Raw genomic sequence first — 56,588 nt, 5'->3', positions numbered from 1 at the left:
GGGCGACTTCACCGGCAAGGTGCGGCTGCGTGGCCTGCCCGCCGGCGAGCGGCTGCACTACCGAGTGCGGGTGGAGGGCCTGCACCGTCCCGGCCTGGTCAGTGAGCCGTTGACCGGTTCGCTGCGCACCGCACCCCGCGCCGGTGGCCACCACGAACCCCACCGGGGCCGGCCGGGCGGCGGAACCGGCGGGCGGGTCGACGACGTGCGGTTCGTCTGGACCGGGGACATCGCCGGTCAGGGCTGGGGGATCAGCGACGACTTCGGCGGGATGCGGATCTTCGAGGCGATGCGGCGTGGCCGGCCGGACTTCTTCCTGTGCAGCGGCGACACCGTGTACGCCGACAACCCGCTCGCCGAGACGGTGACCCTGCCGGACGGGCGGGTGTGGCGCAACCTGGTGACCCCGGAGAAGTCCAAGGTCGCCGAGACGCTCACCGAGTTCCGTGGCCAGTTCGCCTACAACCTGCTCGACGCGCAGCTGCGGGCGTTCGCCGCCGAGGTGCCGCAACTCAACCAGTGGGACGACCACGAGGTGACGAACAACTGGTATCCGGGCGAGATCCTCACCGACCCGCGTTACACCGAGACCCGGGTCGACGTGCTGGCGGCACGGTCCCGGCAGGCGTTTCACGAGTGGCTGCCGACCCCGGACGACGGGCCGCTGTACCGGGTGGTCCGCTACGGGCCGCTGCTGGACGTGTTCGTCCTCGACATGCGCACCTACAAGGACCCCAACGACGGCAACACGTACGCCGACCCGCATCGTGGCCTGCTCGGCACCCAGCAACGGCAGTGGCTGATCCGCGAGCTCACCCGGTCGACGGCCACCTGGAAGGTGATCGCCAACGACCTGCCGCTCGGCCTGATCGTGCCGGACGGTGGCGGGGCCCAGGAAGGGATCGCCCAGGGCGACGGCGGCGCACCGGCCGGGCGGGAGCTGGAGTTCGCCGAGATCCTCGGCGCGGCGCACCGGGCCAGCGTCACCGGCATCGTCTTCCTCACCGCCGACGTGCACTACACCGCCGCCCATCACTACGACCCGGCGCGGGCCGCAGTGGCCGACTTCACCCCGTTCTGGGAGTTCGTCTCCGGCCCGGCGCACGCCGGGGCGTTCGGCCCGAACACCCTCGACGGTACGTTCGGCCCGGAAGCGGTGTTCGTCAACGCCCCACCGCGGGCCAACACGTCGCCGGCCGAAGGTTTCCAGCACTACGGCGAGGTGTTCGTCGACGGCGGGTCCCGGGCGTTCACCGTGCATCTGCGCGACCGGGACGGCCGTTCGCTCTGGTCGACCACGCTGCCGGCCCCGCCCGCCGGCTGAGTTCGGAAGTGGCGGGCGGACGGAAACCGGCTCGACGGGTGGGATACGCTCGGAACCGAAGGCAACCCAAAGGCGACGACCCGGCCATCACCGGTGAGCCTCCGGAAGAACCGGCCACCACTGCCCGGCAGCGGCGGCCCCAGTAGAACCGGACGGGTCCGGCCCGTCACAGCCGGTCGATGAGCGGGCGGTCGCGCACCTCGGCGACCGCCAAGCGAGGTGGTACCGCGGCCCACCGTGGCGACGTCCGGCAGCAGCCGGCGACCGCCCGGCGGGTTCGTCCTCGCAGACCACGAGACAGTGAGCTGCGCGAGGAGAGGGCACCACCATGGCGTACCCGATGACCGACCCCGCCGCCACCGGCGTGCCGGCCAGTCCGGACCTGCCCCAGGTGGAGCGCCGCGTCCTGGACTATTGGACGGCGGACAAGACCTTCGAAGCCAGCGTCGACCAGCGCGAGCCGGGTCCGGACGGCACCAACGAGTACGTCTTCTACGACGGCCCGCCGTTCGCCAACGGCCTGCCACACTACGGCCACCTGTTCACCGGCTACGTCAAGGACGTGGTGCCGCGCTACCAGACGATGCGCGGCCGGCGGGTCGAGCGCCGCTTCGGCTGGGACTGCCACGGGCTGCCCGCCGAGGTCGAGGCCGAACGCCAGCTCGGCATCTCCACCAAGGCGGAGATCGTCGAGCTGGGCATGGCGCGCTTCAACGACGTCTGCCGCAGCTCGGTGCTGACCTACACGCAGGACTGGGAGCGTTACGTCACCCGGCAGGCCCGCTGGGTCGACTTCGTCAACGACTACAAGACGCTCGACCTGGACTACATGGAGAGCGTCATGTGGGCCTTCAAGGCCCTGTACGACAAGGGGCTGGTCTACGAGGGCTTCCGGGTGCTGGCCTACTGCTGGCGCTGCGAGACGCCGCTGAGCAACACCGAAACCCGGATGGACGACGTCTACCGGGACCGGCAGGACCCGACCGTCACCGTCTGGTTCGAGCTGGCGCCGGCGCAGCCCGGCGGGCCGACGGAACGGATCGGGGTGTGGACCACCACGCCGTGGACGCTGCCGTCGAACCTGGCCCTCGCCGTCGGCCCGGACATCGAGTACGCGGTGCTGCAGCGCGACGGGCAGCGGTACCTGCTCGGGGCGGCGCGCCTCGAGGCGTACGCCAAGGAACTGGACGGGTTCGAGCGGGTCGGCACGGTCCGCGGCGCCGACCTGGTCGGGCGCCGCTACACCCCGCTGTTCGACTACCTGGTCGACCGGGCCGGCCCGAACGCCTACCAGGTGCTCGGCGCCGACTTCGTCACCACCGAGGACGGCACCGGGGTGGTGCACATGGCCCCGGCGTTCGGTGAGGACGACCAGAACACCTGCAACGCCGCCGGCATCCCGACGATCGTCACCGTCGACGACCACACCCGGTTCACCGCCCTGGTCCCGCCGTACGCGGGGGAGCAGGTGTTCGACACCAACAAGCCGATCATCCGTGAGCTGCGTGACCGGGGTCTGCTGCTGCGCCACGACACCTACACCCACTCGTACCCGCACTGCTGGCGCTGTGACACGCCGCTGGTCTACAAGGCGGTGTCGTCGTGGTTCGTGGCCGTGTCCACCTTCCGGGACCGGATGGTGGAGCTGAACCAGCAGATCTCCTGGACGCCGGCGCACGTCAAGGACGGCTCGTTCGGCAAGTGGCTGGCCGGAGCGCGGGACTGGTCGATCAGCCGGAACCGGTTCTGGGGCTCGCCGATCCCGGTGTGGCGCTCGGACGACCCGGCCTATCCGCGGGTCGATGTCTACGGTTCGCTGGACGAGTTGGAACGCGACTTCGGCGTACGCCCGGCCGACCTGCACCGGCCCGGCATCGACGAGCTGACCCGGCCCAACCCGGACGACCCGACCGGACGGTCCACGATGCGCCGGGTGCCGGAGGTGCTGGACTGCTGGTTCGAGTCCGGGTCGATGCCGTTTGCCCAGGTGCACTACCCGTTCGAGAACCGGGAGTGGTTCGAGCACCACTATCCGGGCGACTTCATCGTCGAGTACATCGGGCAGACCCGGGGCTGGTTCTACACCATGCACGTGCTGGCCACCGCGCTGTTCGACCGGCCGGCGTTCCGCAACTGCGTTAGCCACGGAATCCTGCTCGGCGCCGACGGGCGCAAGATGAGCAAGAGCCTGCGCAACTACCCGGACGTGTACGAGGTGTTCGACACCTACGGCTCGGACGCGATGCGCTGGATGCTGATGGCCTCGCCGGTGCTGCGCGGCGGGGACATGGCGGTGGTGGAGAGCGGTGTCCGCGACGCCGTCCGGCAGGTGCTGCTGCCGCTGTGGAACGTCTGGTACTTCTTCGCGTTGTACGCCAACGCGGAGGGCTACACCGCGACCCGGCGTACCGACAGCACCCACCTGCTCGACCGGTACGTGCTGGCCAAGACCGGTGAACTGGTCGACGAGGCCACCCGGCAGATGGACGGCTACGACATCTCCGGTGCCTGCGCCAGCGTGCGTACCTACCTCGACGCGTTGACCAACTGGTACGTCCGCCGGTCCCGGGACCGGTTCTGGTCCGGTGACACCGACGCGTTCGACACGCTGTACACGGTGCTGGAGACGCTCACCCGGGTGGTGGCGCCGTTGGCGCCGTTGACCAGCGAGGAGATCTGGCGCGGGCTGACCGGTGACCGGTCGGTGCACCTGACCGACTGGCCGGCCGCCGGCGAGTTCCCCGCCGACCACGACCTGGTCGCGTCGATGGACGCGGTCCGGGAGGTCTGCTCGGCCGGGCTGTCGCTGCGCAAGGCCCGCAATCTGCGGGTCCGGCTGCCGCTGCCAGGGCTGACCGTGGCCAGCGCCGCCGCGCCGCAGTTGGCGCCGTTCGCCGACCTGGTCGCCGACGAGGTCAACGTCAAGTCGGTGGAGTTCACCGACGCGGTCGCCGACCACTGCCAGCAGGTGCTGACCGTGGTGCCCCGGGTGCTCGGCCCCCGGGTCGGTGGCCAGGTGCAGGCGGTGATCCGGGCGGTGAAGTCCGGCGACTGGGCGCTGGGCGACGACGGCGCGCCGGTCGCCGCCGGGGTCCGGCTGGCCGACGGGGAGTACGAGTTGAAGCTGGTCGCCGCCGACCCGGAGCATTCCGCACCGTTGCCGGGCGGGCAGGGGGTGGTGGTGCTCGACACCACCGTCACGCCGGAGCTGGCCGCCGAAGGGCTGGCCCGGGACCTGGTCCGGGTGATCCAGCAGGCCCGGCGGGAGGCGGATCTGCGGATCACCGACCGGGTCCGGGTCACGGTGGCGGCCGGTGCCGAGGTGGCGGCGGCGGTACGGGCGTACCAGGACTTCGTCGCCGGTGAGGTGCTCGCCGACGAGGTGACGTTCGATCCGTCCGGTGCGTCGGCCGTCGGTCCGGCGGGTGGATTCGCCGGTGAGGTGGGCGACGGTGAGCCGGTGTCGGTGCGGGTGCAGCGGGTCTGACCGGTCCGGGCGGGATCCCGTCCGCTACCGTGTCTGTCCGACCCACCCATGCCTGTCCCGTCGCCGGAGGATCCGTGCCGCCGCTGTATTCGATCGGCAAAGTCACTGTCGGACCAGCGTTGCTGCTGGGCTGGCGACCCAAGGTGGAAGGGCGGGAGAACGTCCCCACCACCGGCGGAGTGATCCTGGCCGCGAACCACCTGTCCGTCGCCGACGAGTACTTCCTCGGCGCGGTGCTGCCCCGGCACGTGGCGTTCTGGGCCAAGGCCGAGTACTTCGACGGCACCGGAATCCGTGGCCTGCTGACCAAGGGCCTGGTGACCGGGCTCGGCGCGATCCGGGTGGAACGCGGCGGCGGGCGGGCGGCGCTGAGCGCCTTCGACGGCGCGATCCCGCTGCTGCGGGCCGGCCGGCAGGTGGCCGTCTTCCCGGAGGGCACCCGCTCGCCGGACGGGCGGCTGTACCGGGGCCGGACCGGGGTGGCCCGGCTGGCGCTGGCCGCCGGGGTGCCGGTCGTCCCGGTCGGCTTCGTCGGCACCGCGCAGATCCAGCCGATCGGGTCGCTCTGGCCGAAGCTGAGCCGGGGCACGGTCACGGTCCGGTTCGGCAAGCCGCTCGACTTCACCGGACGCGGCGATGACCGCTCCGAGATGCGCCGGATCACCGACGAGGTGATGAGCGAGATCCAGCAGCTCACCGGCCAGGAGTACGTGCCCCGGTACGCGCCACCGCGTACCGCCGGTGGGGCCAAGACCGGCGACGGCCAGCCGGGCAACGGCAACGGCGACGCCGCCGGCTGAGCCGCTCCCGGGTCACTCCCGGCTGATCACCTGGGCGCGTAGTTGCCCGGTCAACGTCGCGCTCTCCTCGACCGACCGGCGGGTGAACAGCGCGGTGCCGAGGCTGCCGTGGTCGGCCCAGGCGCAGACCACCACGTCGTCGCCGTCGGAGACGCCGGTTCCGCAGCTCAGGTGGGTGCCCCGGGCGCCGGTCTCGAACGTCTCGACGGCATCCATCTGGTACGCGTCGCTGATCCGGCCGACCTCGCTGTCCAGGTCGCTGCCCGGCGTCATCCGGAAGCCGGTGATGCCGTACAGCACCACTAGCTTGCCGTTGCCGTCCCGGTACACCCCGGCGAAGGTGTCCTCGGCCAGCAGATGGGCGGTGCGCATCTCACCTTCCAACCGGGCGACCGTCTCCTGGCTGGAACCGTCGTCGCTGAGCCGCAGGTCGGCGACCTGCCCGGGGAGCGCGGCGTTCGCCGGGTACTGGTCCCACAGTGGCTTGCCGTAGTAGGCCGGGCAGCCACAGCAGCAGGCGACGGTGAGCAGGGTGAACAGCGCCGTCTTCCAGGGCCAGCGCCGTCGTCGGCGTTGTTGTCGGCGCTGCCGACGGGCCGACTTTCCGGTCGGCACCGGTGGCCCGGTGACCGGTGGCCGGGTGACCGGTGGCCCGGTGACCGGCGGTCGGGTCACCGGGAGCCGGCTCGGGTTCGGCGGGTGCGGGCCGGCGACCGGTGGTGGCGTGTCCGGGGGCGAGGTGGGCGCGGGTGGGGACACCGGCGGGGGGAACGCCATCGGTTCCGGCGTCGGCGCGCCGGCACCGGGCCATTCGTCGGGTGGGTCGGTCGACTGACCTGCCGGCCAGGGGTCGGCGGCGGCCCACGGGTCGACCGGGGTGCGGGTCGCCGGATCGTCCTCGGCGAACCCGTCGGGTGGTAGCTGCAGGGTGGGGTCACGGGGTGGTGGCTGCTCCGTCCGGGGGGCGTCCCGCTGCCACCAGCGCTGGCGCGGCCGCGGTGGCGGCACCGCTGCCGAGCCCCGCCACGGGGCCGGTGACGTTGCCGGTGACGTGGCCGGGTCGGACCCGCCCGCCCCGGCCGGCTGGTCCGTGGTCGGACCTTCATCCGGTTGCGGCTGCCGCATCGCAGATGCATCTCCTCTCGGACCCGTTCGAGGTTAGTACCGTGCGGCCAGCCCGCCCGCTCCGCCCGCGTACTCTGGGTGGTTGATCCGGTGTCCGGTGCGGTTTGGAGGAGGTTTGATGGGTGTCCCGGCAGGCACTGCCCCGACGGCGACCGTGGGTGGCCCGACGGCCAGGTCGGTCTGGCCCCGGTTGGAGCCGCTGCTGCCTCAGGTCAGCAAGCCGATCCAGTACGTCGGCGGCGAGCTCGGCGCGGTGGCCAAGGACTGGGACGCCGCGACGGTGCGTTGGGCGCTGATGTACCCGGACGCCTACGAGGTCGGCCTGCCGAACCAGGGCGTGCAGATCCTGTACGAGGTGCTCAACGAGCAGCCCGACGTGCTGGCCGAACGGACCTACGCGGTCTGGCCGGACCTGGAACGGCTGATGCGGGCGCACGGGGTGCCGCAGTTCACCGTCGACGCGCACCGGCCGGTCGGCGACTTCGACGTTTTCGGTGTCTCGTTCGCCACCGAGCTGGGCTACACGAACCTGCTGACCGCGATCGACCTGGCCGGGATCCCACTGTCCGCCGCCGACCGGGACGACTCACACCCGGTGGTGCTGGCCGGTGGGCACGCCGCGTTCAACCCGGAGCCGATCGCCGACTTCATCGACGCGGCGGTGCTCGGCGACGGCGAGGAAGCCGTCCTGGAGATCACCGGCATCGTCCGGCAGTGGAAGGCCGAAGGGTCGCCGGGCGGGCGCGACGAGCTGCTGCTGCGGCTGGCCCGTACGGAGAGCATCTACGTGCCGCGCTTCTACGACGTGGACTACCTGCCGGACGGCCGGATCCAGCGGGTGGTGCCGAACCGGGCGGATGTGCCGTTCCGGGTGCACAAGCGCACCACCATGGACCTGGACGCCTGGCCGTACCCGAAGAAGCCGATCGTGCCGCTGGCCGAGACGGTCCACGAACGCTACGCGGTGGAGATCTTCCGCGGTTGTACGCGCGGCTGCCGGTTCTGCCAGGCCGGCATGATCACCCGTCCGGTGCGGGAGCGGTCCATCACCACGGTCGGCCAGATGGTCGCCGACGGCCTGGAGTACTCCGGTTTCCACGAGGTCGGTCTGTTGTCGCTGTCCTCGGCCGACCACTCGGAGATCGGCGACATGTGCTCCGGCCTGGCCGAGCAGTACGCGGGCACCAACGTGTCGCTGTCGTTGCCGTCGACGCGGGTCGACGCGTTCAACATCGAGCTCGCCCAGGAGCTGTCCCGCAACGGTCGGCGTACCGGGCTGACCTTCGCCCCGGAGGGCGGTTCGGAACGGATCCGCCGGGTGATCAACAAGATGGTCTCGGAGGAGGACCTGATCCGCACGGTGGTGACCGCGTACACCAACGGCTGGCGTCAGGTGAAGCTCTACTTCATGTGCGGGCTGCCCACCGAGACCGACGAGGACGTGCTGCAGATCGCCCGGCTCGCCCACGAGGTGATCAAGGCGGGCCGGGCGGCGACCGGCTCCAAGGACATCCGCTGCACCGTCTCGATCGGTGGGTTCGTGCCCAAACCGCACACCCCGTTCCAGTGGGCGTCCATGCAGCGCCCAGAGGTGATCGACAACCGGCTGCGGCTGCTCAAACAGGCGATCAACGCCGACCGGTCACTTGGCCGGGCGATCGGCTACCGCTACCACGACGGTGAGCCGTCACTGATCGAAGGGCTGCTGTCGCGCGGTGACCGGCGGGTCGGTGCGGTGATCCGCCGGGTCTGGGAGTCCGGCGGCCGGTTCGACGGCTGGAGCGAGCACTTCTCGTACCAGCGGTGGGTCGACGCGGCCGCTGACACGCTGCCGGCGTACGGGATCGACCTGGACTGGTTCACGGTCCGCGACCGGGACGCCACCGAGGTGCTGCCCTGGGATCACCTGGACTCCGGGCTGGACAAGGACTGGCTCTGGCAGGACTGGCAGGACGCGTTGGGCGAGTACGAGCAGGATGACTGCCGGTGGACGCCCTGTTTCGACTGCGGTGTCTGTCCGTCAATGGATACTGAGATCCAGATCGGTCCGACCGGGCAGAAGCTGCTGCCGCTGACGCCGGTCAACACCGGCCTGCGGACCCCGGCGGCGGGCTGACTGGCGCGCCGCACCCATCCGGGTGAGGATGACGACGTTCCCTACCCCTTCCGAGGAGCATCACGATCAGCAGGAAGCCACAACCGGCAGGCGGCCAGGCACCGGTCGTGCAACGGATCCGGATCCGATACGCCAAGCGCGGCCCGCTGCGGTTCACCTCGCACCGCGACTTCGCCCGGGCGTTCGAACGGGCATTGCGTCGGGGCGGTGTCCCGGTCGCCTTCTCTCAGGGATTCACCCCGCACCCCAAGATCTCCTACGCGAGCGCGGCCCCGACCGGTGTCGCCAGCGAGGCCGAGTACTTGGAGATCGGTCTGCAGCAGCAGGTCGATCCCGACCGGCTGCGGGTGGCGCTCGACGCCGCGCTGTCGCCCGGTCTCGACGTACTGGAGGCGGTCGAGGCGACCGGCGGCAGCCTGGCCGACCGGATCGACGCGTCGCGGTGGCGGATCGAGCTGCCCGAGGTCGATCCGGAGTCGGCCGGCCGGGCGGTGGCGACGTTCGCCGCCGCCGAGGAGGTGCTGGTGGAGCGGTTGACCAAGCAGGGCCGACGGACCTTCGACGCCCGTGCCGCAGTGGTGCGGATCGTGGTCGCCGACCGGTCCGACAACACCGACGGACCGGGTGCCAGTCCGGGCAGCGGCCTACCTTCCGAGGTCAGCTCGGTGCCGTGTGCGATACTCGACCTAGTCGTCCGGCAGGTCACCCCGTCGGTACGACCCGATGACGTCCTCTCCGGCCTGCGCGTCATGGCCGACCTGGAGCCGCCGGTGCCGCCCCGAGTGACCCGGCTAGCGCAGGGAACACTGACCGCGCAGGGGGAGATCGTCGATCCGTTGGAGGCGGATCGAGCTGGGCAGCCATCGGTGAACGCCAGCCGTGTTCCGGCCGGCGCTCAGTAAGCCAGACTTCGGCGGTCTGCCTCCGGGTCTTTCGCCCCACCGGGCCGGAAGCTCAGCGGCGCGTCCGCCGGATCACTTTTTGCGGCAACCCTGCGTGGCAGCGCTCACCCGCGCCCGGGGCGGCCAGAACTGGAGAACGTCCAATGCTCGAAAACGAGCCCGAGGGCGGGGACCGGACCGGTACCGAACCGGCCGGCGCTCCCGCTGATGTGACCCGATCCACAACCGCCCGTACGACGCGGCGGCGGACCAGCAAGGCCGCGGCGTCGGCCGCCGAGCCGGCGGCCGAGGCCACCGGCGGCGATGCGGCCGCGACCGGTGGTTCGGCCGATCCGGCACCAGCCACCGGTGAACCGGCTGCGGTGTTGCGGACCCGCCGTCGCCGTTCGACGGCAGCGGACACCACCGGCGCGGGTGGCCCGGCCGACAACGCCGGCCCGCCGGCCGACTCCGCTGCGGAGCCGGCCGAGCCGGCCGTCAAGAAGACCACTCGGACCCGTCGGAAGAAGGCGGCCGAGCCGGCCGTCGTGGTGCCGGCCGGGGAGAGTGAACCCGCCCCGGGAGCAGCCGCTGCCCAACTGGCCACATCGCCGCCGGCCGGTCCCGCGACGCCGGCCGCCGAGCCATCCCCGGCAGCCGAGCCGCTGGCCACCGAACCGGCGCCGACCCGGGCAACCGGACGGTCGGCGAAGTCCGGCTCGGCGGCAAAGTCCGGGGCGGCGGCGAAATCCGGCTCGGCCACCGCCGCTTCCGACGCGGAACCGGGTGCCGCCGTGGACCAGCCCGGCCCGGCGACCGACGACGCCGCTGCGCCGCCGGACGCCGCGCCGCCGTCCCGCCGCCGCAGAGCGGCAGCCGGCCCACCGGTCGTACTGTTCATGGCGCCCGATCCGAAAAGCCCGCCGGTCGCCACCGACGCCGGTCAACCGGCGGCAGCGGAGGCCGCTGTCCGGGCCGTCGACGGCGCCGAGGCGGCCGGCGAGGACGAGCCGGTGCGGCGCCGCCGGCGGGGCCGGCGTAGCGCCGACAGTGAGCCGACGGCCGAGGCCGTCACCGAAGCAGCCGAGGCGCCGCAGGAGCAGCCCGCTGCGGCGACCACCGACACCGACACGGACGACGATGACGACGACACGCCGGCCGGCCGGCGCCGTCGGCGCCGTGGTCGCCGGGGCCGGGGCCGCGGCAAGGGCGGCGCGGAGGAGGACGACGCCGACACCGGCGACGAGACCGAGGCGTCCGCTGACAGTGGGTCGGCCGACGACGCCGACGCCGACGGCGATGGCGACTCCACGACCCGTCGGCGGCGTCGGCGGCGCCGCCGTGGCTCCGGCGACGCCGAGTCCGGCGCCGAGGACGGCGTGCCGACCGTCGTCAAGATCCGTGAACCGCGCAAGACCGTCGACGAGGTGCAGGGCGTCACCGGGTCGACCCGGTTGGAAGCGAAGCGGCAGCGCCGTCGGGACGGCCGTGAGCAGCGGCGGACCCGTCCGCCGATCCTCAGCGAGTCGGAGTTCCTGGCCCGGCGGGAGGCCGTCGACCGGGACATGGTGGTGCGTCAGCGCGGTGACCGGACCCAGATCGCCGTGCTGGAGGACGGCGTCCTGGTCGAGCACTACGTCACCCGGGCCTCGTCGGGCACCATGGCCGGCAACGTCTACCTCGGCAAGGTGCAGAACGTGCTGCCGAGCATGGAGGCCGCCTTCGTCGACGTGGGGCGTGGCCGCAACGCGGTGCTGTACGCCGGTGAGGTCAACTGGGACGCCACCGGCCTGGAAGGTCGGTCCCGGTCCATCGAGCAGGCGCTGCGTTCCGGTGACTCGGTGCTGGTGCAGGTCACCAAGGACCCGATCGGGCACAAGGGCGCTCGGCTCACCAGTCACGTAGCGCTCTCCGGCCGGCATCTGGTGTACGTGCCGAACGGCAACGCCTCCGGGATCAGCCGCAAACTGCCGGACACCGAACGCAAGCGGCTCCGGGACATCCTCAAGAAGTTGGTGCCCGACGGTGCCGGGGTCATCGTGCGGACCGCGGCCGAAGGCGCCAGCGAGGACGAGCTGTCCCGCGACGTCAAGCGACTGCAGGCGCAGTGGGAGGACATCCAGGCCAAGGCGGGTTCCGGTGGCGCGCCGACGCTGCTCTACGAGGAGCCGGACCTGGTCATCAGGGTGGTCCGGGACCTGTTCAACGAAGACTTCCGCGAACTGGTCGTGCAGGGCGACACCGCGTACGAGATGGTGGAGTCCTACCTCGCGCACGTCTCGCCGGACCTGCTGGCCCGGCTGCGCCGGCACGCCGCGGTGGCGGACGTGTTCGCCGAGCGGCGCATCGACGAGCAGATCCTCAAAGGGCTGGACCGCAAGGTGTTCCTGCCGTCCGGTGGTCACCTGGTGATCGACCGGACCGAGGCGATGACCGTCATCGACGTGAACACCGGCAAGTACACCGGCGCCGGCGGAAACCTGGAGGAGACGGTCACCCGTAACAACCTGGAGGCCGCCGAGGAGATCGTCCGCCAGCTACGGCTGCGCGACATCGGCGGCATCGTGGTGATCGACTTCATCGACATGGTGCTGGAGTCGAACCGGGAGCTGGTGCTGCGCCGGCTGACCGAGTGCCTGGGCCGGGACCGCACCAAGCACCAGGTCACCGAGATCACGTCGCTGGGTCTGGTGCAGATGACCCGTAAGCGGATCGGTGCCGGGTTGCTGGAGGCGTTCAGCGAGACCTGTGACTGCTGCAAGGGCCGCGGGCTGATCATCCACACCGAGCCGGTGCCGGAGAAGCCGCGCTCGTCGGGCGGTACCGGGGCCGGGGACCGGGCGAAGGCGGTCGCCGCAGCTCCGGCCAGCGGTGGCGGTACGAGCGGTACGGGTGGTGCGACGGCCGGCGGCGGTCGCCGCCGGGGCCGCAAGGCCAACCAACCGGCGGACGACACCTCCCCGGCGCCTGATGTCAGCTCTGCGCCTGACGTCACGGATACCCCTGACGTCGCGGATACCCCTGAGGTAACGGCTGTGACCGGGGCGGACCAGCCGGATGAGCCGGCCGACGTGGTGGTGGTCGCCGGCGTCGCCGACGCCGACGCCGCGGTGGCGCAGCCTGCGGTACGGGAGCCGGCGGGGACGGAGCCGGCGACCGGTCCGGCCGAGGCTGCCCCGATCACCACCGGCGTGATCAAAGTTCCCGTCGCGGCAGCGCAACCGCTGGTCGATCCGACCGCGGAGGACGAGGACGAGACGATGGGTTACGACCTGTCCCGCTACGAGGTGGATCCGGTGGTCGAGAACGGCAACGGCGCGGTACCGGTCCGCCTGGCCGGGGCGGACGATCCCGACCTCGCCGATGACGACGATGACCAGGACGCGTCCGCGGCCGACCACGCCGCCGGCGGTCGGCGGCGGGTCCGTCGCAGCGGGGGCACCCGCCGCCGGACCCGTCCCTGACCGGGGTCGATTTGAGGGTTGCCACCGGCATGGCGTACCCTTGCCGGTGGCGCACCCGGTGCGCCAGGTTCCCGCGTGCCCGTGACTGCTCAGTCCGAGACCGCCGCGTCCGTTCCCCACGGCGTAGCCGACGGTCCACTGAGCTGCCACGAACACCATCCGCCAGCGACAAACGACAGGAGTCCGCGTCCGATGTACGCGATCGTCAAGACCGGCGGCAAGCAGTACAAGGTCGCCGAGGGCGACGTGATCGAGGTCGAGAAGATCACCGGTGTCCCCGGTGACGCGGTGACGCTTCCCGCGGTGCTCCTCGTCGATGGCGACGACCTGGTGACCGACGCGACCAAGCTTGCCCAGGTCGCTGTGACCGGCGAGATCGCCGCGCAGACCAAGGGTCCGAAGATCCGGATCCACAAGTTCAAGAACAAGACCGGCTACCACAAGCGCCAGGGTCACCGTCAGCCGCTGACCCAGGTCAAGGTGACCGGCATCTCGAACGGGAAGTAGGCACCAGCCATGGCTCACAAAAAGGGCGCGTCCAGCTCGCGGAACGGCCGTGACTCCGAGGCCAAGCGTCTCGGCGTGAAGCGGTTCGGTGGTCAGGTCGTCAGCGCCGGCGAGATCTTGATCCGTCAGCGCGGCACCAAGTTCCACCCGGGTGACCTGGTTGGCCGGGGCGGCGACGACACGCTGTTCGCGCTGGCCGCCGGCTCGGTGCAGTTCGGCACCAAGCGCGGTCGCAAGACGGTCAACATCGTGCCGGCGGCGCAGTAGCATCTGCCGTACAGCGCCGCCACAGGCAGGCGCCCTGGCGTTGCTGGCTGACGCTTGTCGAGCAACCTGACGAGCGGGCTGCGGACCAGAGGTCCCAGCCCGCTTTGTCGTGTCCGCCGGTCCCTCCGGCGGCAGTGGAGAGGATAGGGCCGTGACGACCTTCGTCGACCGGGTTGTACTGCATGTGCTGGCGGGGAACGGTGGGCACGGCTGCGTCTCGATCCACCGTGAGAAGTTCAAGCCGTTCGGTGGACCGGACGGGGGCAACGGCGGGCACGGCGGCAGCGTCACCCTGGTCGTCGACCCGCAGGTGCACACCCTGCTCGACTTCCACTTCCGGCCGCACGCCAAGGCGGAGAACGGCAAGGGCGGGGCGGGCGGCAACCGGGACGGTGCCAAAGGCGCCGACCTGGTGCTCAAGGTGCCGAACGGGACGAGTGTGCAGAGTCTCGACGGCGAGGTACTGGCCGATCTGGTCGGCGCCGGCACCAGCCTGGAGATCGCCCGGGGTGGCCGGGGCGGCCGGGGCAACGCCGCGTTGGCCAGCGCCCGGCGCAAGGCCCCCGGCTTCGCCGAGTTGGGCGAGCCGGGCGAGCAGCTTGACGTCGTACTGGAGCTCAAGAGCGTCGCCGACGTGGGTCTGGTCGGTTTCCCCTCGGCCGGCAAGTCGTCGCTGATCTCGGTGATCTCGGCGGCGCGGCCGAGGATCGCTGACTACCCGTTCACCACACTGGTGCCCAATCTCGGGGTGGTCCGGGCCGACGAGCACACCTTCACCGTCGCCGACGTACCCGGGCTCATTCCCGGTGCGGCCACCGGCAAGGGCCTCGGTCTGGAGTTCCTGCGGCACATCGAGCGGTGTGCCGTGCTGGCCCATGTGGTGGACACGGCGACCCTGGAACCGGGGCGGGACCCGCTGGCCGACATCGACGCGATCGAGGCGGAGCTGGCCGCGTACGGCGGTCTGGCGGACCGTCCACGGCTGGTGGTGCTCAACAAGATCGACGTGCCGGACGGCAGGGCAATGGCCGAGCTGGTCCGGGACGACCTGGCGGCGCGCGGGCTGCGGGCGTTCGAGGTCAGTACGGCGACCCGGGAAGGGCTGCGGGAGCTGACCTACGCTCTGGCGGAACTGGTCGCCGCCGCCCGTGCGGCCGCCCCGGCGCTGGAGCCGACTCGGATCGTGCTGCGGCCGGCGGCCGTCGACGACGCCGGATTCACCGTCGAGCCGGCCGCCGACGGCGGGTACCGGGTCCGGGGATCCCGCCCGGAACGCTGGGTACGGCAGACCAACTTCGACAACGACGAGGCGGTCGGCTTCCTCGCCGATCGGCTGGCCCGGCTGGGCGTGGAGGATGCGCTGGCCAAGGCGGGCGCCGAGCCGGGTGCGTTGGTGCGAATCGGCTCGTGGGAGTTCGACTGGCAGCCGAGCCACTTCGCTGACGCCGAGTATGTGCCGAGCTCCCGTGGCACCGATGTCCGGCTGGAGGAGCAGTCGAGCCGGGCCAGCGCCGCGCAGCGGCTGGCGGACCGCAAGGCCCGCCGGCAGCGGCCGGCCGAGGACGACCCGGACGTATCGAGGTAACTGGCTGTTACCAAGCGGGTTGGTGGCAGTTGAACGTCGGGTTGTCGGAATCAGGCCTGATCCCGGCCAACTGGACGAAACCTTCGGGAAACGCGCTTTGTCTATCGTGACTGAGTGTTGATCGAGCGCCGTCTGCCTACCGACCCGGAGGTCGCCGCCCTGATCATGACCCAGCAGCGCGAGCTGGCTGAGGCGGAGCGTGCCGGCCGACCGGTCGACCCGGTCGGGTACCCGGTGCACGACGACGCCCGGTACCTGGTGTGCGTGCTGGACGGGCGGGCGGTCGCCTGTGGCGCCGTCCAGGCGCTGGACGCGCAGACCGCTGAGATCAGACAAATGTACGTACGACCGGCCTACCGGGGCCGGGGGATCGCACGGCACCTGCTGACCGCGCTGGAGGAGTCGGCGTACGCGGCCGGGCACACCGTCTTCCGACTGGAGACCGGCAGCTACCTGCCGGTGGCGCTGCACCTGTACGCGTCGGCGGGCTACGCCCGGATCCCGGTCTACGGCGAGTACGTCGGCAATCCGTACAGCGTCTGCTTTGAAAAGCGGGTTCCGGTCGCCGCGGCCTGACCGTCCTGGCTCATGGTGCCCGGCGAGGCGGACGGGGTGGCCGATCCCGGGCGAATGGTGGACGATGTCGGGTCATGAGCGATTCGCCGGTTCTGGACAGTCCCGAGGCTATCGATGCTCATCTCGCTGCGGCGATTGAGCGGTGGGAGCGGGGTCGGCGCGGGGTGCGGTTCGTTCTCTGTGACGAGGAGGACCGCGTCCAGGTCCACTGTCCGGTCGACGACCTGCCGGCGCGGCTCGACCCGGACGACTGCGCCCAGGCGGTCGGGATCTTCGCCAACGCGCTCGCGGAGCGGGCGGGTGACGGCTCGATGCTGGTGGTGCTCACCCGGTCCGGTTCGAGCGCGGTCAGCGACCCGGACCGGCTCTGGTTCCACACCGCGTACCACGTGTGCGGGCAGGCCGGCGTGCGGCTGCTCGGCGTACACCTGGTGACGCCGACCGACCAGCGGCGCATCCTGCTCGACGACGCGCTGTAGCCCTGGTCCGACCCGCCTGCTGTAGGCGGTGTCTCTCGGTCCAGGCATGTCAAAGATTGTTGACATCATGTCAGTCCTTCTTTACCTTGGTGATGTCGGGTTTTCTTTACATCGGGAGCGTGTGATGTCGTACGAGGAGAAGGGCACCTGGGTGTTCCTGGCGACCACCCTGGGAACGTTCATCGGCTACGTCGTCGTCGTGGTGCGCCGGGCCGGCGACGGCCCGCTGACCGAAGCGCCGTACGTGTCCACCATGCTCTGGGCGCTCGGCATCGCCATCGTCGCGGCGATGGTGGTACGGATCGTGGTGGAGATGGCGGCACCCAGCGAGACGTACCAGATCGACGTCCGCGACAAGGACATCAACCGCCGGGGCGACTACGTCGCCGGGCTGATCCTGTCGGTCGGGATGGTACTGCCGCTCGGGCTGACCCTGGCCGAGCTCGACCACTTCTGGATCGCCAACGCCATCTACGCGGTGTTCGTGGTGTCGATGTCGGTCGGCGCGATCGTCAAGATCGTCGCGTACCGCCGGGGGTGGTGACAGGTGGGCAGACCGACCAGGGTGACCAATTCGATCCGGGCCCTACGGTTCGCCAACGGTGAGATGACCCAGGCCGAGCTGGCCAAACGGCTCGGCGTGACCCGACAGACCGTCATCGCCATCGAGCAGGGGAGGTACTCGCCGTCGTTGGAGATGGCGTTCCAGATCGCCCGGGTCTTCCGGGTCCCGCTCGACGACGTGTTCCAGTACGCCGGCGACGAGCCGGCCTGACCACCCCTTGATCCGGAAGGAAACGACGATGAGAGCGATCACTCAGGACTCCTACGGTGCCCCGGAGGAGGTGATGGTCCTGCGGGACGTCGACCGGCCGGTGCCGGGCGAGCGGGAGGTACTGGTCCGCGTGCACGCCGCGCCGGTCAGCGGCACCGACTGGCATCTGGCCCGTGGGCTGCCCTACGTGGCCCGGCCGATCACCGGCTGGCGCCGGCCGAGGTCCCGGATCCCCGGATACGACCTGGCCGGCACCGTCGTGCAGGCCGGCCCGGCGGTGGCCACCCTGCGACCGGGCGACCAGGTGTACGGCTGGGCCGCGGGCACCTTCGCCGAGTACGTCGCGGTGCCGGAGAAGCAGCTGGCACCGATCCCGGCCAATCTCACCCTGGAGCAGGCGGCGGCGGTGCCGATCGCCGCGTTCACCGCGCTGCAGGCGATCCGTGACGGAGCCGGTCTGCGGCCCGGTGGGACCGGGGACCCGCGGCCCGCCGGCACCGCGCCCCGGGTGCTGATCACCGGGGCGTCCGGCGGCGTCGGGACCTACGCGGTCCAGTTCGCCAAGGCGTACGGCGCACACGTCACCGGCATGTGCCGGACCAGCAAGATCGACCTGGTGGCCGGGCTCGGCGCCGACGAGGTGGTCGACTACACCAGCACACCGTTGCGCGACCTCGGCCGCCGCTTCGACGTGCTGATCGACCTGTACGGCAATCCGTCGCTGGACGGCTGTTCCCGGGTACTGGTCCCCGGCGGCACCATCGTCTACGTCGGCGGTACCGGCGGACGGTGGTTCATGGGCACCGACCGGTGGCTGCGCGGCATGGCGCTCGCGCCGCTACGCCGGCTCCGCACCCGGCCGGTGATCCACTCCGACAGCCGCGACGACCTGGCCACCATCACCGGGATGATCGAGTCAGGGGCGGTCCGACCGGTACTGGACCGGACGTTTCCACTGGCGCAGGCGGCCGAGGCGATCCGCTACGTCACCGCCGGCGAGGTACGCGGCCAGGCCGTCCTGCGCTGCGCCGACTGACCGCCGGTCACACATCGGTCAGCACCTGGCGGCAACGCGCCGCGCGACCGGTCACCCGCTGGACCAGGCGAGCCGGCAACTCGCTGCCGAGCGAGCGGACCGCGTCGTCGTCGGCGGCGGCCGCGAAACAATCCGGGGTACGGGCTGCCAGGGCATCCACCCGCGCCAGTACTTCCGGTGCGTCGAGCCCGTTCTGTTCGGCGAACCGATGCCAGTGACGACCCCGGACAGCGTCGACCCGGTATTCACCACCGATCCACATCGCCATACGCAGTTTCGGCAGATACATGTCGTCGTAAGGTAGCGCGCTGGCCACGTCGTAGAGCGGTGCCAGCCGCACCTGCGACCCGGCAAGTAGAAGGGAGTAGTTCTTCGCGTGCGCATCGGTGCCAGCGATGATCCAGTTGAACGCCAGGGCATCGACGAATCGGGAAATATGTTCGGCGGCGACCCCTGCCGGTCTGACTTCTCGCCGAAGTAGCTCGATGATCTGCTCGGGCGACGGACCGCCCTCGCTCTGGTACTTCCGCATCGGCGCTATCGCGAGTGCCTGGCATGTGTCTTCCTGGTGGATTCGATGCAACGCTCCATGGCTGTACCTGCGGTCGTACCGCTCGACGGCAATCGCTCGTTCGCCGCTGAAATTGACGATGTTCGACCGGGCAGCCGACAATCCGGCAAGAGCAGGCCCCACATCATCGTCCGTACCGCTGGATCATCGTGGGTACGATGTGCCAGCGGCATTGACAGGGATATCGGTGTGGCATCCTGCCTGGCCTGCCAGTCGTTCTCGTACGAGAACGTGAACCGGCCATCACGCTGTTGGGTGATCACCCCGACCACGGAGCCGGCCATGATTGCGGTCAACGTCGTTGCGGCTCTCGTCTCAGCCTGCTCGGCCACGGCCACCCTCAAAGTCCTTCAACAGCTCGTCCAGGTCGATGCCGTTTGCGCCGGGAGGAGGGAACGACACGTTCACGGTGGCACCCAGCGCGCTCAGGGTCCGCAGGGCCAGGCCGACCTCGGCTGACGTCTTTCCTGCCTCCAGGTCGGAAAGCCACCGTCGACTCACCCCCGCTTGCTGGGCAAGATGGGCCTGCGTCCAGCCCTTGTCCTGTCGGCTCTGGCGGACGAAGAGCCCGAGGTCTCGTGCGTCGCTGATTCGCATCCTGTTCCGATCGTGTGCGCGTACGCACCCAGGTTAGCTGTTGTGCGCGTTCGCGCTCAGCATGTCTGCTGTGCGCGTACGTGCACATCCTGTCGGGTTGTGCGCGTACGTGCGCAGCGGTGGCTCTCCGGCGAGCGCGAATCCTGTCCGGGGTGGCTGATGTAATGGCGCCGTGAGCCATGGCGGTCGAGGAGTGCTCGCCGAGCTCAAGGCCGAGGGCGCCGAGCTGACCGACGGGCCGAACGAGCAGCCGTACGGCATCGACTTCGGTGGCCGGGACCCGTTCGGCAGCCAAGATCAGTTGATGTAGGACCGGACGACACGCCGGCAGCATCCCGGTTTTACCTCAACTGATCTCCGAGCTCGACGACGAATCAGCCGATCGACGCCTGACCCGGATGCCAGATCACCACCGCGATCTCTCTGGTCCGCTCCGCGAACCGGCCGCCGTCAGATGACCGGGTCCCGGCAGGTAGCAGACCCTGCCCGGCCCGGCGGACCGGTCCCAGATAGTCGACGACCAGCTTGTCGAGACCGAGCCCGTCCCGGACGGCATCAGCGAGGATCAGCGGGTACGGCATCCGGCCGGTGGCGTAGTGCGGGTCGCTACCGGCGTACAGGGTTTCGTCCCACTTCCACAGGTTGGCCGACACTGCTGTTCAGCGGTGGTGTGCGGGGAGTGCGTCGAGCAACGCCGACCACGCCTGGGCCTTGACCAGCCCTGTGTGGTCCACAGTCAGGCACCTCCGGCCAGCCGAGTGGTCAGGTCGTGCTGGCCCGGGTCGCCCCGACCGCCGAGTCAGTCCAGGTCGAACTCGCCGTCCTGGGCGCCGGCGACGAACGCGTCCCACTCGGCCTGGGTGAAGACCAGGATCGGGCCGTCCGGCTCGGCCGAGTTGCGCATCCCGATCAGGTCGTCGACGAACGCGATCTCGACCGCGCCCTCGGACGCGTCGCCCTCGGCCCGCTGCCACACCGCCCGCGACAGGTCGAAATCGCCCTTGGGGTGCTGCGCCATCGTCGACTCCTTCGATACTGGAAACAGATACTGGAAACACGCGCGGGACCTGTCGGGCGGTACACGCCCGGTTACCGGCACAGGCTAACGCCCGCCGCCCCGGGCGGGTGCGGCAGGATGGTCGGATGCCGAGCCTGACCCGCGTCGAGGCGGTCGAGCGCGCCGAGACGATCACCGTCGAGTCGTACACGATCGACCTCGACCTGACCATTGGTGACACCGAGTTCGGTTCGACCAGCGTGATCGAGTTCCGGGCCGCGCCGGAAGCCGCGACGTTCGTCGAGGTCGCCCCGGCGAAACTGACCCGGGTACGGCTCAACGACGTCGACCTCGATCCGGCGAGCCTCGACGACAACCGGGTGCCGCTGACCGGGCTCGCCGGGCGTAACACGCTGACCGTCGAGGCGCGGATGGCGTACTCCAACTCTGGGCAGGGGCTGCACCGCTTCGTCGACCCGGCCGACGGTGAGACGTACCTGTATGCCATGTCGTTCCTGGACGACGCGCCGCGCATCTTCGCCTGCTTCGACCAGCCAGACCTGAAGGCACCGGTACGGCTACGGGTCACCGCGCCGCCGCAGTGGACGGTGGCCGGCAACGGCCAGCCGGTCGGCGCGCCGGTGGACGGGCGCTGGGAGTTCGCGCCGACGGTGCCGCTGGCGACGTACCTGGTGACCCTGATCGCCGGTCCGTACCACGCCCGCCACGCCGAGCACGACGGCGTCCCGCTGTCGCTGTACTGCCGGCGTTCGCTCGCCGCATACCTGGATGCCGACGCCGAGGAGATCTTCACGATCACCCGGCGGTGCCTGGACCGGTTCCACGAGCTGTTCGACGTGCGGTACCCGTTCGGCGGCTACGGTCAGGCGTTCGTGCCCGAGTTCAACGCCGGCGCGATGGAGAACCCGGGCCTGGTGACCTTCCGCGACGACCACATCTTCCGGTCGGCGGTCACCGACAGCGAACGCGAGCGGCGGGCCACCACCATCGCTCACGAGATGGCCCACATGTGGTTCGGCGACCTGGTGACCATGCGGTGGTGGGACGACCTGTGGCTCAACGAGTCGTTCGCCGAGTACCTCGGGGTGCGGGTGACCGCCGAGGCGACCCGGTTCACCGACGCCTGGACGACTTTCGGCATCCTCTACAAATCCTGGGGGTACGCCGCGGACCAGCGCCCGTCGACCCATCCGGTGGCGCCGGAGGAGGTCGCCGACGCCGAGCGGGCGTTGCTCAACTTCGACGGCATCTCGTACGCCAAGGGCGCGTCGGTGCTGCGCCAGTTGGTGGCCTGGCTGGGCGACGAGCCGTTCCTGGCCGGGCTACGGGCGCATTTCGCCGCCCACCGGTTCGGCAACGCCACGCTGGCCGACCTGCTCGACGCGTTGACTGCGGCGAGCGGCCGGGACCTGTCCGGCTGGGCGGAGCGGTGGCTGCGGCAGGCGCAGGTGAACACGATCCGGGCCGAGACGGTCGTCGACGAGGCCGGTCGATACCGCGAGGTCGTCCTGGTGCAGACCGCGCCGCAGCGCCATCCGGTGCTGCGTCCGCACCGGATCGGGCTGGGGTTGTTCGACGCTGAGGCGAGCGGGGACCGGCGGATGTCGGTGCGGCGGCGCTGGCTGGCGGTGGACCTGGCCCCGGACGTCGACGGTGGGCGGACCCTGGTGCCGGCGCTGGTCGGTGAGCCGGCGGCCGACCTGCTGCTGGTCAACGACGGTGACCTTACGTACGCCAAGGTGCGGTTCGACCCGGCGTCGGCGGCCGCGCTGCCGGCGATGCTGCCCGGAATGACCGATCCGCTGGCCCGGGCGGTGTCGTGGACGGCGACCCTGGACGCGGTACGTGACGCGCAGCAGCCGGTGGCCGACCTGGCGGCGCTGATCGAGCTGGCCCTGCCGGCCGAGACCGTGGTGGTGGTCGTCGAGGACGTGCTGCGGCTGAGTCGGTCGGTGATCGACCGGTACGCCCACCCGGTGGACCGTCCGGTGCTGCGGTCCCGGCTCGGTGCTGCCTGCACCCGGCTGCTGGCCGTGGCCGGGCCCGGCACGTCGGTCCAGTTGGCCGCTGCCCGGGGGGCGATCACCGCCAGCGGGGACGTGGACTGGTTGCGCGGGTGGTTGACGGGGCGGGTGGTGCCGGCCGGGTTGACGCTCGACGCCGACCTGCGCTGGCTGCTGCTCTACCGGCTGGCAGCGTGCGGCGGTGTCAGCGCGACCGAGATCGACGACGAGGCCGGCCGGGACCGCAGCGCGGCCGGTGAGCAGTGGGCCGCGAAGTGCCGTGCGGCGGTGCCGGACCCGGCCGCCAAGGAGCGTGCCTGGCAGACGATCGTGACCGACACCAGGCTGTCCAACCGTCTCGTCGAGGCGTACGCGGAAGGGTTCTGGCAGCCGGAACAGACCGAGCTGACGGCGCCGTACGTCGACCGGTACTTCGCCGATCTGCCGGCGGCGACCCGGCGCCGCACGGCGTGGCTCGCCGACCGGGTGGCGGAATCGGCCTTTCCACAGTTCGCGGTGAGCGAGCGGACCCGGGCGGCGGCGACCGCGATGCTGGCCCGCGACGATCTCACCGCCGGGCTGCGCCGGGTGGTCACCGACGCCACCGACGAACTGGACCGGGCGTTGACCGCTCGGCGTCGGTACGCAGCCGGAACCGGACCGGTGTAGGCGGGGGTCGCCGTAGGCAGAAATCGCCGTAGGTGCAGAGCGGGAGCTGGCACCCGATAGTGTTGCCTACGCCACGCGACAGCCCGGCTGGGTAGATCATCGGCATACGATTCGTCGATGGACGATGGCATCCGTCGGGTCGGCATCATGGGCGGCACCTTCGATCCGATCCACCAGGGTCACCTGGTCGCGGCGAGCGAGGTGGCCGAGCGTTTCGCGCTCGACGAGGTGGTCTTCGTACCGACCGGGGATCCGTGGGAGAAGGCCGGGCTGACCGTCACCCCGGCCGAGGACCGGTATCTGATGACCGTGATCGCGACCGCGTCGAACCCGACGTTCCAGGTGAGCCGGGCGGACATCGACCGGCCCGGCCCGACGTACACCGTCGACACGTTGCGCGACCTGCACTCGGTGTACGGGCCGAAGGCGCAGCTGTTCTTCATCACCGGCGCGGACGCCCTCGAGAAGATCCTGTCCTGGAAGGACACGGATACGATGTTCGAGCTGGCCCACTTCATCGGGGTGACCCGGCCGGGGTTCGAGTTGTCCGCCGCACACCTGCCGGCCGACACGGTGTCCCTGGTCGAGGTGCCGGCGATGGCGATCTCGTCGACCGAGTGCCGGGCGCGGGTGGCTGCCGGCAAACCGCTGTGGTACCTCGTGCCGGACGGGGTGGTGCAGTACATCGCCAAACGTCGGCTGTACGAGACGGAATCTTCGGGGGAATGACTCCTCGGTGTCATATTTTGGGTGTTATATCCGCATTTCCTGGCTGGTCGAGTGTGAGAGGCTAGAGCAGCGAAGCTGTCTAGCTGAAGGAGTGTTGTCGAGGTGATCCGATGAGCGCCTCAGAGCGCGCGCGGGAGCTGGCCCTGACGGCCGCCCAGGCCGCCGCCGACAAGAAGGCGCAGGACATCGTCGTCATCGACGTGGCCGACCGGATGGCGATCACCGACGCCTTCGTGCTCGCCTCGGCGCCCAACGAGCGCCAGGTGCTGGCCGTCGTCGATGCCATCGAGGAGAGCCTGGTCCGGCTGCCGGACAAGGCCAAGCCGATCCGGCGTGAAGGCGACCGTGCCGGCCGGTGGGTGCTGCTCGACTTCAACGACATCGTGGTGCACGTCCAGCACACCGAGGAACGCGAGTTCTACGCCCTCGACCGGCTCTGGAAGGACTGTCCGGTCATCCCGTTCGTCGACCGCGACCTGGTCGAGGCCGAAGCCGGGGCCACCGAGTGACCCGATTGATCGTCTGGCGGCACGGCAACACCGACTGGAACGCCGGCGACCGGGTGCAGGGCCAGACCGACACCGCGCTCAACGACCTCGGCCGGGCCCAGGCCACCGCCGCCGCGCCGCTGATCGCGGCGCTACGACCGGACGCGATCGTCGCCAGCGACCTGCAGCGGGCCGCCGACACTGCGGCGGCCCTGGCGGCACTCACCGGCCTTCCGATCCGTTCCGATCCCCGGTTGCGGGAGCGGCAGTACGGGCTCTGGCAAGGGCTCACCATGCCGACCATCGCGGAACGGTTCCCCGCCGAGCACGCCCGCTGGCGGGCCGGCGATCCGTCGCCCGGCTGTGCCGTGGAGAGCCTCGACGACCTTGGCAAACGGGTCGGGGAGGCGTTGCAGGACGCGGCTGACGCGGCGCCGGGCGGGACCGTGGTGGTCGCCACCCACGGCGGGGCGGCCCGGCAGGGCTGTGGCCATCTGCTCGGCTGGGGGGTCGCGGTGCTGCGTACCGTCGCGCCGCTGCAGAACTGCCACTGGACCGAGCTGCGGTACGACGAGTCGCGTGGCTGGCAACTGCGGGCACACAACGTCGGGGTGAGCAGCACCCGGGACATCCCCGCCCCGGTCTGACCCGACTGCCGGTCTGACCCTACCGGTGGCCTGGCCCGGCACGATTGCCGATGATCAGCTAGCGTGCCGGCATGTCCGTCGCGGTCGTGACCGACTCCACCGCCTACCTGCCGGCCGATCTGGCGCAGCGGCACCACCTCACGGTGGTGCCGCTGACCGTGCTGGTCGACGGCGTCGAACGCCGGGAAGGCCTCGATCTGACCCCGACCGAGGTGGCCCACGCGTTGACCGTGCGGCGGTCGACGGTCAGCACCTCGCGACCCGCGCCCGAGCAGTTCGCCGAGACGTACCGGCGACTGCTGGGCGCCGGTAGCTCCGGGGTCGTGTCGGTGCACCTGTCGGCCGGGCTGTCCGGCACGGTCGCGGCCGCCGAACTGGCTGCCCGGCAGACCGGCCCGGACCGGGTCGCGGTGGTGGACAGCGGCTCGACCGGCATGGGGCTGGGCTTCCCGGCGCTCGCTGCGGCGACGGTGGCGGCCACCGGGGGTGACCTGGCCGAGGTCAGCGCCGCCGCGACCGCCGCAGCGGCCCGCACCCGGACCTTCTTCTACGTCGACACGTTGGAGCATCTGCGGCGCGGTGGTCGGATCACGGCAGCGTCCGCGCTGCTCGGTACGGCGCTGGCGGTCAAGCCGATCCTGCACGTGCAGGACGGTCACATCGTGCTGCGCGACAAGGTACGTACCGCCGCCCGCGCCCTGGCCAAGCTGGTCGACCTCGCCTGTCTCGCGGCCGGCGACGCGTCGCGGGTCGATGTCGCCGTGCACCACCTCGACGATCCGGACCGGGCCGCCGCCCTGTGTGCGGAACTGACCTCCCGGCTGGGTGACCGGCTGCAGGACGTGCACGTGGCACAGATCGGGGCGGTGGTGACGGCACACGCCGGCCCTGGTCTGCTCTCGGTTGTGGTGCACCGGCGGGCGGGCTCCTGACCGCCGGCCCATAGCAAGATCCGGGTCCGGTACGGGGCATTGTCCACAACGCGCCGGTCGTCCACAGCCCGGCCGGCAGCCCGGTCCGCCGTCCTGGCCGGCGGCCTAGCTTCTGCACGTGACCGACGACGACACCGTCCAGCGGCGGCTGGCCCTGCTGACCCACGCCGGTGGCGGCCTACTGACCCACGCTGGTGGCGGCCAACGGGCGCCGGTAGACCCCGACCGTCCGACCGGCCGCGACCGCGGGGACCCGACCGGCAGCAGCGGTCCGGCCGACCGCGACCGCGGAGATCCGGCCGGATCGGGCGACCCGCTCGACCTCGACGACCCGGCCTTCTCCGGGGCGACCGCCCGGCTGCCCGCCTTCGACCCTGGCCGGCGGGGGGTACGGGCACTCGCCGCCGTGGCTGTCGTGGTGGTCGCCGTCGCCGCGCTGCTCGCCTGGCGGGCGCGACCCCGGGTCGAGCCGGTGCCGTCCGCCGACGGCGTCCCGGCCCAGACCGCCCCGGTGCCGGCCGCGGCCAATGGCCCGAGTCCTGAGGGCCGTCCCGCTGCGGCTGGACCCGGGACGACCGGCACCGGTGGACCGACACAGCTGATCGTCGCGGTGACCGGTCGGGTCCACCGGCCAGGTCTGGTGACCCTGCCGGCAGGTTCCCGGGTGGCCGACGCCCTGGAAGCGGCCGGTGGTGCACTGCCCGACACCGACATCGCCTGGCTCAATCTGGCCCGCCCGGTCCAGGACGGCGAGCTCGTCGTGGTCGGGGTCACCCCGCCGCCGGGAGCCGTGACCGGGCCTGCCCCTGCCGCCGGCCAGCCGGGCGGGACCGGCAAGGTCGACCTGAACGCCGCCAGCCAGCAGCAGTTGGAGACGCTGCCGGGGGTCGGCCCGGTGCTCGCCCAGCGGATCATCGATCATCGCGAGCGGGTGGGCGGGTTCGCGTCCGTCAACGACCTGCGCAAGGTCAGCGGTATCGGCGACGCGCGATTCGACCAGCTACGTGAGCTGGTGACGGTGTGAAGGCATCCGGCGACAACCGGGTCGGGCCGCCGGACCTGCGGCTGGCCGGATTCGCGGTGGCCTGCTGGCTGGCCGCCTTCGCCGTGGTATGCGGCACGGCCGTGCTGGCAGTGGCACTGGTCATCGGTGGCGTGACGCTGGTCGGCCTGCTCGGCGTCTACCTGACCAGGGGTACGGGCACCGGCCGCAGCCGGGCGGCCCGGCGGCCCGGCAACGACTCCGACCTGCCCCGGCTGACCAGGTGGATGCACGCGTACGGCTGGCTGGCCATGGCGGTGGTGCTCGGGGTCGTCTGCGGTGCCGCCGCTGCCGGCGCACGGGTGGTGGCGCGTGACGCCGGGCCGCTCGCGGCACTGGTCGACGACCGTGCGGCAGTCACCGCGGAGCTGGTGATCCGCGACGATCCTCGACGGGTCAGGTCGGCGGTGGCGGGACCGCCGCTGTGGCTGGTGCCGGTCCGGCTGGCTGGCCTGTCCGGCTCGCCGGCCGTCCGGCCCGACCACGGCGTCGCGGGTCGACTGGTCGGTCCGGTGCGGTTGCTCGTCCTCGGCACCAGCAACGCCTGGGACGGGCTGCTGCCCGGGCAGCGGGTGCGGGTCGCCGGCCGGTTGGCGCCACCACGCGGTGGTGATCTGACTGCGGCCGTGCTGTCCACCGGGGAGGATCCGACGCCGGTCGGGTCCTCGAGCTGGGCGCAGCGGGCGGCCGGTGTTCTGCGGTCGGGCCTGCAGCGCGCCTGCGAGCCGTTGCCAGACCAGCCCGGTGGCCTGTTGCCCGGTCTCGTCGTCGGCGACACCAGCCGGCTGGATCCTGCGGTGGAGGAGGACTTCCGGGCGACCGGGCTGACCCATCTCGTTGCGGTGAGTGGTTCCAACGTCGCGGTCGTAGTCGGGTTCGTCCTGCTCGGGATGCGCTGGTGCCGGGCCGGTCCCGGCCTGACAGCGGTCGCGTGCGCCGTGGCGCTGGTCGGCTTCGTGATCCTGGCCCGTCCCTCGCCCAGTGTGGTACGGGCCGGGGTGATGGGTGCGGTCGGGCTGCTCGCGCTGGCGACCGGACGTCGGCGGGCGGCATTGCCGGCGCTCGGCGCGACCGTGGCCGTCCTGGTCGTGGTCGATCCGGAGCTGGCTTCGGACGCGGGGTTCGCCCTGTCCGTATTGGCGACCGGTGGTCTGCTGCTGTTTGCACCCGGCTGGCGGGACGCGATGGTGGCTCGTGGTGTTCCCGCTCCGCTGGCGGACGCGTTGGCGATCCCGGCGGCGGCGCAGCTGGCCTGCACCCCGGTCGTCGCCGGCCTGTCCGGGCTGATCAGCCTGGTCGCGGTCCCCGCCAACCTGCTCGTGGTGCCAGCGATCGCCCCGGCGACGGTGCTCGGGGTGGCGACAGCCGTCGTCTCACCGGTCTGGCCGGGCGGTGCCGAACTGCTCGCCTGGCTCGGTCACTGGCCGGCCTGGTGGCTGGTGACGGTGGCCCGATACGGGGCGCGGGTTCCCGCGGGGTCGCTGCCGTGGCCGGACGGGGCGTTCGGTGCGCTGTCCCTCGCCGCGTTGACGGTCGTCGTGCTGGTCCTGGCCCGCCACGGGTTCACCCGTCGAGTGCTGGCGGTGGTGGCGGTCGGAGCCGTGGTCGGGGCGCTGCCGGTGCGGCTCGCCGCGTCGGGCTGGCCACCGGATGGTTGGGTGGTCGCGGTCTGTGCGGTGGGTCAGGGGGACGTGGTGGTGCTACCCGCCGGTGCCCGGTCCGCTGTGGTCGTCGACGCCGGCCCGGACCCGGCTGCGGCCGACCGGTGCCTGCGTCGTCTCGGCATCAGCCGGGTGCCACTGTTGGTGATCAGTCATTTCCACGCCGACCATGTGGCTGGCGTCGACGGTGTCCTGCGGCACCGTCTGGTCTCGGCGGTGGCGACCACCGGGTGGCCGGAGCCGGCTGCCGGCCGGGACGCGGTGCAGTTGGCGGCGGCGGCCCGAGGCGTCGCGGTCGGACCGGTTCCACCTGGCTGGAGCTACCGTCGTGGCCCGGTCGAGTTGACGGTGCTCGGTCCAACCGAGCCGTTCATCGGGACCAGGTCCGATCCGAACAACAACTCCCTGATGCTGCTGGCCGTCGTGGACGGTGTACGGATCCTGCTGACCGGTGACGCCGAGCACGACTCGCAGGAAGCGCTACTGGACCGGTTCGGGGCGGCCGGGCTGCGGGCGGACGTGCTCAAGGTCGCCCACCACGGGTCGGCCTTCCAGGACGTCGGCTTCCTGGACGCGGTGGCACCCAGGGTAGCGGTGGTGCCGGTCGGTGCCGGCAACCGGTACGGGCATCCGGATCCGGGAGTGCTCGCCCGGTTGTCGGAGCGGGGAGCGCGGGTGCTGCGGACCGATGTCGACGGTGATCTGGCGGTGGTACGGCGTGACGGCGGGCTCGCGGTCTCCCACCAGAGAGCTGACGCCAACTCCCGTAGCGGCTGATCCGGGTGGGACGGAACACCGCAGTCAACTGCGGTGTTCCGGTGTCGTTCGTGACAGCTTGCCGACAAATGTCCCTATTATCGGAGCGTGATCGAACAGCTACTCAGCGAGAAATTGGGGGTTGATCTCGGTGCTACGACCCGTGCGACTATGGCGGGCGTGAAAATTGCCGCCCCGCCCGCCGTGGTACTCGTGCTCGGTGACGAGGAACTTCTGGTCACTCGGGCTGTGACGGAAGCCGTCCAGGCTGCCCGGGCCACCGATCCCGACGCCGACGTCCGGGAGTACGAGGCGGGCGCGGTCAGTGCCGGCGAGGTCGCCGAGATGCTCAGCCCGTCCCTGTTCGGCGGTCGGCGACTGCTCGTCCTGCGCAGTGGCCAGGACGCCCGCAAGGACCTGACCGCCGCGTTGCTCGGGTACGCGAAGCAACCAGATCCGGACGTGACGCTGCTGGTCACCCACGCGGGTGGCGCCAAAGGGAAGGCCTTCGCCGACGGGCTGCGGTCGGCCGGGGCGACCGTGGTGCCGGCGGCCAAGCTCAAGGGGCACCGGGAACGGGTCGCCTTCGTCCGCGACGAGTTCCGCCGCGTCGGCGGCAGGTGCACCGACGACGCCGCCGAGGCGCTACTCGCCGCCGTCGGCAACGACCTGCGGGAGCTGTCCGCGGCCTGCGCCCAACTGCTGGCCGACACGGGCGGCCGGGTCGACGCGGCGACCGTGGCCCGGTACTACCGGGGGCGTGCCGAAGTGAGCGGATTCACCGTGGCCGACGCGGCGATCATCGGCGACGTGCCGGGAGCCCTGGAAGCACTGCGGTGGGCCCTGCACGTCGGAGTAGACCCGGTGCCGATCGCCGACGCGCTCGCCGACGGCATCCGCACCGTGGCCCGGGTCGCGTCCGCCGGTCGGGGGAGCCCGTACCAGCTGGCGAGCAGTCTCGGCATGCCCGCGTGGAAGATCGAGCGTGCGCAACGGCAGAGCCGGGGCTGGAGCGCGGAAGGCCTGGTCGATGCCATGCACGCGGCGGCGCGGTGCAACGCCGATGTCAAGGGCGGCTCGGACGACCGGGACTACGCGCTGGAGCGGGCCGTTGTCGCGGTCGCGCAGGCCCGTCGCAGCGGTGGTGATCAGCGGTGAGCGGTCGCGACCATCGGGATCCGCCTGACCATCAGGACCCGACCGACGAGCAGGATGCCGTCGAGGACGAGTTGCCACCGCTCTACGCCCGAGCGCTGCGGCTCCGGTACGTGCAGCCCAGCGGGTTGACCTGTCTGGCCTTCTTCGAGGGCAGCTTCGTACTGGGTGGGCTGCTCGCCCTGGCAGAACTGATCCCCTGGTGGGGCATGCTGGTCCTGCCGGTCGCGGTGGCTGTCATGGTGAAGATCAACGATCTGGTCGCCGGTGCGGTCGAGCGGTCGGCGGAGCTGGTCCCCGAGCGGGAACAGGAGATGTTCCGTCGCGAGGTGGTCCCAGCGGCCGGGCAGCACGTACAGCCGGTGATCGGGACTCGGACCGGACCGGCGTTTCCGGCCGGCGGCACCGGCCCCGGCATCCAGACCGGCCCGGGCGTCCAGATTGTTCCCGGTATCCGGATCAGGCGGATCGGTGGTGCCCACGTCGAGGCGACCGCAGCGACGGCTACTGCTTCAGCGGCGACCTGTGCGGCCCTCGCGGCGCCGACGGTACTCCTGCAGACCGTCCCGCCCAGCCCTGCGACCGCGACCGCGACCGCTGCTGCGCTTGCCGCGCCGACAGTGCTACTGGACGTGCTCCACACCGGTCAGCTCAGCGAGCACCAACCGCCGGTACCCCGAGTGACGTAAACCAGTTGGGTCGGGACTGGCGCAGCTCAGCCGGGTCGGAGCCAGCTGGTGGCATCGGTCACCCGAAACGGACCAGCCGACCTCGCGGGTCGGCTGATCCGCGAGGTCGGCTGGTCGGTGGGAACGGGCTCGTCAGGAGCCGATCGACTGCAGGCGCTTGGCGATCGCGGACTTGCGGTTCGCCGCCTGGTTCTTGTGGATCACGCCCTTGCTGACGGCCTTGTCGAGCTTGCGGCTGGCCTCCCGCATCAGCGCGGCAGCCTGCTCGGTGTCGCCGTTCGCGTTGGCCTCGTTGAACTTGCGGACGGCGGTCTTCAGCGCCGACTTGACCGACTTGTTCCGCAGCCGACGCTTCTCGTTCTGCCGGTTGCGCTTGATCTGGGACTTGATGTTCGCCACGCGACAGCCTCGCCCTGCTCATCCGAAATCGAAACGACCAAAATGACAATCCGCCTGCGGCGTACGCGGCCGCCCGAGTCATCCCGGTGACCGGGTCCGGCGCAGTGGCCGGTCCGGACAGATATCGGGAGTCCGACGGATGGCCGGGCCCGACAACCGGGATGCATGCTGGCGGCGCGTGTCGCCACGCGCGAAGGGCAAGGTTACCAGTTCACCGGTGCGCCGGCCAAAACGGGCCGGGCCAACCGCGCCGGGCGGCCAGCCAGGCCAGCGCCGTCTCCCCGCTGAACCGCTGGTGGGCGCGGACGTGCGGGGAGGCGCCGGTGGGCCCGGCGGACGCCCGGGTCAGCCAGTAGCCGGAGAGCGCCGCCAGCGCCGCGTCCAGCCCGCCGGGCGGCGCGTCGACCGCGGTCGGGTGCCGGGCGAACAGCGTGTCCGCGTCGAGGCCACTGGCGTACGCGGTGACCAGCAGGCTCGCCGTGTCGAACCAGGCGGGACCGTGACACACCCAGGTCCAGTCGCAGATCCACGCCATCCCGGTCCGGTCGATCAGCAGGTTGTCGAGGCGCAGGTCGCCGTGGATGACCCCGTCGTCGGACGCCAGGCGGGGCAGGTCCGCCTCCAGCGACGCCAGCTCTGGCAGGTGCCGCCGGAGCAGCCCGTCGCCGTCGGTGTCGGTGTCGAACACCGGCATGGCTTCCCGGCCGGCGGCTATCTCCTGCCACCAGGCCAGGTCGGCGCTGGCCAGGTCGGCCAGCCGGGGCAAACCGATGTTGACCAGTCCGGCCGGCGGCCGGCGCAGGGCGCGGGCCGCGCCAGCCCAACTGGCCAGGGCCGCGTCGAGCTCGGCCGGAGCCCAGGGCAGCGCCGGCATCCGGCCGTCGACCGCGTCGAGACAGAGTACGAAGTAGCCGGCGGTGGTGAGTGTCCACCGCGGCCTGGCCGCCGCCACCTGGGCCGGCAGTTCCGCCGTCAGCGCCGCCTCGCGGGCGTACCAGTCGCTGAGGTGCCGCTGCTCGACCAACGACGCGGCCTTGACGAACACCCGCTCGCCAGCGGAGGTGGTCAGGGTCGCGGCGAAGCCCCGGGTGAAGCCGCCGCCGGCGCTGGTCGCCCAGGTCACCGGGCTGCCGAGCCGACCGCAGATCGCCGCGCGCAGATCGGGTGGAAGGTCCGCCCAGGCGGGTCGAACCGATGTCGCGTCGTACCGGATAGCGGGCAACCGCACTGTAGCCACCCCTCCATCCTGCCGCGCCGCCGCCACGAACCCCGGCAGCGGCACCCGGCCGGCATCCGGCGTTGGCAGCCGCGCTAGGTGGTGGCCCAGTGGTGGGCATGGGCACCTCGACGATCGGGGCGTGGGAACATAGGTTGCGGCCGGCGACGCCGGCTGAGACGACGGACTCCAGCCCAGCAGAACGGACCACCGTGCCTCCGACGCCCGATTCCGGCGTGAACGCCCCCGGTGCCACCGAACCCGGCAGCATCCGGAACTTCTGCATCATCGCGCACATCGACCACGGCAAGTCGACCCTCGCCGACCGGATGCTCCAGCTCACCGAGGTGGTCGACCCGCGCCAGATGCGGGCCCAGTACCTGGACCGGATGGACATCGAACGGGAACGCGGCATCACGATCAAGAGCCAGGCGGTACGGATGCCCTGGACGATCCGCGCCGGTGAACGCCAGGGCGAGTCGGCCGTGCTCAACATGATCGATACCCCGGGGCACGTCGACTTCACCTACGAGGTGTCCCGCTCACTCGCCGCGTGCGAGGGCGCGGTGCTGCTGGTCGACGCGGCGCAGGGGATCGAAGCCCAGACGCTGGCCAATCTGTACCTGGCGCTGGAGAACGACCTGCACATCATCCCGGTGCTCAACAAGATCGACCTGCCGGCGGCGCAGCCGGAGAAGTACGCCGAGGAGTTGGCGCATCTGATCGGCGGCGATCCGGCCGACTGCATCCGGGTCTCCGGCAAGACCGGCGAAGGTGTTCCGTACCTGCTCGACGAGATCGTCCGCCAGTTCACCCCGCCGGTCGGTGACGCGGCGGCACCGGCGCGGGCCATGATCTTCGACTCGGTGTACGACGTCTACCGGGGGGTGGTGACCTACGTCCGGGTGATCGACGGGCGGATCGAGGCCCGCGACCGGATCAAGATGATGTCCACCGGCGCGACCCACGAGCTGCTGGAGATCGGGGTGATCTCACCTGAGATGATCAAGGCGACCGGGCTCGGTGTCGGCGAGGTCGGTTACCTGATCACCGGGGTGAAGGACGTCCGGCAGTCCCGGGTGGGGGACACCGTCACCATCAACGGCCGGCCGGCGACCGAGCCGCTCGGCGGCTACAAGGACCCGCGGCCGATGGTGTACTCCGGGCTGTATCCGATCGACGGTTCCGACTACCCGGCGCTGCGCGAGGCGCTGGACAAACTGAAGCTCAACGACGCGGCGTTGACCTACGAGCCGGAGACGTCCGGCGCGCTCGGCTTCGGGTTCCGCTGCGGCTTCCTGGGCCTGCTGCACCTGGAGATCATCGGGGAGCGGCTGGAGCGGGAGTTCAACCTCGACCTGATCTCGACCGCCCCGAACGTGGTCTACCAGGTGGTGATGGAGGACGGCGGGACGGCCACCGTCACCAACCCGAGCGAGTACCCGACCGGCAAGATCGCCGAGGTGCACGAGCCGGTGGTCCGGGCCACCGTACTGACCCCGAACGACTACGTCGGCGCGGTGATGGAGCTGTGCCAGGGCCGGCGCGGCTCGTTGCAGGGCATGGACTACCTCTCCGCCGACCGGGTCGAGCTGCGCTACACGCTGCCGCTCGCCGAGATTATCTTCGACTTCTTCGACCAGCTGAAGAGTCGCACCAAGGGCTACGCCTCGCTCGATTACGAGCCCTCCGGCGAGCAGCCGTCGGACCTGGTCAAGGTGGACATCCTGCTGCACGGTGAGCCGGTGGACGCGTTCAGCGCGATCGTGCACAAGGACAAGGCGTACAGCTACGGCACGACGATCGCCGCCAAGCTGCGCAATCTCATCCCGCGCCAGCAGTTCGAGGTGCCGATCCAGGCGGCGATCGGCAGCCGGGTGATCGCCCGGGAGACGATCCGGGCGATCCGCAAGGACGTGCTGGCCAAGTGCTATGGCGGCGACATCAGCCGTAAGCGCAAGCTGCTGGAGAAGCAGAAAGAGGGCAAGAAGCGGATGAAGATGGTCGGCCGGGTGGAGGTGCCGCAGGAGGCGTTCATCGCGGCCTTGTCCACCTCGGACGGCGGTGGCTCGGACGGGAAGTCCGGCGGCAAGCGGTGATCCCCCGTGGGTACGGACCAAGCGCGGCGTACTGCCCACGGTGCGGGGCCGGGCTTCCCGGTCCGCCGCCGGTGCGCTGCGGTGGCTGTGACTACCAGCTGTTCCAGAATTCCCGGCCGACTGTCAACGTGGTGGTGACCGACCCGGCCCGGACCCGGTTCCTGGCCATCCGGCGGGCCAAGCCGCCCCGGGCCGGTCAGTGGGAAACTCCTGGCGGATTCTGCGACGGGGCGGAACACCCCCGGTCGGCGGCGCTGCGCGAGTGCCGGGAGGAGTTGGGCGTCGAGGTCGAGCTCGGTGCGCTAATCGGTCTCTACCTGGGTGAGTACGAATTCCAGGACGAGACGTTGAGCGTGCTGGAGTGCTTCTTCCTGGCCACCCTGGCCAGCGACCGGGTCCGACTCGACTCGGCCGAGGCCACCGAGTGCGGTTGGTTCGCCCTCGCCGAGCCGCCGCCGTTGGCCTTCGCGACCATGGATGCGGCGGTACGGGACGTGGCGGCATCCTTCGGACGTTGACGCGGTTGCTCGTCCGGCGGAGATGAATCGGTTTGGTTGTCGCGATGGCCGGGAACTTAGCGGTCACCAAGGACAACGCGACATCTCCGACAAGGAGGATGAACAATGACCGTAATGGGAATCATCACCGCTCTCATCGTCGGCCTCATCATCGGTGCGCTCGGCCGTCTGGTCGTGCCGGGCAAGCAGAACATCCCGATCTGGTTGACCATGCTGATCGGCGTCGGCGCCGCCCTGCTGGGCACCGTCATCGCCCGTGCCGGCGGCTTCGCCAGCACCGCCGGCTTCGACTGGCGGGAGTTCTTCGTGCAGGTGATCCTTGCCGCGGTTGGTGTGGCGCTGGTCGTCGGGGTCGGTGGCCGGCGCAGCATGAGCCGGTACTGACTGGCCGGGTCGACTGACCGAGCGGTCGGCCGACGGACTGACCGATCGACAGCTGACGGCACCGGGTCCGTCGTCGGCGCCCATCCCGGCAGATGCCGGGGCGGACGCCGACGACGGACCCGGTTGCCGCAGGTCAGCGCAGCCAGGGGACGCTGCGGTCGAGCAGCCCACGCTCCTTGAGTTCCTTACGGAGCGGGATCTCGTCGTCGATGTAGCCGTTCCAGTTGATGCCCCAGTAGTTTGCGGTGTGGGTGCCTTCGCCGAGCAGCTGACGCTGCACCGGCGTCCGGTTCGCCCACCACTGGCTGTCCTTGTCGACATGCAACTCGTCCAACGGGCGGATCCAGCGGTAGGTGTACCCGATGAACAGCATCTTGCGGGTGATCGTCGACAGGTTGGTCGACCGGGAGTGCCATTGCCGGCGGTCGAAGATGAACGCATCGCCCGGGTTCGCGGTGATCTCGACCGTGCCTTCGGGATCCGGGTTCTGCACGGTGAGGTCGGCTGGGCGGGGCAGCGAGTTGCGCAGGTGGCTGCCGGGGATCACCTTGGTGGCGCCGCGGCCGGTCTCCGACAGGTCGGACAGGACGTAGGCCACCTTCAGCGAGAACATCGGCCGGGGCAGGTTCGGGTCCATCGTCTCCGGGTCGGAGTTCTGCCGGTAGCCGTCCTGGTGCCATCCCCAGTACGGCTTCTCCGGCTCCAGCGCCGGTGGGGTGACGTCGAGGTGGTTGTGGTGGGTGTAGATGTTCCAACCGGCCAGCCCCCACATGTAGGGGAACGCGATCGGATGGGTGAGCAGGTCGCCGAAGAGTTCGTCGCGGTCCAGGAAGCCCAGCAGGTGCAGGGTGCCGTCGGCGGTGGTCTTGCCGGCGGCCTTCTCCTCGGCGTACACCCGGTCGACCGCGGCCTCGAGCGCTGCCCGGTGGTCCTCGGTCAGCACGTTGCGCAGCAGGAGGAAGCCCTGCTCGTGGAACTCCTTGCGGTCGATGTCGCTGATCGCTTCGTAACCGGTCCGCCCGCCGTAATCGAACACAGCTTTCCCGTCCTGTCGGTGGTGCGCCCTTTTTCGGGCCTGGCGGATGCCGATCCTAGCCCGCCTCTCGGCCGGCCCGCCCGGGCCGATTGTCAGCAATTCGCGGGCCGTGTGGTTGGCCACAGCTGATTGCACGTGAGGTGTCGGGGCACGCACTTTCGGTACAGGTCCGTCGTGCAAAATGTCCGGATCGCATAGTTTGCCGTATGTTGCGCTAACTGTCGGTTAAGATATGCAACCAGGGGGCCGGTTGTCGACGTCAGGCGAAGACCTCCGCCATCACCCGCCCGGTCTCGATGTCCCCGTCGGAAATCGACGACCAACTGCCGCCTTCCGCAGTCCATTCCTGATCGCCGAACGTGACCCTTTTGACGCCATGATCAGTGGCATGGGAAACGAGCCAGTGCGCATATCGCCACCCGGCCTGCGGGTTCTCCACCGGGACGCTCAGTGACGGTGTGGTGGGCACCGGCAGCAGTGACTCCAGGCCGCCCCAGTCCAGCCGCAGATTGTCGGTGAGCGCCGCCGTCGCCTCGGCACCGCGCATCACCGGATCCCGGGTCACCGTGCAGGCGACCGCGCCGGTGGCCTCGCCGAGCAGCGCCGCGGTGAGCACCTGTGACTCGTCGGTCCACTTCTCGTACGCCTCGGGGAAGGCCGACCGCTGGACCGCCTGGGCGGCATCGGTGACCCGCATGTCCTGCCAACCCCGGACCCGCTCCAGGCCGGCGTAGAACGCGTTCGTCGCGTACCTGGTGTCGCTGATCTGCTCGACCGTGCCCCACCCCTGGCTGGGCCGCTGCTGGAACAACCCGACCGAATCCCGGTCGCCGCCGGTCAGGTTGCGCAGCTTGGACTCCTGGAACCCGGTCGCCAGCGCCACCACCACGGCACGGGGCGGCAGCCGACGCTGCACCCCGATCGCCGCGATCGTGGCGGCGTTCGCCATCTGCTCCGGATCGAGCGACACCCGACGCAGTTGGCCGTCGCCAGCCCCGGGCATGGAGTCGGGCAGCTCGACCGTGCAGCCCCGCCAGCCACCGGGCAACGCGAAATCGCCGATCCACCGGCCCAGGCCGACCCCGCCCAACAGGGCGATTGCCGCCAGCACGGCGACCAGCACCAGCACCGTCCGAGCCCGCACCGTCACCCCCACGCGTGTTGCTGGGACCTTTGGTACACCAGGGACGGTTGTGTCGTCCAGCGGGAGCGGGTCCCGCGCTTGTCGTACGCCGGCCCTTACGCCGTACGCCTCGACCCCTTACGTCGGAGATACCCCGTTTCGGGGCGACTATCCGTGGTCACCGCCCCGGCAGCCAGCTCGGGTCGCGTTTGTCGCGGAACGCCCGTACGCCCTCGCGGCCCTCTTCGGAGAGGAAGTATCCGGTGGAGAGCTCACGCAGCTCAGCCGTCTCGGCCCGAACGTCCGCCGCCGGGGTGCGGCGGAGCAGCTGCTTGGTGCCGGCCAGGGCGCCCGGGGCGCCCCGGACCAGCGCGGCGCAGCTCGCCGTCACCGCGGCGTCCAGCTCCCCGGCCGGTACGGCGGCGCTGACCAGACCGATCTGCGCCGCCCGGGCACCATCGAACAGCTCACCGGTGAGGTACAGCTGCGCCGCCGCCCGCGGCTGCAGCCGGCGCAGCACAGTGGCGGAGATCACCGCCGGGACCACTCCGAGCCGTACCTCGGTGAAGGCGAAGGTGGCCGCCGCGTCGCAGATCGCGATGTCGGCCGCGGCGATCAGCCCCAGCCCGCCGGCCCGCGCCGGGCCGCCGACCCGGGCGACCACCGGCTTGGGGCACTCCCAGAGCGCCGCCAGCACGTCGCCGAGCATCCCGACCGGCACCTGTCGGGTCGCGTACGCCTCGGCGGTCTCCTTCAGGTCGGCGCCGGAGCAGAAGACCGGACCGGTGTGGCTCAGCACCACCACCCGGACCTGCGGGTCGGCGACCGCCTCGGCCAGGCCGGCGAGCAGTTCGGTCATCAGCGGGGTGGACAGCGCGTTGCGGTTGCCCGGGCTGTCCAGGGTCAGGGTGGTGATCCCGGCGGCGGTGGCCGTACGGATCAGTGGCTGCGCGGACCTGGTGGGTCGGGGCTCATCCATGCCGGCACACTAGTCCCATGCCAGGAGCACCACCCGCCGGTACGCCGGTGCCCGCCGACGGGGCGCTGCCGCCGTCCGCGCTCGCCCGCAGCGGCCAGCGCGGCTTCGGGGTCTATCTGCACGTGCCGTTCTGCGCCACCCGCTGCGGCTACTGCGACTTCAACACGTACACGCCCGCCGAACTTGGCGGCAGCGCACCGGTCGGGGAGTACCTGGACGCCGTACTGGCCGAGCTGGAACTGGCCGCGAAGGTGCTGGCCGACCGCCCGCCACGGCAGGTGGACACGGTCTTCGTCGGCGGCGGCACGCCGAGCCTGCTGCCCGCCGACGCGCTGGCCCGGCTGCTCGACGCGATCGACGCCACCTGGGGGCTGGCCGTCGACGCGGAGGTCACCACCGAGGCCAACCCGGAGTCGGTGACCCCGGCGTCGCTGCGGGCGCTGCGGGCCGCCGGCTACACCAGGGTGTCACTCGGCATGCAGTCGACCGCAGCGGCGGTGCTCGCCGTGCTGGACCGCCGGCACGCGCCGGGCCGCGCGGTCACCGCCGCCCGGGAGGCCCGGGAGGCCGGATTCGAGCACGTCAATCTCGATCTGATCTACGGTACGCCGGGGGAGAGCGCGGCGGACTTCGCCGAGTCGCTGGCGGCGGTGGTGGCGGCCGGGGTGGACCACGTCAGCGCGTACGCGCTGATCGTCGAGGACGGCACCCGGTTGGCGGCCCGGATGCGGCGCGGCGAACTGCCGTATCCCGACGACGACGTCGCCGCCGACCGCTACCTCGCCGCCGAATCGGCGCTGAGCGGCGCCGGATTCGACTGGTACGAGGTGTCGAACTGGGCCCGGTCGGCCGCCGGCCGGTGCCGGCACAACCTGTTGTACTGGACCGGCGGTGACTGGTGGGGGCTCGGGCCGGGGGCGCACAGCCACGTCGGCGGGGTCCGCTGGTGGAACGTGCGGCATCCCCGGTCGTACGCCGAGCGGCTGGCCGCCGGACGGTCGCCCGGCCACGGCCGGGAACTACTCACCGGCACCGAGCAGCAGGTCGAAGAGGTGATGCTGGGGCTGCGGCTGGCCAGTGGGCTGCCGCTGGCGCGACTGGCCCCGGCCGGCCGGATCGCGGCCCGTCAAGCCGGCGACGACGGGCTGCTCGACCCCGGCGCGCTCGCCGCCGGGCAGGCGGTGCTGACCCTGCGCGGCCGGCTGCTGGCCGACGCGGTCGTCCGGGACCTGCTCCCGTGAGACCCGCTGCTGGGCTGCCTTGCGTGGCGTGGCCCGCATTGCCCGCCACCGGTGACGCCCCCGGAGCCGGTACGGATCCGGGGGCGAGCGGTGTCACTTGATGAAGTTGGCGGACATCGGGTACTTGTACAGCGTCCCCTCGTTGGCCTTAACGCCCGCGATGATCCCGAAGATGATCTGGATCGCGAACACCACCAGGCTGGGGATGAACAACAGGCACCAGCTGACGAAGAGCAGCACGAAGGCGATCGCCGACCAGAGGATCTGGAAGTTGAGCGCGGCCAGCGCGTGCGCCCGTACGGCCGGTGACTGCTGACCCTTGACCAGGTAGGCGATCAGCGGGCCGACGAAGCCGAGCGGTCCGAAGCTGATGAACGCGCCCAGGGCGCCACCGAAGTGGGCGATCAGGGCCCAGGTCTTGTCGTCGTTGGTGGCGTAGCCGGACGGGGGTTGACCTCCGTACGCCGGACCGCCGGGCGGGTAACCGCCGGGCGGGGGATATCCGCCGGCGCCGCTGGGCGGCGGGGGGTATCCGGGAGAGGAGGCCTCGCCCGGCATCGAGTAGGACGCTGGAGGTGGCGGCGGGGAGTTGGGGTCCTGCGGCATGCCGCCGGGACCGTTCTCCCCTGGTGGGCGAGGTGGTTCAGTCATGCCCGACACGGTAGGGGGACGGATCAAGCCGCGCCAGTTAGCCCCGCCGACGATTTTCCCGTCCGGGCAGGCCGTCTCCGCTGGTCGGTCGGCTTGTGTGGGGCCCGCCGGCCGGCTTGCGGAGCCCCGCCGGCCGGCTTGCGGAGCCCCGCCGGCCGGCTTGCGGAGCCCCGCCGGCCGACCGATCCGACCCGGGTGAGTGCCCTTGGTGACATATCGCCCGGTACGCCCCCGCCCGGCGAACTGATCATCGCCGGCCCGGCCCGATCGACGTATGCTGGCACTCACAACAGGCGAGTGCCAGCAGGGCGTCCGTCGTCGGTCCGGCCACCCACCGGCCGCCGCGACGGCCGGGGCCGTAGCCTCGGACCGGTCCGACCGGTGCCAGCGGAGGAGGTGCAGATGGGTCTCGACGACCGCAAACTCGACGTGCTTCGGGCGATCGTCGAGGACTACGTCGCCACTCAGGAGCCGGTCGGCAGCAAGGCGCTGGTCGAGCGGCACCAGCTCGGAGTGTCACCGGCGACCGTCCGTAACGACATGGCGGTGCTGGAGGAGGAGGGCTACATCCGGCAGCCGCACACCAGCGCCGGGCGGGTCCCGACCGACCGTGGCTACCGGTTGTTCGTCGACCGGCTGTCCCGGGTGAAACCGCTCAGCCCGGCGGAGCGCAGGGCGATCGAACGCTTCCTCGCCGGCGCCGTCGACCTCGACGACGTCGTGCACCGCACCGTCCGGCTGCTCGCCCAGCTCACCCGCCAGGTCGCGGTGGTGCAGTACCCGAGCCTGTCCCGGTCGTCGGTACGGCACCTGGAGCTGGTGCCGATCTCGACCACCCGGCTGATGCTGGTCCTGATCGTCGACACCGGCCGGGTCGAGCAGCGACTGGTGGAGCTGCCGGCCCCGATCAGTGCCGACGACGTGACCGACCTGCGTCGGCTGGCCAACGAGAAGCTCGACGGCTGTCGGCTCTCCGACACCCCGCCGTTGGTCCAGGCGTTGGTCGACGAGGCGCCATCGGACCTGCGACCGGCGATGACCACGCTTTCGACGGTCCTGCTGGAGACGCTGGTCGAGCGGCACGAGGAACGCATCGCGCTGGCCGGGACCGCTAACCTGACCAGAGGGGGACTACTCGACTTCCAGGGCTCCCTGCGTCCGATACTGGAGGCACTGGAGGAGGAGGTCGTCCTGCTCAAACTGATCGGCGAGGTGGAGCCGAGCACCCTGCGGGTCCGCATCGGCGACGAGAACGAGATCGACAACCTGCGGGCCGCATCCGTGGTCAGCACCGGTTACGGTCCGGGCACCGTCATCGTCGGTGGCCTCGGCGTGCTGGGGCCCACCCGGATGGACTACCCCGGCACCATCGCCACGGTTCGCGCCGTGGCACGCTACGTCGGCGATCTGCTGGCGCAGAACTGACCGGCGGGCAGGATAACCGACCCGGCGAACTGCACATGCGAGACTGACACATGAGGACACCAGACGCAGTGGCCAAGGACTACTACGGGATTCTCGGCGTGAGCCGGGACGCCTCCGCTGACGACATCAAGCGGGCCTACCGCAAGTTGGCCCGGCAGTACCATCCGGACGTCAATCCGGATCCGGTGGCGGCTGACAAGTTCAAGGACATCAACGCCGCGTACGAGGTGCTCTCCGACGACCAGAAGCGGCAGATCGTCGACCTTGGTGGCGACCCGTTGGCACCCGGCGGCGCGCCCGGCGGCGGCCCCGGCGGGGCCGGCCCCTTCGTCGGCTTCCAGGACATCATGGACGCCTTCTTCGGGGCGGCGGCCGGCTCCCGTGGGCCGAGGTCGCGGACCCGTCCCGGCGCCGACGCGATCCTGCGCCTGGAACTCGATCTGACCGACACCGCGTTCGGCGTGGAAGCGCCGATCACCGTCGACACCGCGGTGATCTGCACCACATGCTCCGGCGCGGGCACCGCGGCCGGCACCCACCTGGCGACCTGCGAGGCGTGCGGCGGGCGCGGCGAGGTCCAGTCCGTGCAACGGACCTTCCTCGGCCAGGTGGTCTCGTCCCGGCCCTGCGTCGCCTGCCAGGGCTACGGCACCGTCATCCCGCACCCCTGCACCACCTGTTCCGGCGACGGCCGGGTGCGGACCCGACGTTCACTGACCGTCAAGATCCCCGCCGGGGTGGAGGACGGGATGCGGATCCGGCTGGCCCAGCAGGGCGAGGTCGGGCCGGGCGGGGGCACCGCCGGTGACCTGTACGTCGAGATCCACGAGCGGCCGCACGACGTCTACTCCCGCAAGGGCGACGACCTGCACTGCCGGGTCACCGTGCCGATGACCGCCGCGGCGCTCGGCACCCGGCTGACCATCCGGACCCTGGACAGCGACGAGCCGGTGGACGTCAAGCCGGGCACCCAACCGGGTGCCACCCTGCGGTTGCGCGGGCGCGGCGTGCCGCACCTGCGCGGCACCGGCCGCGGTGACCTCTACGTGCACCTCGACGTGCGTACCCCGACCAAGCTCGACGCCGAGCAGGAGCGGACGCTGCGGGAGTTCGCCAAGGCCCGGGGCGAGGAGGTCGCCGAGCTGACCAAGCAGGGCGGGTTCTTCTCCCGGATGCGCGACGCGTTCAACGGCCACGGCTGACCCGCCGCCCGGTCCGGCCAGCGAGCAGCAGCGGAGAACCGATCCGACGTGAGCGCCCCACTGTTTCTCGTCGAGCGCCTGCCGACCGGGCCGACCCACACCCTCGACGGGCCGGAGGGCCACCACGCCGCGACCGTGGTCCGGCTGCGCCCGGGTGAGCAGTTGCGGCTCGCCGACGGGCGCGGCGGCGTCGCCGACGCGGTGGTCGAGGCCGTCGGCCGGCACCAGCTCGACCTGCGGGTCCTCGACACCGGGTACGTCAGCGCCACCGACCCCCGGCTGGTGGTGGCGCAGGGCGTCGCCAAGGGCGACCGGGGCGAGCTGGCGGTGCAGGCGATGACCGAGGTCGGGGTGGACGAGATCGTTCCGTGGGCGGCCGCCCGCTCGGTGACCCGCTGGCGCGACGACCGTGGTGCCCGGGCCCGGCAACGATGGGTCGGCACCGCGCGGGAGGCCACCAAACAGGCCCGCCGGCTGTGGCTGCCGACGATCGGCGGCTCCGACCAGCAGCCGGCCGAGTCGACCGACGCGGTCGCCGCCCGGTGCACGGCGTCGGCCGCCAGCTTCGTCCTGCACGAGTCGGCGCAGCAGCGGCTGGCCGTCGCCGATCTGCCGACCACCGGGTCGGTCATGCTGGTGGTGGGGCCGGAAGGCGGGATCGACGACGCCGAGCTGGCCACCTTCGTCGACGCCGGGGCCCGGCCGGTGCGGCTCGGCCCGGCGGTGCTGCGGACGTCGACCGCCGGTGTCGCGGCACTCGCCCTGCTCTCCGGTCGGCTGGGGCGCTGGTAACGCCGTGGTTGAGGCGCTGGTGGCGCGGCGGTGGACCGGCCGGACCCCGGTCACCGCTACCATCCGTCGGGTGAGCGACAACTGTGTCTTCTGCCGGATCGCCGCCGGGGAACTGCCGACCACCCTGCTGTACGACGGGGCCAACACGGTCGCGTTCCGGGACCTCCACCCGCAGGCACCCACCCACGTGCTGGTGATACCGAAGCAGCACCACCCCGACGTCGCCGCGCTTGCCGCGGCCGACCCCGCCGTTGCGGGCGAGCTGTTGACCACGGCGGCTGCGGTGGCGCAGGCCGAAGGGCTGGCCGCCGACGGGTTCCGGTTGATCTTCAACACCGGCCGGTACGCCGGTCAGGAGGTGTTCCACGTGCACGCTCACGTGCTGGGTGGGGCACCACTCGGTCCGCTGCTGTCCCGTTGACAACCGGCGGAAATGGAGCCGCTGCGCCGGGCGTTGAGCGGATACGATGGCAGCAAGTCCGCCCGCCACGGCCGACCGGGTCGGGGCGCTGAAATGGAAGCAGGTGCGAAAGGCCGTCAGGCCGACCCATGACCGGCACTCCACCTCCCGGGCAGGCCCGGGTGCAGACCAGGATCACCGTCCCGGACCCGCAGATCATGGTCAACCTGCTCGGCGCAGGCGACGAGATCCTGCGGCTGGTCGAGCAGTCCCTCGCCAGCGATGTCCACGTACGCGGCAACGAGATCACCATCACCGGTGTGCCGTCGGACAACGCGGTGGCCGAGCGGCTGTTCAGCGAGCTGCTCGAGCTCATCGCCAAGGGCGAGACGCTGACCACCGACGCGGTCCGGCGTACCGTCGGCATGCTGGCGCAGGGCGGCAGCGAGCGCCCCGCCGACGTGCTCACCCTCAACATCCTCTCCCGGCGCGGGCGGACCATCCGGCCCAAGACCCTGGGCCAGAAGCGGTACGTGGACGCGATCGACGCGCACACCATCGTCTTCGGCATCGGCCCCGCCGGCACCGGCAAGACCTACCTCGCGATGGCCAAGGCGGTGCAGGCCCTGCAGGCCAAGCAGGTCAACCGGATCATCCTCACCCGGCCGGCGGTCGAGGCCGGTGAGCGGCTCGGCTTCCTGCCCGGCACGCTCTACGAGAAGATCGACCCCTACCTGCGTCCGCTCTACGACGCGCTGCACGACATGCTCGACCCCGACTCCATCCCGAAGCTGATGGCGGCCGGCACCATCGAGGTCGCGCCGCTGGCCTACATGCGGGGTCGCACCCTCAACGACGCCTTCATCATCCTCGACGAGGCGCAGAACACCACGGCCGAGCAGATGAAGATGTTCCTGACCCGGCTCGGCTTCGGCTCCCGGATCGTGGTCACCGGCGACATCACCCAGGTCGACCTGCCCGGTGGCACCTCCAGCGGGCTGCGTACCGTTCGGGACATCCTCACCGGCCTGGACGACGTGCACTTCGCGCAGCTGTCCAGCACCGACGTGGTGCGCCACCGGCTGGTCAGCGACATCGTCGACGCGTACGCCCGGTGGGACGCCGACCGCGAGGCACAGCAGAATCAGGGCGTCCACGCGGTCCAGGGCCGGACCGCCCACGGCGGCCGGGCGAACCGGCGCCGATAGAGCTTCGGGAGAGACACGTGTCCATCGAGATCGCCAACGAGTCCGGAATCGACGTCGACACCGACGCGGTGCTCGCCGTCGCCCGTCACGCGCTGGACGAGATGGGCGTCAACCCGCTCGCGGAGCTGTCGGTGCTGCTGGTCGACCAGGACTACATGGCCGAGCTCAACCACCGCTGGATGGGCAGCGACGGGCCGACCGACGTGCTCGCCTTCCCGATGGACGAGGGCAGCGTCGACCACGGTCCGGGCGAGTCGAGCCCGGACGAGCCGGGCCTGCTCGGCGACATCGTGCTCTGCCCGGAGGTAGCCGCCAAGCAGGCGGCCACCGCCGGGCACGCCGCCGCCGACGAGCTGCACCTGCTCACCGTGCACGGGGTGCTGCACCTGCTCGGCTACGACCACGCCGAGCCGGACGAGGAACGTGAGATGTTCGAGTTGCAGGCTCGCCTGCTCTACAGCTGGAAGGAAGCCCGGGCCACGTGAACTCTGGCCATACCACCGGCACCCCGCTGGCCGCCGCTGCGGCAGCCACCGGGCTGCCGGACCTGCAACTGTTGGTCATCGCCGCCGGTCTGGTGGTGCTGGCCGGAATCATCGCGATGACCGAGGCGGCGCTGGTCGTCGTCTCGCCGGCCCGGGCCGCCGAGCTGGCCCGTGACGGCAGCCGTTCCGCCCGGGCGCTGCAGATCGTCGCAGCGGACGCGGTCCGGCACGTCAATCTGCTGCTGCTGCTCCGGCTGCTCTGCGAGCTGACCGCCACCACCCTGGTCGCGCTGGTCGCCGTGGACACCTTCGGTGCCGGCTGGACGGCGGCGCTGGTCACCGCAGGGGCGATGACCGTGGTCAGCTTCGTGGTGGTCGGGGTCGGCCCGCGTACGATCGGCCGCCAGCACGCCTTCGTCGTGGCGCGGGCGACCGCGCCGCTGGTGCGCGGTCTGGGCCGCGCCCTGAACCCGCTGGCCTCGCTGCTGATCCTGATCGGCAACGCGGTGACCCCGGGCAAGGGCTTCCGGGAAGGTCCCTTCGCCACCCAGATCGAGCTGCGGGAGCTGGTCGACCTGGCCGAGCAGCGCGGCGTCGTGGAGCACGGCGAGCGCCAGATGATCCACTCGGTGTTCGCGCTCGGTGACACCATCGCCCGTGAGGTGATGGTGCCGCGGACCGAGATGGTGTGGATCGAACGGCACAAGACGTTGCGCCAGGCGCTGGCGCTGTTCCTACGGTCCGGCTTCTCCCGGATTCCGGTGATCGGCGGGAACGTCGACGACGTGGTGGGCATCATCTACCTCAAGGACGTGGTCCGTCGGGCCCACGCGGTCGGGCCGGGCAGCGACGAGGTCCCGGTGGTCGAGCTGATGCGTCCGGCGACGTTCGTGCCGGAGTCCAAGCCGGTGGACGACCTGCTCTCCGAGATGCAGGCCGCCCGCACCCACCTGGTGATCGTGGTCGACGAGTACGGTGGCACCGGGGGACTGGTCACCATCGAGGACATCCTGGAGGAGATCGTCGGGGAGATCACCGACGAGTACGATGTCGAGCGGCCACCGGTCGAACGACTCGACGACGACCGGGTCCGGGTGACCGCCCGGCTGCCGGTCGAGGACCTCGGCGAGCTGTTCGACGTGGAGATCTCCGACGACGAGGTCGAGACGGTCGGCGGGTTGATGGCCCACCTGCTCGGCCGGGTGCCGATCCCCGGTGCGGAGGTCACCGTCGCCGGTCTTCGGCTGGTCGCCGAGGGCACCACCGGCCGGCGTAACCGGGTGGACACCGTCCTGGTCAGCCGGACCGTCGACCGGCCGGCCGAGCCGTCGGCCGAGCGTACCGCCGGCGGCAGAGACCACCGTCATGCCAGAGCAGAGGAAAGGCAGCACGCAGATGCCTGAGTCGCCGTCGGCCACGCCGGCCGGGTCGGAGCCGGAGCCGCAGCTCAGCGCCGAGGACAGCAAGCTGGTCGTGCTGGCCCGCAGCGCCCGGGCCCGGATCGGGGCGGCCGAGGGCGCCGCCGTGCGGGACCAGGACGGGCGCACCTACGCCGGGGCGAACGTCGCGTTGCCGTCGTTGACGCTGACCGCGTTGCAGCTGGCGGTCGCGTCGGCCGTCGCGTCCGGGGCCACCCGGCTGGAGGCGGCCGCGGTGGTCACCGAAGCCTCCACCTTGGACGGTGCTGGCCACGCGGTGGTGCGTGACCTGGCCACCGACGCGCCGGTCCACGTCGCGGCCCCGGACGGCAAACTGCTCGGCACGGTACGCCAGTGAGCCGGCACGGTACGCCAGCACGTTCGCACGGTACGCCAGTGAGCCGGCGCGGGTCGGCTCCGCCGGAGACCTTCCGGGCGGGCTTCGCCTGTTTCGTCGGCCGCCCGAACGCCGGAAAGTCGACCCTGACCAACGCGATCGTCGGGCAGAAGATCGCGATCACCTCCAGCAAGCCGCAGACCACCCGGCACGTGATCCGGGGCGTCCTGCACCAGCCGCAGTCGCAACTGGTCCTGGTCGACACCCCCGGGCTGCACCGGCCGCGGACGCTGCTCGGCGAACGCCTCAACGACCTGGTCCGCCAGACCTGGAGCGAGGTCGACGTGATCGGGTTGTGCATCCCGGCCAACGAGCCGATCGGCCGGGGCGACCGGTTCATCACCGGGGAGATCGCCGAGCTCAAAGCGACGGTGCTGGCGGTGGTCACCAAGACCGACCTGGTCGACCGGGGCCGACTCGCCGAACAGCTGCTCGCGGTCAGCGAGCTGGGTGACTTCGCCGACGTGGTGCCGGTCAGCGCCGCCACCGGCCACCAGGTGCAGACCCTGGTCGACGTGATGACCGGCCACCTGCCCGAATCCCCCCGGCTCTACCCGGACGACATGCTCACCGACGAGCCGGAGCAGGTGCTGATCGGCGAGCTGATCCGGGAAGCCGCGCTGGAGGGCGTACGGGACGAGTTGCCGCACTCGATCGCGGTGATCGTCGAGGAGATGCTCCCAGAGGATTCGCTGATCCGGATATATGCTGACATCTACGTCGAGCGGCCGAGTCAGAAGGCGATCGTCATCGGTGCCGGCGGCAGCCGGCTACGCGACGTCGGCACCCGCTCCCGCAAGGAGATCGAGGAGCTGCTCGGCAGCCGGGTCTACCTCGATCTGCACGTGCGGGTGGCCAAGGACTGGCAGCGTGACCCCCGGCAGCTGCGCAAACTGGGCTTCTGACCTGGTATCTGCGCGACGTTCTCCTGATCAGTCCCGGTTGCGGTCGATGACGATGCTCCCGCTGCCGGTCCGCGCGTCGATCAGATGCTCGCCGTCCGGATCGTCCGGCACCCGTACATCGGCCGATCCGGATCCGGTCTCGGTGCGGATCCGGTAGCTACCCGCGGGCACGGTGACGTGCACCGACCCACTCGATGTCTCGGCGCGCACCGGACCTGGGTCGTCAAGGGTGAGTTCCACCTTCCCGGAGCCGGTGGTCGCGACCACGCCATCGCCGCTGAGACCGCGGCCATCGATGGAGCCGGAACCGGTGTGCAGCTCCGCCGGACCGGTCAGCCGGTACGCGGTGATGCCGCCGGAACCGGTCCGCGCGTCCACCCGACCAGTAGCCCGGTCGATGGTGATGCTCCCCGATCCGACCCGCACCGACACGTCCGACACGTCGAACAACATCAGCTGGCCGGAGCCGTTCTCACCCTCGACCGAGACACCCGGGGGCGCGACGATGTCGTACGACACGTCGCACCGCCAGCCGCACGACGTGTCCAGCTCGAGCACCGTGCCATCGATCCGGTAGGTCCGACCCGGCTCGGAGCGCTGGTAGCGGACAACCCGCTGAATCTCGACCGTGTCACCGGGCCGGGTCCGCACCAGCACGTCCCCGTCGCCGGATTCCACGATCCGTACGGCGGTGATCGGGACCGTCTCGGTGTCGTTGAAGTCCTCCTGATGCCAGTCAAGCGGGGCGCACGCCGCCGAGGTGACGGCAAGCAGCGCGACGGCCGACGCGGCGGCGAGTGCGGTGGTCGTGGTGCGGGTGTGAGTCATACCGGTGACGCTACGAGCGCCAACGACGGGGCACATCCGGCGCGGCCACGGATCTGTCCCGGATCGCGACCCTGAGTCCGTATCAGGGCCGGCCGCCGGCACACCCGGTGGGCACGGGACAATGACCGGGTGCCCGGATACCGCCGCCAGCTCTACCGCGACGACGCGGTGGTGCTGCGCGTACAGAAGCTGGGCGAATCCGACCGGATCATCACCCTGCTGACCCGCCGGCACGGCCGGCTGCGGGCGGTCGCCCGGGGGGTACGCCGGACCACCTCCCGGTTCGGCGCCCGGCTGGAGCCGTTCGGCCACGTCGACCTGCAGATCGCCGGGAACCCCGACGGTCCCGGCAGCTCACTGCACACGGTCAGCCAGGTCGAAGGGCTGCACCTGTACGGCAAACGGTTCCTGGCCGACTATCCGCGCTACACGGCGGCCAGCGCGATCGTCGAAACCGCCGAGCGGCTCACCCCGGTCGAACGGGAGCCGTCGCTGCGGCTGTTCCAGCTCACCCTCGGCGCGCTGCGGGCCCTGGCCGACGGCGACCACGCCGGCACCCTCGTGCTCGACGCGTACCTGCTGCGCGGGATGGCCCTCGCCGGCTGGGCCCCGGCACTGCGCGACTGCGCCGTCTGCGGCACCCAGGGCCGGCACCGGGCGTTCTCCGTACCGGCCGGGGGGTGTGTCTGCCCGGACTGCCGACCACCCGGCGCGGCCCACCCGGCCCCGGCCACCATCGACCTGATGGCCGCCCTGGCCACCGGCGACTGGCAGGTGGCGGACACCTCGGAACCGGCCACCCGCCGGGAGTGCAGCGGGCTGGTGGCGGCGCACCTGCAGTGGCATCTGGAGCGCGGGTTACGCTCGCTGCCGCTGGTCGACCGTTCCCCAGGAGACTGATCATGACCAAGGGCAGGGGCCTGCGCCCGCCGGTGGCACCCACTCCGCACCCGTCCGGTGCCCGGCCACCGGCGCTGCCGAAGCAGGCGCTGCCCGACCACGTGGCGATCGTGATGGACGGCAACGGCCGGTGGGCCAAGGACCGGGGACTGCCCCGGACCAAGGGGCACGAGCAGGGCGAGTTCTCGCTGTTCGACACCGTCGAAGGCGCGATCGAGCTGGGGATTCCGTACCTGTCGGCGTACGCGTTCTCGACGGAGAACTGGCGGCGTTCGCCGGACGAGGTCCGCTTCCTGATGGGCTTCAACCGCGACGTCATCCGCCGCCGCCGTGACCAGCTGGTCGACCTGGGGGTACGGGTGGTGTGGTCGGGCCGGGCCGGCCGGCTGTGGAAGAGCGTGATCTCCGAGCTGCAGACCGCCGAGGAGATGTCCCGCCACAACAGCACGCTCACCCTGCAGTTCTGCGTCAACTACGGCGGCCAGGCGGAGATCGCCGACGCGGCGGCGGCGATCGCCCGGGACGTCGCGGCCGGCAAGGTCGACCCGGCCCGGGTCAACGAGAAGATGCTGGCCCGCTACCTCTACCACCCGGAAGTGCCCGAGGTGGACCTGTTCCTGCGGCCGTCCGGCGAGCAGCGGACGTCGAACTTCATGCTCTGGCAGTCGGCCTACGCCGAGCTGGTCTTCCTGGACACCCTCTGGCCCGACTTCGACCGGCGGCACCTGTGGTACGCCTGCGAGCTGTACGCGCAGCGGGACCGCCGGTTCGGTGGTGCCCTGCCCAACCCGGTCGCCCCGCAGGGCTGAGCGCGCCCCGATCCCGCGCCGCCGCCGGACTGTCTGGAAAACCGGGTGCGTCGGGGGAGCGCACCGGTTAGCGTGACGGTCATGCGCTACTGACGCCCTCTTTTTCGCAGTGCCGCGACCGCCCGGCGGTCGCCGTCGATCCGTGCCGTGCGGGGTTCCCGCCGCCGGTCGGCACTGCGGGCGTCACGGTGTTTCTCCGGCTGCCCGGTCCCGTCATCGTGGACCGTCGTCGGTGACTGCGGCGCCCGCCTCCCGCATCTCACCCGTCACCGCCGCGGGTTCGCGTGGCGGTTCGTAGCCAGGAGGTCTTCTCGCATGGCGCAACGACCAGAACAAGACACGACGACGCCCGGGTTCACCGTGCCCGATGCCACCCCGAGTGAACTCGCTCTATCCGAGATCGCTCTATCCGAGATCGCTCTATCCGAGATCGCGCTGCCCGAGGTCGGGCTGCCCGAGGTCGGGCTGCCCGCCGAGGGTCGGCGCGCTGCCCGCGCCGTCGCGCCGGGCTCCGGCCCGCAGGCCAGGAGCGCCCGCCCGGACCGGCTCGCCGGTCGCGGTAAGCGCGCCGGCAAGGGCCGCAACTACCAGTTCCGGCGCAGCTGACCGACGCCGAGGTGAACAGTGCCTCACCACCTTCCGATCCCTTGATCTTGCTGCTAGCTTCTTGCCATAGCTTTGCAAGAGCAAAGATTCGGCGTATGGGGGTGGGGCGATGGCGGCGGCCACCCTGTCGGCAGTCCGCGGTGACCTGCTCGGCGTCGCCGCACAGCGCCGCCGGACCGGGATCTGGCTGGTCGTCCTGACCGTCGGGCTGACGGCCACCGCCGTGGTGGCCGTCAGCTCCGGCGCCATCGGGATCGCCCCGACGACCGTCGCCGCCATCATCGGCCACCAACTCGTCGGACTGCCCGGTGAGGCGACCTGGAGCCTTCCGGAGCAGGCCATCGTCTGGCAGGTCCGGCTGCCCCGGGTGCTGCTCGGCATGCTCGTCGGTGCCGGGCTGGCGGTGTGCGGAGTGGCGTTGCAGGCGATGGTCCGCAACGTTCTCGCCGACCCGTACCTGCTGGGCATCAACTCCGGAGCGTCCAGCGGCGCGGCGGCGGCGATTCTGTTCGGGGCCGGCGCCGGCTTCGGCCAGTACGCCCTGTCCACCAGCGCCTTCCTCGGTGCCCTCGCCGCGTCGCTGCTGGTCTTCCTGATCGCCCGCAGCGGTGGCCGGGTGACCTCGATCCGGTTGCTGCTGTCCGGCGTCGCCGTCGGCTACGCGCTGTACGCCACCACCAGTTTCCTGATCTTCGCCTCCGGGTCGGCCGAAGGCGCCCGGTCGGTGATGTTCTGGCTGCTCGGGTCGCTGGGGCTGGCCCGCTGGGACGCCCTGCTGGCGGTGGCCGCCGTCGTGCTGGTCGGGATGACCGGGTACCTGACGATCGTCGGCCGGCGACTGGACGTGCTCGCCATCGGCGACGAGACCGCGCAGACCCTCGGCGTGTCACCGGACCGGTTTCGGCTGCGCCTGCTGGTGCTGGTCTCGCTGAGCGTCGGCGTGCTGGTCTCCGCCGCCGGCAGCATCGGCTTCGTCGGCCTCGTCGTGCCCCACCTGGCCCGGCGGATCGTCGGCGCACCACACGTACGGGTGGTGCCGGTGGCCGCCCTGCTCGGCGCGATCCTGCTGGTCTGGGCCGACGTGCTGGCCCGGGTCCTGCTGGCCCCTCAGGAGATCCCGATCGGGATCATCACCGCCCTGCTGGGCGCACCTTTCCTGCTGGTCCTGATCCGCCGCCTGCACGCCACGTCCGGGTGACCACCGAGTCGGCCAGAGCACCGGGTCCAACTGGGCCCCGAGTTCCGAACAGTCGAGGAGCACCATGAGGACAAGCCGTACCACCGCCGTCGCTGCGATCTCCGCCGCCGTGCTGCTCGCCGCCGGATGCGGCGAGGCCGGTGCCGACCCCGCGCCGGACGCCGCCGACGGCTACCCGGTGACCGTCACCAACTGCGGCGTCGACGTCACCTTCGACGCCGCGCCGGAGCGGGTCGTGCTGCTCAAGAGCGCGGCCGTGCCGTACCTGCACGCGCTCGGCGTGCTGGACCGGGTCACCGCCCGCGCCGGCCAGTACCCGCCGGAGTACTACGACGAGGCGACCCTCGCCGAGCTGGACCGCATCCCGCTGCTGACCGACAAGACCGACACCAGCGGCCACCTGCAGATCTCCAAGGAAGTGGTGATCAGCCAACAGCCCGACCTGGTGCTCGGCGAGGTGGACAACCTGTCCCGGGACACGCTGTCGGCGGTGGACATCCCGCTGCTGGAGGAGCCGGCGATGTGTCCGGGAAGCACGACGGTGCCGACCTTCGACGACATCTACGACCAGATGCGAACGTATGGCGAGGTGTTCAACCGGGCCGACGAGGCGTCAGCGGCGGTCGCCGCGCTGGAAGAGCGGATGGCGCAGGTGCAGGCCCAGGCCGAGGCGGGCACCGGCCGTACGGCGGCGGTGCTGTACCCGACCGTCGGCGGCGGTGTCACCTACGCGTACGGCACCGCCAGCATGGCGCACCCGCAGCTGGAGGCGGCCGGGTTCCGCAACGTCTTCGACGACGTGCCGGAGCGGGTCTTCGAAGTCACCGTGGAGGAACTGCTCGGCCGCGACCCCGACGTGCTGATCCTGCTGTACAGCGACGGCGACCCGGCCGCCGTCGAACAGGGCCTGACCGGGCTGCCCGGGGCGGAGAACCTGGCCGCCGTGCGCAACGGCGACGTGCTGACCCAGCTGTTCAACTTCACCGAGCCGCCGACCCCGCTGTCCATCGACGGACTCGAACGGATCGTGCAGCACTTCCAGGCCGAGTCGTGATCACCGCGACCGAGGTCTCCTGGCGCTACGGCGCCAACCCGGTGATCGACGGGGTCAGCGTGACCGCCCGACCGGGCCGGGTCCTCGGGCTGATCGGCCCGAACGGCAGCGGCAAGACCACCCTGCTGCGCCTGCTCCACGGTGCCCTGCGCAGCGGCGGTGCCGGGCGCAGCGGCGGTGCCGGCGCCGGGCGGGTCGTGGTGGACGGCGACGAGCTGACCGGCCTGCCGTCGCGGGAGGTCGCCCGCCGGCTGGCCGTGGTGGTGCAGGAGGCCGGCGGCGCGGACACCGCGCTGACCGTGGCCGAGCTGGTGCTGCTGGGCCGGGGTCCGCACCTGTCGACGTTCCAGCGGACCAGTCGGGCCGACCACGAGATCGTGGCCCGATGCCTGGCTCGGGTCGGTGCCGCCCACCTGGGTGCCCGCGCGTTCGCCGGGCTGTCCGGCGGCGAACGCCAACGGGTGCTGATCGCCCGCGCTCTTGCCCAGCAGGCCACCCATCTGCTGCTCGACGAGCCGACCAACCATCTGGACATCCGTTACCAGCACGAGGTCCTGCAGCTGGTGCGGGACCTCGGCACCTGCTCTATCGTCGTGCTGCACGACCTGAACCTGGCCGCCCGCTACTGCGACGACCTGGTGCTGCTCGGCGACGGCCAGGTGGCGGCCGCCGGCAGCACGGACGAGGTGCTCGACCCGGCGGTGCTCGAACCGGTCTACGGGATCGGCATCCGGCGGCTGGACCTCGACGGAGCCATCCACCTGCTGTTCCGCCCACACGAGGTCACCCAGGAAAGGACTGCGGCATGACGGCCGTACAAGATCGGATCAACGCGTACTGGACCGGCCGGGCACCCGGGTACGACGAGTACGTGCAGCGCCCTGAGCGGTTCGCCGCCGACCAGCAGGCCTGGTCGCAGGTCTGGGCGGCGGCGCTGCCGCCGGCCCCGCTGGACGTGCTCGACGTCGGCACCGGCACCGGACAGGCGGCCATCGTGCTGGCCGGCCTCGGCCACCGAGTGACCGGCATCGACCTGTCCGAGGGAATGTTGGAGCGGGCCCGGCGACACGCCGCCGCGATGCCCGGCGGCCCGGTCATCCAGTACGGCGACGCCGTGTCCCCGGATTTCCCGGCGGCCAGCTTCGACGCGGTGACCAGCCGGTACCTGATGTGGACGCTGCGGGAGCCGCAGGTCGCCGTGGCCAACTGGGTACGCCTGCTCCGCCCCGGCGGCACCGTCGCCGTGGTTGACAGCACCTGGTTCCCCGACGGGCTGGACAACGCCTCGGAGAACTTCGCCGACCACTACGACAGCGCGGTCCGGTCGGCGCTGCCGTTGGCCACAGCGAAGTCGATCGACCAGACCGTGGCGGTGCTGGAGCGGGCTGGACTACATGATGTCACGGCCGTACCGCTGACCTCGATCTACGAACTCGATCAACGGTTCGGCGTGGCACCCGACCACGAACTCAAACTGCAGCACATCGTCACCGGCCGTCGCTGACGGTCGCGGCTCGCGGTGGGGTGACGGGCCAGCGGAGTCCGTCCCCTCATCCGGCCCGTTCCAGAAGGAAGCAGCTCGACCGTTGCCTCCAGCGACTCAGGCACCTCGGCCGAGATCAGCACCACCACTCGCGGCCGTTGCGCCTGATGCGAACGCGGCGATGAGTACGGTCGACCTCGTCGGCGACCCTGGGAAGCCTGGCCTTCGCACTGGATAGCGGCAGCGCCGTCACAGACCAAGTCTACGGCCGACCTGCCCCCACTTCCTTCGAGTACAACCGCGGTTTTCGTGTGCTCGGGGACCAGGTGGACTTCATGCGCATCCTGCGCACCGGAGAGCTTCAATCCGGCGCGGTTTTCGTGTGCTCGGTGACTCGACTCGAGCGACTGCATGGGTATCGACGCCTGCCCGAAGTTTCAATCCGGCGCGGTT

Annotated in this window: 56 protein-coding genes, 1 pseudogene and 1 CRISPR repeat array (2 of these 58 running past the window's edge); of the genes and pseudogenes, 44 read left to right on the top strand and 13 right to left on the bottom strand. The window is 71.2% G+C overall.

Features of this window, described 5'->3' with window-relative positions; all coding sequences use genetic code 11:
- The 3 genes from ACN27J_RS11685 to ACN27J_RS11675 form a co-directional block, all read left to right on the top strand.
- Positions 1-1,324 carry the 3' portion of an alkaline phosphatase D family protein gene (locus tag ACN27J_RS11685; RefSeq protein ID WP_421365923.1) on the top strand. 314 nt of this gene lie to the left of the window's left edge, so 1,324 of the gene's 1,638 nt are visible here — the last part of the coding sequence; its start codon lies off the left edge, out of view; the stop codon is at positions 1,322-1,324.
- Between the two features lie 328 nt (positions 1,325-1,652).
- The gene (ileS, locus tag ACN27J_RS11680; RefSeq protein ID WP_421365921.1) at positions 1,653-4,811 is read left to right on the top strand and encodes an isoleucine--tRNA ligase; all 3,159 of its coding nucleotides are present in this window, start codon (positions 1,653-1,655) and stop codon (positions 4,809-4,811) included.
- Positions 4,812-4,885: 74 nt separating this feature from the next.
- Entirely contained in the window at positions 4,886-5,611 is a 726-nt protein-coding gene (locus tag ACN27J_RS11675; protein ID WP_421365917.1) for a lysophospholipid acyltransferase family protein, read from the top strand.
- Positions 5,612-5,623: 12 nt separating this feature from the next.
- Here the strand turns inward: ACN27J_RS11675 and ACN27J_RS11670 are convergent, their stop codons facing one another.
- Positions 5,624-6,736: a hypothetical protein gene (locus tag ACN27J_RS11670; protein WP_421365915.1), complete on the bottom strand. Its 1,113-nt coding sequence runs from the start codon at positions 6,734-6,736 to the stop codon at positions 5,624-5,626.
- 118 nt (positions 6,737-6,854) lie between these two features.
- On the opposite strand from ACN27J_RS11670, the gene ACN27J_RS11665 reads away from it, so the two are divergent.
- The 11 genes from ACN27J_RS11665 to ACN27J_RS11615 all read left to right on the top strand — a co-directional run bounded on the left by ACN27J_RS11665 (position 6,855) and on the right by ACN27J_RS11615 (position 18,422).
- Positions 6,855-8,852, top strand: a complete 1,998-nt coding sequence (locus ACN27J_RS11665; RefSeq protein WP_278170699.1) for a TIGR03960 family B12-binding radical SAM protein — start codon at positions 6,855-6,857, stop codon at positions 8,850-8,852.
- 146 nt (positions 8,853-8,998) lie between these two features.
- Positions 8,999-9,754: a TIGR03936 family radical SAM-associated protein gene (locus tag ACN27J_RS11660; protein ID WP_421372204.1), complete on the top strand. Its 756-nt coding sequence runs from the start codon at positions 8,999-9,001 to the stop codon at positions 9,752-9,754.
- A gap of 143 nt (positions 9,755-9,897) precedes the next feature.
- Positions 9,898-13,197, top strand: coding sequence for an Rne/Rng family ribonuclease (locus ACN27J_RS11655; RefSeq protein ID WP_421365913.1), 3,300 nt, complete (start codon positions 9,898-9,900; stop codon positions 13,195-13,197).
- Between the two features lie 192 nt (positions 13,198-13,389).
- A complete protein-coding gene (rplU, locus tag ACN27J_RS11650) occupies positions 13,390-13,704 on the top strand; it encodes a 50S ribosomal protein L21 (protein WP_278170695.1) in 315 nt (104 codons plus the stop codon).
- A 9-nt stretch (positions 13,705-13,713) separates the two neighbouring features.
- A complete protein-coding gene (gene rpmA / locus ACN27J_RS11645) occupies positions 13,714-13,971 on the top strand; it encodes a 50S ribosomal protein L27 (RefSeq protein ID WP_278114042.1) in 258 nt (85 codons plus the stop codon).
- Positions 13,972-14,122: 151 nt separating this feature from the next.
- On the top strand, positions 14,123-15,556 hold the full coding sequence (gene obgE, locus ACN27J_RS11640; protein WP_421365911.1) for a GTPase ObgE: 1,434 nt from the start codon (positions 14,123-14,125) through the stop codon (positions 15,554-15,556).
- A gap of 114 nt (positions 15,557-15,670) precedes the next feature.
- Positions 15,671-16,132: a GNAT family N-acetyltransferase gene (locus ACN27J_RS11635; RefSeq protein WP_278170691.1), complete on the top strand. Its 462-nt coding sequence runs from the start codon at positions 15,671-15,673 to the stop codon at positions 16,130-16,132.
- Between the two features lie 74 nt (positions 16,133-16,206).
- Complete coding sequence (locus ACN27J_RS11630; protein WP_421365909.1) at positions 16,207-16,611, top strand: hypothetical protein; 405 nt, start codon at positions 16,207-16,209, stop codon at positions 16,609-16,611.
- A 124-nt stretch (positions 16,612-16,735) separates the two neighbouring features.
- The gene (locus ACN27J_RS11625) at positions 16,736-17,155 is read left to right on the top strand and encodes a hypothetical protein (protein ID WP_421365906.1); all 420 of its coding nucleotides are present in this window, start codon (positions 16,736-16,738) and stop codon (positions 17,153-17,155) included.
- 21 nt (positions 17,156-17,176) lie between these two features.
- Entirely contained in the window at positions 17,177-17,386 is a 210-nt protein-coding gene (locus ACN27J_RS11620) for a helix-turn-helix transcriptional regulator (protein ID WP_421365904.1), read from the top strand.
- 28 nt (positions 17,387-17,414) lie between these two features.
- Positions 17,415-18,422, top strand: a complete 1,008-nt coding sequence (locus tag ACN27J_RS11615; protein ID WP_421365900.1) for an NAD(P)-dependent alcohol dehydrogenase — start codon at positions 17,415-17,417, stop codon at positions 18,420-18,422.
- Between the two features lie 7 nt (positions 18,423-18,429).
- On the opposite strand, the gene ACN27J_RS11610 is transcribed toward ACN27J_RS11615, so the two are convergent.
- The 3 genes and pseudogenes from ACN27J_RS11610 to ACN27J_RS11600 all read right to left on the bottom strand — a co-directional run bounded on the left by ACN27J_RS11610 (position 18,430) and on the right by ACN27J_RS11600 (position 19,590).
- Complete coding sequence (locus ACN27J_RS11610; protein WP_421365897.1) at positions 18,430-19,116, bottom strand: HipA domain-containing protein; 687 nt, start codon at positions 19,114-19,116, stop codon at positions 18,430-18,432.
- 32 nt (positions 19,117-19,148) lie between these two features.
- Positions 19,149-19,277, bottom strand: a pseudogene (locus ACN27J_RS11605) (HipA N-terminal domain-containing protein); the annotation flags it as partial.
- Between the two features lie 31 nt (positions 19,278-19,308).
- A complete protein-coding gene (locus ACN27J_RS11600) occupies positions 19,309-19,590 on the bottom strand; it encodes a helix-turn-helix domain-containing protein (RefSeq protein ID WP_421365895.1) in 282 nt (93 codons plus the stop codon).
- Between the two features lie 172 nt (positions 19,591-19,762).
- On the opposite strand from ACN27J_RS11600, the gene ACN27J_RS11595 reads away from it, so the two are divergent.
- Complete coding sequence (locus ACN27J_RS11595) at positions 19,763-19,900, top strand: hypothetical protein (protein WP_421365894.1); 138 nt, start codon at positions 19,763-19,765, stop codon at positions 19,898-19,900.
- 64 nt (positions 19,901-19,964) lie between these two features.
- Here the strand turns inward: ACN27J_RS11595 and ACN27J_RS11590 are convergent, their stop codons facing one another.
- Together ACN27J_RS11590 and ACN27J_RS11585 are read right to left on the bottom strand one after the other, a co-directional pair.
- Positions 19,965-20,243 carry a hypothetical protein gene (locus ACN27J_RS11590; RefSeq protein ID WP_421365892.1) on the bottom strand — a complete coding sequence of 93 codons (279 nt, stop codon included), beginning with the start codon at positions 20,241-20,243 and terminating at the stop codon, positions 19,965-19,967.
- 146 nt (positions 20,244-20,389) lie between these two features.
- Positions 20,390-20,608 carry a DUF397 domain-containing protein gene (locus ACN27J_RS11585; protein WP_278170686.1) on the bottom strand — a complete coding sequence of 73 codons (219 nt, stop codon included), beginning with the start codon at positions 20,606-20,608 and terminating at the stop codon, positions 20,390-20,392.
- 125 nt (positions 20,609-20,733) lie between these two features.
- Between ACN27J_RS11585 and pepN the strand changes: the two genes are divergently transcribed.
- The 9 genes from pepN to ACN27J_RS11540 all read left to right on the top strand — a co-directional run bounded on the left by pepN (position 20,734) and on the right by ACN27J_RS11540 (position 31,379).
- On the top strand, positions 20,734-23,280 hold the full coding sequence (gene pepN / locus ACN27J_RS11580) for an aminopeptidase N (RefSeq protein ID WP_421365890.1): 2,547 nt from the start codon (positions 20,734-20,736) through the stop codon (positions 23,278-23,280).
- A 117-nt stretch (positions 23,281-23,397) separates the two neighbouring features.
- Positions 23,398-24,009: a nicotinate-nucleotide adenylyltransferase gene (gene nadD, locus ACN27J_RS11575; RefSeq protein WP_278170684.1), complete on the top strand. Its 612-nt coding sequence runs from the start codon at positions 23,398-23,400 to the stop codon at positions 24,007-24,009.
- 110 nt (positions 24,010-24,119) lie between these two features.
- On the top strand, positions 24,120-24,518 hold the full coding sequence (rsfS, locus tag ACN27J_RS11570; RefSeq protein ID WP_123602988.1) for a ribosome silencing factor: 399 nt from the start codon (positions 24,120-24,122) through the stop codon (positions 24,516-24,518).
- Complete coding sequence (locus ACN27J_RS11565) at positions 24,515-25,144, top strand: histidine phosphatase family protein (RefSeq protein ID WP_421365888.1); 630 nt, start codon at positions 24,515-24,517, stop codon at positions 25,142-25,144. Before rsfS ends, ACN27J_RS11565 begins: the two co-directional genes overlap by 4 nt.
- 71 nt (positions 25,145-25,215) lie before the next feature.
- Complete coding sequence (locus ACN27J_RS11560) at positions 25,216-26,076, top strand: DegV family protein (protein WP_278170682.1); 861 nt, start codon at positions 25,216-25,218, stop codon at positions 26,074-26,076.
- Between the two features lie 112 nt (positions 26,077-26,188).
- Entirely contained in the window at positions 26,189-27,100 is a 912-nt protein-coding gene (locus tag ACN27J_RS11555; RefSeq protein WP_421372202.1) for a helix-hairpin-helix domain-containing protein, read from the top strand.
- Positions 27,097-29,556 (top strand): ComEC/Rec2 family competence protein, encoded by a 2,460-nt coding sequence (locus ACN27J_RS11550; protein WP_421365885.1) that lies wholly within the window; start codon positions 27,097-27,099, stop codon positions 29,554-29,556. Before ACN27J_RS11555 ends, ACN27J_RS11550 begins: the two co-directional genes overlap by 4 nt.
- A 150-nt stretch (positions 29,557-29,706) precedes the next feature.
- A complete protein-coding gene (gene holA, locus ACN27J_RS11545) occupies positions 29,707-30,693 on the top strand; it encodes a DNA polymerase III subunit delta (protein ID WP_421365883.1) in 987 nt (328 codons plus the stop codon).
- A complete protein-coding gene (locus tag ACN27J_RS11540; RefSeq protein ID WP_421365881.1) occupies positions 30,690-31,379 on the top strand; it encodes a hypothetical protein in 690 nt (229 codons plus the stop codon). Before holA ends, ACN27J_RS11540 begins: the two co-directional genes overlap by 4 nt.
- Before the next feature lie 132 nt (positions 31,380-31,511).
- Here the strand turns inward: ACN27J_RS11540 and rpsT are convergent, their stop codons facing one another.
- Together rpsT and ACN27J_RS11530 are read right to left on the bottom strand one after the other, a co-directional pair.
- On the bottom strand, positions 31,512-31,778 hold the full coding sequence (gene rpsT, locus ACN27J_RS11535) for a 30S ribosomal protein S20 (protein WP_278170679.1): 267 nt from the start codon (positions 31,776-31,778) through the stop codon (positions 31,512-31,514).
- A gap of 211 nt (positions 31,779-31,989) precedes the next feature.
- Positions 31,990-33,015, bottom strand: coding sequence for a phosphotransferase (locus tag ACN27J_RS11530; protein ID WP_421365879.1), 1,026 nt, complete (start codon positions 33,013-33,015; stop codon positions 31,990-31,992).
- Between the two features lie 191 nt (positions 33,016-33,206).
- Here ACN27J_RS11530 and lepA point away from each other — a divergent pair, with 191 nt between their 5' ends.
- The 3 genes from lepA (at position 33,207) to ACN27J_RS11515 (ending at position 35,995) form a co-directional block, all read left to right on the top strand.
- Positions 33,207-35,093, top strand: a complete 1,887-nt coding sequence (gene lepA / locus ACN27J_RS11525) for a translation elongation factor 4 (RefSeq protein WP_421365876.1) — start codon at positions 33,207-33,209, stop codon at positions 35,091-35,093.
- A complete protein-coding gene (locus ACN27J_RS11520) occupies positions 35,090-35,611 on the top strand; it encodes an NUDIX hydrolase (RefSeq protein ID WP_421365873.1) in 522 nt (173 codons plus the stop codon). The genes lepA and ACN27J_RS11520 overlap by 4 nt, the downstream gene beginning before the upstream one ends.
- A gap of 105 nt (positions 35,612-35,716) precedes the next feature.
- Positions 35,717-35,995 carry a GlsB/YeaQ/YmgE family stress response membrane protein gene (locus ACN27J_RS11515; protein WP_278170675.1) on the top strand — a complete coding sequence of 93 codons (279 nt, stop codon included), beginning with the start codon at positions 35,717-35,719 and terminating at the stop codon, positions 35,993-35,995.
- A gap of 133 nt (positions 35,996-36,128) precedes the next feature.
- On the opposite strand, the gene ACN27J_RS11510 is transcribed toward ACN27J_RS11515, so the two are convergent.
- The 3 genes from ACN27J_RS11510 to ACN27J_RS11500 form a co-directional block, all read right to left on the bottom strand.
- The gene (locus ACN27J_RS11510; RefSeq protein ID WP_421365871.1) at positions 36,129-37,031 is read right to left on the bottom strand and encodes a phytanoyl-CoA dioxygenase family protein; all 903 of its coding nucleotides are present in this window, start codon (positions 37,029-37,031) and stop codon (positions 36,129-36,131) included.
- A gap of 259 nt (positions 37,032-37,290) precedes the next feature.
- A complete protein-coding gene (locus ACN27J_RS11505) occupies positions 37,291-38,181 on the bottom strand; it encodes a hypothetical protein (protein ID WP_421365868.1) in 891 nt (296 codons plus the stop codon).
- Positions 38,182-38,332: 151 nt separating this feature from the next.
- Positions 38,333-39,133, bottom strand: coding sequence for an enoyl-CoA hydratase-related protein (locus ACN27J_RS11500; protein ID WP_421365865.1), 801 nt, complete (start codon positions 39,131-39,133; stop codon positions 38,333-38,335).
- A 17-nt stretch (positions 39,134-39,150) separates the two neighbouring features.
- On the opposite strand from ACN27J_RS11500, the gene hemW reads away from it, so the two are divergent.
- Positions 39,151-40,374, top strand: coding sequence for a radical SAM family heme chaperone HemW (hemW, locus tag ACN27J_RS11495; protein WP_421365862.1), 1,224 nt, complete (start codon positions 39,151-39,153; stop codon positions 40,372-40,374).
- A 93-nt stretch (positions 40,375-40,467) separates the two neighbouring features.
- Here hemW and ACN27J_RS11490 read toward each other — a convergent pair whose 3' ends face one another.
- On the bottom strand, positions 40,468-41,025 hold the full coding sequence (locus tag ACN27J_RS11490; RefSeq protein ID WP_421365860.1) for a DUF4870 domain-containing protein: 558 nt from the start codon (positions 41,023-41,025) through the stop codon (positions 40,468-40,470).
- A 402-nt stretch (positions 41,026-41,427) separates the two neighbouring features.
- Between ACN27J_RS11490 and hrcA the strand changes: the two genes are divergently transcribed.
- From hrcA to era, 9 genes are all read left to right on the top strand, one after another.
- Positions 41,428-42,450 (top strand): heat-inducible transcriptional repressor HrcA, encoded by a 1,023-nt coding sequence (gene hrcA / locus ACN27J_RS11485; protein WP_123604906.1) that lies wholly within the window; start codon positions 41,428-41,430, stop codon positions 42,448-42,450.
- Between the two features lie 68 nt (positions 42,451-42,518).
- Complete coding sequence (dnaJ, locus tag ACN27J_RS11480; RefSeq protein WP_281555662.1) at positions 42,519-43,652, top strand: molecular chaperone DnaJ; 1,134 nt, start codon at positions 42,519-42,521, stop codon at positions 43,650-43,652.
- A 48-nt stretch (positions 43,653-43,700) separates the two neighbouring features.
- Positions 43,701-44,444, top strand: coding sequence for a 16S rRNA (uracil(1498)-N(3))-methyltransferase (locus tag ACN27J_RS11475; RefSeq protein WP_421365857.1), 744 nt, complete (start codon positions 43,701-43,703; stop codon positions 44,442-44,444).
- Positions 44,445-44,514: 70 nt separating this feature from the next.
- Positions 44,515-44,865, top strand: a complete 351-nt coding sequence (locus tag ACN27J_RS11470; protein WP_278170668.1) for a histidine triad nucleotide-binding protein — start codon at positions 44,515-44,517, stop codon at positions 44,863-44,865.
- A 128-nt stretch (positions 44,866-44,993) separates the two neighbouring features.
- Complete coding sequence (locus ACN27J_RS11465) at positions 44,994-46,052, top strand: PhoH family protein (protein ID WP_278170666.1); 1,059 nt, start codon at positions 44,994-44,996, stop codon at positions 46,050-46,052.
- 17 nt (positions 46,053-46,069) lie between these two features.
- On the top strand, positions 46,070-46,537 hold the full coding sequence (gene ybeY, locus ACN27J_RS11460) for an rRNA maturation RNase YbeY (protein WP_278170664.1): 468 nt from the start codon (positions 46,070-46,072) through the stop codon (positions 46,535-46,537).
- On the top strand, positions 46,534-47,940 hold the full coding sequence (locus ACN27J_RS11455) for a hemolysin family protein (RefSeq protein WP_421365853.1): 1,407 nt from the start codon (positions 46,534-46,536) through the stop codon (positions 47,938-47,940). Before ybeY ends, ACN27J_RS11455 begins: the two co-directional genes overlap by 4 nt.
- Positions 47,933-48,313, top strand: a complete 381-nt coding sequence (locus ACN27J_RS11450) for a cytidine deaminase (protein ID WP_421365850.1) — start codon at positions 47,933-47,935, stop codon at positions 48,311-48,313. The genes ACN27J_RS11455 and ACN27J_RS11450 overlap by 8 nt, the downstream gene beginning before the upstream one ends.
- A gap of 38 nt (positions 48,314-48,351) precedes the next feature.
- Positions 48,352-49,257 (top strand): GTPase Era, encoded by a 906-nt coding sequence (gene era / locus ACN27J_RS11445; protein ID WP_421365848.1) that lies wholly within the window; start codon positions 48,352-48,354, stop codon positions 49,255-49,257.
- A gap of 27 nt (positions 49,258-49,284) precedes the next feature.
- On the opposite strand, the gene ACN27J_RS11440 is transcribed toward era, so the two are convergent.
- Complete coding sequence (locus tag ACN27J_RS11440) at positions 49,285-50,085, bottom strand: DUF4097 family beta strand repeat-containing protein (RefSeq protein ID WP_421365845.1); 801 nt, start codon at positions 50,083-50,085, stop codon at positions 49,285-49,287.
- A 129-nt stretch (positions 50,086-50,214) separates the two neighbouring features.
- Here ACN27J_RS11440 and recO point away from each other — a divergent pair, with 129 nt between their 5' ends.
- From recO to ACN27J_RS11405, 7 genes are all read left to right on the top strand, one after another.
- Positions 50,215-50,985 (top strand): DNA repair protein RecO, encoded by a 771-nt coding sequence (gene recO, locus ACN27J_RS11435; RefSeq protein ID WP_421365842.1) that lies wholly within the window; start codon positions 50,215-50,217, stop codon positions 50,983-50,985.
- Between the two features lie 2 nt (positions 50,986-50,987).
- A complete protein-coding gene (locus ACN27J_RS11430; protein WP_281550996.1) occupies positions 50,988-51,794 on the top strand; it encodes an isoprenyl transferase in 807 nt (268 codons plus the stop codon).
- Between the two features lie 315 nt (positions 51,795-52,109).
- Complete coding sequence (locus ACN27J_RS11425; protein WP_421365838.1) at positions 52,110-52,400, top strand: hypothetical protein; 291 nt, start codon at positions 52,110-52,112, stop codon at positions 52,398-52,400.
- Positions 52,401-52,509: 109 nt separating this feature from the next.
- Complete coding sequence (locus ACN27J_RS11420; RefSeq protein WP_421365835.1) at positions 52,510-53,598, top strand: FecCD family ABC transporter permease; 1,089 nt, start codon at positions 52,510-52,512, stop codon at positions 53,596-53,598.
- Positions 53,599-53,662: 64 nt separating this feature from the next.
- Positions 53,663-54,652, top strand: a complete 990-nt coding sequence (locus ACN27J_RS11415; protein ID WP_421365832.1) for an ABC transporter substrate-binding protein — start codon at positions 53,663-53,665, stop codon at positions 54,650-54,652.
- A complete protein-coding gene (locus ACN27J_RS11410) occupies positions 54,649-55,461 on the top strand; it encodes an ABC transporter ATP-binding protein (protein ID WP_421365830.1) in 813 nt (270 codons plus the stop codon). Before ACN27J_RS11415 ends, ACN27J_RS11410 begins: the two co-directional genes overlap by 4 nt.
- The gene (locus ACN27J_RS11405) at positions 55,458-56,156 is read left to right on the top strand and encodes a class I SAM-dependent methyltransferase (protein ID WP_421365827.1); all 699 of its coding nucleotides are present in this window, start codon (positions 55,458-55,460) and stop codon (positions 56,154-56,156) included. Before ACN27J_RS11410 ends, ACN27J_RS11405 begins: the two co-directional genes overlap by 4 nt.
- A 337-nt stretch (positions 56,157-56,493) precedes the next feature.
- Positions 56,494-56,588: direct repeats of the CRISPR family, unit length 36 nt; it runs 233 nt beyond the window's last position.

It is taken from the genome of Solwaraspora sp. WMMB762, assembly GCF_049179115.1.
GTDB lineage: Bacteria > Actinomycetota > Actinomycetes > Mycobacteriales > Micromonosporaceae > Micromonospora_E.
This window is presented reverse-complemented; position numbering and strand designations above follow the sequence as displayed.

Excerpts from the sequence above, each read along its gene's own strand:
- ileS (WP_421365921.1), top strand. The coding sequence starts at position 1,653 with ATGGCGTACCCGATGACCGACCCCGCCGCCACCGGCGTGCCGGCCAGT.
- ACN27J_RS11670 (WP_421365915.1), bottom strand. The coding sequence starts at position 6,736 with ATGCGGCAGCCGCAACCGGATGAAGGTCCGACCACGGACCAGCCGGCC.
- ACN27J_RS11665 (WP_278170699.1), top strand. The coding sequence starts at position 6,855 with ATGGGTGTCCCGGCAGGCACTGCCCCGACGGCGACCGTGGGTGGCCCG.
- ACN27J_RS11655 (WP_421365913.1), top strand. The coding sequence starts at position 9,898 with ATGCTCGAAAACGAGCCCGAGGGCGGGGACCGGACCGGTACCGAACCG.
- rplU (WP_278170695.1), top strand. The coding sequence starts at position 13,390 with ATGTACGCGATCGTCAAGACCGGCGGCAAGCAGTACAAGGTCGCCGAG.
- rpmA (WP_278114042.1), top strand. The coding sequence starts at position 13,714 with ATGGCTCACAAAAAGGGCGCGTCCAGCTCGCGGAACGGCCGTGACTCC.
- ACN27J_RS11630 (WP_421365909.1), top strand. The coding sequence starts at position 16,207 with ATGAGCGATTCGCCGGTTCTGGACAGTCCCGAGGCTATCGATGCTCAT.
- ACN27J_RS11625 (WP_421365906.1), top strand. The coding sequence starts at position 16,736 with ATGTCGTACGAGGAGAAGGGCACCTGGGTGTTCCTGGCGACCACCCTG.
- ACN27J_RS11615 (WP_421365900.1), top strand. The coding sequence starts at position 17,415 with ATGAGAGCGATCACTCAGGACTCCTACGGTGCCCCGGAGGAGGTGATG.
- ACN27J_RS11600 (WP_421365895.1), bottom strand. The coding sequence starts at position 19,590 with ATGCGAATCAGCGACGCACGAGACCTCGGGCTCTTCGTCCGCCAGAGC.
- ACN27J_RS11585 (WP_278170686.1), bottom strand. The coding sequence starts at position 20,608 with ATGGCGCAGCACCCCAAGGGCGATTTCGACCTGTCGCGGGCGGTGTGG.
- pepN (WP_421365890.1), top strand. The coding sequence starts at position 20,734 with ATGCCGAGCCTGACCCGCGTCGAGGCGGTCGAGCGCGCCGAGACGATC.
- nadD (WP_278170684.1), top strand. The coding sequence starts at position 23,398 with ATGGACGATGGCATCCGTCGGGTCGGCATCATGGGCGGCACCTTCGAT.
- rsfS (WP_123602988.1), top strand. The coding sequence starts at position 24,120 with ATGAGCGCCTCAGAGCGCGCGCGGGAGCTGGCCCTGACGGCCGCCCAG.
- ACN27J_RS11560 (WP_278170682.1), top strand. The coding sequence starts at position 25,216 with ATGTCCGTCGCGGTCGTGACCGACTCCACCGCCTACCTGCCGGCCGAT.
- holA (WP_421365883.1), top strand. The coding sequence starts at position 29,707 with ATGGCGGGCGTGAAAATTGCCGCCCCGCCCGCCGTGGTACTCGTGCTC.
- ACN27J_RS11515 (WP_278170675.1), top strand. The coding sequence starts at position 35,717 with ATGACCGTAATGGGAATCATCACCGCTCTCATCGTCGGCCTCATCATC.
- ACN27J_RS11500 (WP_421365865.1), bottom strand. The coding sequence starts at position 39,133 with ATGGATGAGCCCCGACCCACCAGGTCCGCGCAGCCACTGATCCGTACG.
- hemW (WP_421365862.1), top strand. The coding sequence starts at position 39,151 with ATGCCAGGAGCACCACCCGCCGGTACGCCGGTGCCCGCCGACGGGGCG.
- ACN27J_RS11490 (WP_421365860.1), bottom strand. The coding sequence starts at position 41,025 with ATGACTGAACCACCTCGCCCACCAGGGGAGAACGGTCCCGGCGGCATG.
- hrcA (WP_123604906.1), top strand. The coding sequence starts at position 41,428 with ATGGGTCTCGACGACCGCAAACTCGACGTGCTTCGGGCGATCGTCGAG.
- ACN27J_RS11465 (WP_278170666.1), top strand. The coding sequence starts at position 44,994 with ATGACCGGCACTCCACCTCCCGGGCAGGCCCGGGTGCAGACCAGGATC.
- ACN27J_RS11450 (WP_421365850.1), top strand. The coding sequence starts at position 47,933 with ATGCCTGAGTCGCCGTCGGCCACGCCGGCCGGGTCGGAGCCGGAGCCG.
- ACN27J_RS11440 (WP_421365845.1), bottom strand. The coding sequence starts at position 50,085 with ATGACTCACACCCGCACCACGACCACCGCACTCGCCGCCGCGTCGGCC.
- ACN27J_RS11430 (WP_281550996.1), top strand. The coding sequence starts at position 50,988 with ATGACCAAGGGCAGGGGCCTGCGCCCGCCGGTGGCACCCACTCCGCAC.
- ACN27J_RS11425 (WP_421365838.1), top strand. The coding sequence starts at position 52,110 with ATGGCGCAACGACCAGAACAAGACACGACGACGCCCGGGTTCACCGTG.
- ACN27J_RS11420 (WP_421365835.1), top strand. The coding sequence starts at position 52,510 with ATGGCGGCGGCCACCCTGTCGGCAGTCCGCGGTGACCTGCTCGGCGTC.
- ACN27J_RS11415 (WP_421365832.1), top strand. The coding sequence starts at position 53,663 with ATGAGGACAAGCCGTACCACCGCCGTCGCTGCGATCTCCGCCGCCGTG.
- ACN27J_RS11405 (WP_421365827.1), top strand. The coding sequence starts at position 55,458 with ATGACGGCCGTACAAGATCGGATCAACGCGTACTGGACCGGCCGGGCA.